General features: G+C 64.0%; 39 protein-coding genes, 2 pseudogenes and 1 riboswitch (1 of these 42 running past the window's edge). Of the genes and pseudogenes, 19 read left to right on the forward strand and 22 right to left on the reverse strand.

All coding sequences use genetic code 11. The features are described 5' to 3' along the window. Positions 1 to 146: 146 nt before the first annotated feature. From XcyCFBP4188_RS10650 to XcyCFBP4188_RS10665, 4 genes are all read right to left on the reverse strand, one after another. Positions 147 to 1,031 carry a bestrophin family protein gene (locus XcyCFBP4188_RS10650; protein ID WP_043909392.1) on the reverse strand — a complete coding sequence of 295 codons (885 nt, stop codon included), beginning with the start codon at positions 1,029 to 1,031 and terminating at the stop codon, positions 147 to 149. Positions 1,032 to 1,177: 146 nt separating this feature from the next. After that, positions 1,178 to 1,774 carry an LON peptidase substrate-binding domain-containing protein gene (locus tag XcyCFBP4188_RS10655; RefSeq protein ID WP_006451257.1) on the reverse strand — a complete coding sequence of 199 codons (597 nt, stop codon included), beginning with the start codon at positions 1,772 to 1,774 and terminating at the stop codon, positions 1,178 to 1,180. Beyond that, the gene (gene mpl / locus XcyCFBP4188_RS10660) at positions 1,774 to 3,141 is read right to left on the reverse strand and encodes a UDP-N-acetylmuramate:L-alanyl-gamma-D-glutamyl-meso-diaminopimelate ligase (protein ID WP_172839278.1); all 1,368 of its coding nucleotides are present in this window, start codon (positions 3,139 to 3,141) and stop codon (positions 1,774 to 1,776) included. The genes XcyCFBP4188_RS10655 and mpl overlap by 1 nt, the downstream gene beginning before the upstream one ends. Positions 3,142 to 3,502: 361 nt before the next feature. Further along, complete coding sequence (locus tag XcyCFBP4188_RS10665) at positions 3,503 to 4,066, reverse strand: adenylate kinase (RefSeq protein ID WP_006451255.1); 564 nt, start codon at positions 4,064 to 4,066, stop codon at positions 3,503 to 3,505. Positions 4,067 to 4,223: 157 nt separating this feature from the next. Here XcyCFBP4188_RS10665 and XcyCFBP4188_RS10670 point away from each other — a divergent pair, with 157 nt between their 5' ends. Further along, positions 4,224 to 5,480 carry a 6-phosphofructokinase gene (locus tag XcyCFBP4188_RS10670; protein ID WP_104592081.1) on the forward strand — a complete coding sequence of 419 codons (1,257 nt, stop codon included), beginning with the start codon at positions 4,224 to 4,226 and terminating at the stop codon, positions 5,478 to 5,480. A gap of 296 nt (positions 5,481 to 5,776) precedes the next feature. Further along, positions 5,777 to 6,574: an OB-fold protein gene (locus tag XcyCFBP4188_RS10675; RefSeq protein WP_074058207.1), complete on the forward strand. Its 798-nt coding sequence runs from the start codon at positions 5,777 to 5,779 to the stop codon at positions 6,572 to 6,574. Between the two features lie 134 nt (positions 6,575 to 6,708). On the opposite strand, the gene XcyCFBP4188_RS10680 is transcribed toward XcyCFBP4188_RS10675, so the two are convergent. Beyond that, positions 6,709 to 7,233 carry a hypothetical protein gene (locus XcyCFBP4188_RS10680; protein ID WP_104592082.1) on the reverse strand — a complete coding sequence of 175 codons (525 nt, stop codon included), beginning with the start codon at positions 7,231 to 7,233 and terminating at the stop codon, positions 6,709 to 6,711. Positions 7,234 to 7,484: 251 nt separating this feature from the next. On the opposite strand from XcyCFBP4188_RS10680, the gene XcyCFBP4188_RS10685 reads away from it, so the two are divergent. Beyond that, a complete protein-coding gene (locus XcyCFBP4188_RS10685; RefSeq protein WP_104592083.1) occupies positions 7,485 to 9,512 on the forward strand; it encodes a sodium-translocating pyrophosphatase in 2,028 nt (675 codons plus the stop codon). A gap of 195 nt (positions 9,513 to 9,707) precedes the next feature. On the opposite strand, the gene XcyCFBP4188_RS10690 is transcribed toward XcyCFBP4188_RS10685, so the two are convergent. Next, on the reverse strand, positions 9,708 to 10,190 hold the full coding sequence (locus XcyCFBP4188_RS10690; RefSeq protein ID WP_006449844.1) for a hypothetical protein: 483 nt from the start codon (positions 10,188 to 10,190) through the stop codon (positions 9,708 to 9,710). 196 nt (positions 10,191 to 10,386) lie between these two features. On the opposite strand from XcyCFBP4188_RS10690, the gene ppa reads away from it, so the two are divergent. Further along, positions 10,387 to 10,923: an inorganic diphosphatase gene (gene ppa, locus XcyCFBP4188_RS10695; RefSeq protein WP_006449843.1), complete on the forward strand. Its 537-nt coding sequence runs from the start codon at positions 10,387 to 10,389 to the stop codon at positions 10,921 to 10,923. Positions 10,924 to 11,036: 113 nt separating this feature from the next. Next, positions 11,037 to 12,185, forward strand: coding sequence for an HDOD domain-containing protein (locus XcyCFBP4188_RS10700; protein ID WP_074058211.1), 1,149 nt, complete (start codon positions 11,037 to 11,039; stop codon positions 12,183 to 12,185). Between the two features lie 324 nt (positions 12,186 to 12,509). Here XcyCFBP4188_RS10700 and XcyCFBP4188_RS10705 read toward each other — a convergent pair whose 3' ends face one another. From XcyCFBP4188_RS10705 to thiC, 4 genes are all read right to left on the reverse strand, one after another. Beyond that, positions 12,510 to 15,398, reverse strand: coding sequence for a TonB-dependent receptor plug domain-containing protein (locus tag XcyCFBP4188_RS10705; RefSeq protein WP_006449841.1), 2,889 nt, complete (start codon positions 15,396 to 15,398; stop codon positions 12,510 to 12,512). Between the two features lie 48 nt (positions 15,399 to 15,446). After that, positions 15,447 to 16,340 carry an AraC family transcriptional regulator gene (locus XcyCFBP4188_RS10710; protein ID WP_006449840.1) on the reverse strand — a complete coding sequence of 298 codons (894 nt, stop codon included), beginning with the start codon at positions 16,338 to 16,340 and terminating at the stop codon, positions 15,447 to 15,449. A 110-nt stretch (positions 16,341 to 16,450) separates the two neighbouring features. After that, a complete protein-coding gene (locus XcyCFBP4188_RS10715; protein WP_095575183.1) occupies positions 16,451 to 18,787 on the reverse strand; it encodes a winged helix-turn-helix transcriptional regulator in 2,337 nt (778 codons plus the stop codon). Positions 18,788 to 19,211: 424 nt separating this feature from the next. Then, positions 19,212 to 21,089 (reverse strand): phosphomethylpyrimidine synthase ThiC, encoded by a 1,878-nt coding sequence (gene thiC / locus XcyCFBP4188_RS10720; RefSeq protein WP_006449838.1) that lies wholly within the window; start codon positions 21,087 to 21,089, stop codon positions 19,212 to 19,214. A 115-nt stretch (positions 21,090 to 21,204) separates the two neighbouring features. Further along, positions 21,205 to 21,302, reverse strand: a riboswitch (TPP riboswitch). 283 nt (positions 21,303 to 21,585) lie between these two features. Here thiC and XcyCFBP4188_RS10725 point away from each other — a divergent pair. Next, positions 21,586 to 23,249 (forward strand): annotated as a pseudogene (locus tag XcyCFBP4188_RS10725) (TonB-dependent receptor). A 302-nt stretch (positions 23,250 to 23,551) separates the two neighbouring features. Then, positions 23,552 to 25,516 (forward strand): annotated as a pseudogene (locus XcyCFBP4188_RS10730) (S9 family peptidase). 9 nt (positions 25,517 to 25,525) lie between these two features. Here the strand turns inward: XcyCFBP4188_RS10730 and XcyCFBP4188_RS10735 are convergent. Both XcyCFBP4188_RS10735 and ggt read right to left on the reverse strand, forming a co-directional pair. Then, positions 25,526 to 27,364 (reverse strand): methyl-accepting chemotaxis protein, encoded by a 1,839-nt coding sequence (locus XcyCFBP4188_RS10735; RefSeq protein ID WP_006449834.1) that lies wholly within the window; start codon positions 27,362 to 27,364, stop codon positions 25,526 to 25,528. A gap of 80 nt (positions 27,365 to 27,444) precedes the next feature. Further along, positions 27,445 to 29,154 (reverse strand): gamma-glutamyltransferase, encoded by a 1,710-nt coding sequence (ggt, locus tag XcyCFBP4188_RS10740; RefSeq protein WP_006449833.1) that lies wholly within the window; start codon positions 29,152 to 29,154, stop codon positions 27,445 to 27,447. 472 nt (positions 29,155 to 29,626) lie between these two features. On the opposite strand from ggt, the gene XcyCFBP4188_RS23570 reads away from it, so the two are divergent. The 6 genes from XcyCFBP4188_RS23570 (at position 29,627) to XcyCFBP4188_RS10765 (ending at position 35,574) form a co-directional block, all read left to right on the forward strand. After that, a complete protein-coding gene (locus XcyCFBP4188_RS23570; RefSeq protein WP_255085951.1) occupies positions 29,627 to 29,761 on the forward strand; it encodes a hypothetical protein in 135 nt (44 codons plus the stop codon). A 38-nt stretch (positions 29,762 to 29,799) separates the two neighbouring features. Beyond that, positions 29,800 to 30,801: a ketol-acid reductoisomerase gene (ilvC, locus tag XcyCFBP4188_RS10745; RefSeq protein ID WP_046932404.1), complete on the forward strand. Its 1,002-nt coding sequence runs from the start codon at positions 29,800 to 29,802 to the stop codon at positions 30,799 to 30,801. 42 nt (positions 30,802 to 30,843) lie between these two features. Continuing rightward, positions 30,844 to 32,565 (forward strand): acetolactate synthase 2 catalytic subunit, encoded by a 1,722-nt coding sequence (gene ilvG / locus XcyCFBP4188_RS10750; RefSeq protein ID WP_074058218.1) that lies wholly within the window; start codon positions 30,844 to 30,846, stop codon positions 32,563 to 32,565. Next, the gene (locus XcyCFBP4188_RS10755; protein WP_006451059.1) at positions 32,549 to 32,806 is read left to right on the forward strand and encodes an ACT domain-containing protein; all 258 of its coding nucleotides are present in this window, start codon (positions 32,549 to 32,551) and stop codon (positions 32,804 to 32,806) included. Before ilvG ends, XcyCFBP4188_RS10755 begins: the two co-directional genes overlap by 17 nt. 138 nt (positions 32,807 to 32,944) lie before the next feature. Continuing rightward, the gene (locus XcyCFBP4188_RS10760) at positions 32,945 to 34,015 is read left to right on the forward strand and encodes a threonine dehydratase (protein ID WP_228996136.1); all 1,071 of its coding nucleotides are present in this window, start codon (positions 32,945 to 32,947) and stop codon (positions 34,013 to 34,015) included. Then, entirely contained in the window at positions 34,012 to 35,574 is a 1,563-nt protein-coding gene (locus XcyCFBP4188_RS10765; RefSeq protein WP_023905033.1) for a 2-isopropylmalate synthase, read from the forward strand. The genes XcyCFBP4188_RS10760 and XcyCFBP4188_RS10765 overlap by 4 nt, the downstream gene beginning before the upstream one ends. A gap of 703 nt (positions 35,575 to 36,277) precedes the next feature. Here the strand turns inward: XcyCFBP4188_RS10765 and leuB are convergent. The 4 genes from leuB to leuC all read right to left on the reverse strand — a co-directional run bounded on the left by leuB (position 36,278) and on the right by leuC (position 40,333). Beyond that, positions 36,278 to 37,351, reverse strand: a complete 1,074-nt coding sequence (gene leuB, locus XcyCFBP4188_RS10775) for a 3-isopropylmalate dehydrogenase (RefSeq protein ID WP_074058219.1) — start codon at positions 37,349 to 37,351, stop codon at positions 36,278 to 36,280. A 37-nt stretch (positions 37,352 to 37,388) separates the two neighbouring features. Then, complete coding sequence (locus XcyCFBP4188_RS10780) at positions 37,389 to 38,174, reverse strand: class I SAM-dependent methyltransferase (protein WP_006451160.1); 786 nt, start codon at positions 38,172 to 38,174, stop codon at positions 37,389 to 37,391. Next, positions 38,171 to 38,818 (reverse strand): 3-isopropylmalate dehydratase small subunit, encoded by a 648-nt coding sequence (gene leuD, locus XcyCFBP4188_RS10785; RefSeq protein ID WP_104592085.1) that lies wholly within the window; start codon positions 38,816 to 38,818, stop codon positions 38,171 to 38,173. The genes XcyCFBP4188_RS10780 and leuD overlap by 4 nt, the downstream gene beginning before the upstream one ends. 66 nt (positions 38,819 to 38,884) lie before the next feature. Further along, entirely contained in the window at positions 38,885 to 40,333 is a 1,449-nt protein-coding gene (gene leuC / locus XcyCFBP4188_RS10790; RefSeq protein ID WP_074058221.1) for a 3-isopropylmalate dehydratase large subunit, read from the reverse strand. Between the two features lie 119 nt (positions 40,334 to 40,452). Between leuC and XcyCFBP4188_RS10795 the strand changes: the two genes are divergently transcribed. Further along, entirely contained in the window at positions 40,453 to 41,337 is an 885-nt protein-coding gene (locus XcyCFBP4188_RS10795) for a LysR family transcriptional regulator (RefSeq protein ID WP_006451157.1), read from the forward strand. A gap of 3 nt (positions 41,338 to 41,340) precedes the next feature. Here the strand turns inward: XcyCFBP4188_RS10795 and XcyCFBP4188_RS10800 are convergent, their stop codons facing one another. Further along, a complete protein-coding gene (locus tag XcyCFBP4188_RS10800; protein ID WP_104592086.1) occupies positions 41,341 to 44,355 on the reverse strand; it encodes a two-component regulator propeller domain-containing protein in 3,015 nt (1,004 codons plus the stop codon). 286 nt (positions 44,356 to 44,641) lie between these two features. Between XcyCFBP4188_RS10800 and XcyCFBP4188_RS10805 the strand changes: the two genes are divergently transcribed. The 3 genes from XcyCFBP4188_RS10805 to XcyCFBP4188_RS10815 all read left to right on the forward strand — a co-directional run bounded on the left by XcyCFBP4188_RS10805 (position 44,642) and on the right by XcyCFBP4188_RS10815 (position 47,483). After that, on the forward strand, positions 44,642 to 45,295 hold the full coding sequence (locus tag XcyCFBP4188_RS10805) for a TetR/AcrR family transcriptional regulator (RefSeq protein ID WP_006451155.1): 654 nt from the start codon (positions 44,642 to 44,644) through the stop codon (positions 45,293 to 45,295). 128 nt (positions 45,296 to 45,423) lie between these two features. Next, entirely contained in the window at positions 45,424 to 46,080 is a 657-nt protein-coding gene (locus XcyCFBP4188_RS10810; protein WP_006451154.1) for a protein-L-isoaspartate O-methyltransferase family protein, read from the forward strand. Between the two features lie 20 nt (positions 46,081 to 46,100). Continuing rightward, the gene (locus tag XcyCFBP4188_RS10815) at positions 46,101 to 47,483 is read left to right on the forward strand and encodes a TolC family outer membrane protein (protein WP_006451153.1); all 1,383 of its coding nucleotides are present in this window, start codon (positions 46,101 to 46,103) and stop codon (positions 47,481 to 47,483) included. 569 nt (positions 47,484 to 48,052) lie between these two features. Here XcyCFBP4188_RS10815 and waaA read toward each other — a convergent pair. Next, positions 48,053 to 49,369 carry a lipid IV(A) 3-deoxy-D-manno-octulosonic acid transferase gene (waaA, locus tag XcyCFBP4188_RS10825; RefSeq protein WP_006451054.1) on the reverse strand — a complete coding sequence of 439 codons (1,317 nt, stop codon included), beginning with the start codon at positions 49,367 to 49,369 and terminating at the stop codon, positions 48,053 to 48,055. A 76-nt stretch (positions 49,370 to 49,445) separates the two neighbouring features. Between waaA and XcyCFBP4188_RS10830 the strand changes: the two genes are divergently transcribed. Further along, positions 49,446 to 50,366 (forward strand): LpxL/LpxP family Kdo(2)-lipid IV(A) lauroyl/palmitoleoyl acyltransferase, encoded by a 921-nt coding sequence (locus XcyCFBP4188_RS10830; protein WP_006451053.1) that lies wholly within the window; start codon positions 49,446 to 49,448, stop codon positions 50,364 to 50,366. A 191-nt stretch (positions 50,367 to 50,557) separates the two neighbouring features. Here XcyCFBP4188_RS10830 and XcyCFBP4188_RS10835 read toward each other — a convergent pair whose 3' ends face one another. Genes XcyCFBP4188_RS10835 through XcyCFBP4188_RS10845 form a run of 3 tightly spaced genes read right to left on the reverse strand, consistent with a single transcriptional unit; the run spans position 50,558 to position 53,193 of the window. Beyond that, positions 50,558 to 51,892 (reverse strand): O-antigen ligase family protein, encoded by a 1,335-nt coding sequence (locus XcyCFBP4188_RS10835; protein WP_006451052.1) that lies wholly within the window; start codon positions 51,890 to 51,892, stop codon positions 50,558 to 50,560. After that, a complete protein-coding gene (locus XcyCFBP4188_RS10840) occupies positions 51,873 to 52,985 on the reverse strand; it encodes a glycosyltransferase (protein WP_006451051.1) in 1,113 nt (370 codons plus the stop codon). The genes XcyCFBP4188_RS10835 and XcyCFBP4188_RS10840 overlap by 20 nt, the downstream gene beginning before the upstream one ends. A gap of 10 nt (positions 52,986 to 52,995) precedes the next feature. Beyond that, positions 52,996 to 53,193: a zinc-finger domain-containing protein gene (locus XcyCFBP4188_RS10845; protein ID WP_006451050.1), complete on the reverse strand. Its 198-nt coding sequence runs from the start codon at positions 53,191 to 53,193 to the stop codon at positions 52,996 to 52,998. Between the two features lie 321 nt (positions 53,194 to 53,514). Here XcyCFBP4188_RS10845 and XcyCFBP4188_RS10850 point away from each other — a divergent pair, with 321 nt between their 5' ends. After that, a complete protein-coding gene (locus XcyCFBP4188_RS10850) occupies positions 53,515 to 56,883 on the forward strand; it encodes a GH92 family glycosyl hydrolase (RefSeq protein WP_104592087.1) in 3,369 nt (1,122 codons plus the stop codon). A 482-nt stretch (positions 56,884 to 57,365) separates the two neighbouring features. Here XcyCFBP4188_RS10850 and XcyCFBP4188_RS10855 read toward each other — a convergent pair whose 3' ends face one another. Continuing rightward, positions 57,366 to 57,671 carry the 3' portion of an NADP-dependent malic enzyme gene (locus XcyCFBP4188_RS10855; protein WP_006449791.1) on the reverse strand. It continues 2,004 nt past the right edge of the window, so 306 of the gene's 2,310 nt are visible here — the last part of the coding sequence; its start codon lies beyond the right edge, outside the window — the gene reads right to left on this strand; it ends in the stop codon at positions 57,366 to 57,368.

Raw genomic sequence — 57,671 nt, forward strand, 5'->3', positions numbered from 1 at the left:
AACTGCTCACGGCTGATGTCACTGGGATAGCGTGCTCTCATCTCCATATGATCGGATATTTCGGGCAGACTTTGAACAGGTTCTGAGAGCTTGTGCTTCAGCGCCATGGATGTGCACAAGCCGCATTGGTCAAAGGCGCGATGCACTCACCACAACACACCATCCACCGGCTGCATCGGCTCCGGCGCCTGCTCGCCAATCGCCTGCAATGCATCGATTTCGACCGTGCGGCACATGCTGTCCAGCGGCAGATCGTGGATGGTGTTGGCGAACGGATCGACCAACTCGTCGCCGATCTTGAGCACTGCCAAAAACATCAAGCCCGCAACGGTCGAACCCACCGGTGTGGCGTATTGCAGTGTCTCCACCAGGCCGATCGGCAGCAACACGCAGAACAGCCGCGTAAACAGGTTCGGATAGAAGCGATATTGATACGGCAGCGGCGTATTTTTCAGCCGCTCCATACCGCCTTGTGCGTTGGCGATATCCACCAGAATGCGCTCGACACTGGCCTGCTGGATGCTGTCGATCCAGCCATCGCGACGCGCCTGCTCCACGCTGCGCCCGGTGTTATCGAGCAGGCCATTGGCGACGTTGGTGCGCTTGATCACCGAAGCCACCTCATCGGCATCCAGCCGTGATTCCAGCACCGCATCCACTGGCAGCCGGCGCAACTGGCAGCGCAGCACATGCACGTACGCGACCTGGCGCAACGCGATCGTGCGCCCCAGCGTTGCGGCTTCCGGCGCAGACAACACGCTGATGCTCAGACGTACCAGATTGCGCGATGCATTGATCATCTGGCCCCACAGCACGCGGCCCTCCCACCAGCGTTGATAGGTGGAATTGGCGCGAAACCCCAGGAACAACGCCAATGCCGAACCGAAGATGGTCAACGGCAACGCAGGCGCGCGGAACGGCAGCACGTAGTAGATGATCGTGATCAACACGTCCCAGACGAACAGCACCGCCAGGGTCCGCCAGACCTGGTCGAACACATCGGATACACGCGGTTTGACATCGATGATCAAGGCACACTCCATGGATCGATAACGAGTGACGCCGTTGCGCGCATCCGGGGCATGGATGCCATCGTCAGCGCACTCAAGCGTGGCGAGTGTGCCGCTGCAGCGGTGCAAGCGCGGTGATGGGTCACCCACGCCACAGCATCACCGCGTTACGGCATCAACGCCAGCAACTGATCCAGGCGCCGATGCGGGTCGTCCTGCTGCAACAACGACAGGCGTTGTTGTTCGGTCAGCGGCAGCAGCTCGGCCAACCGCCAACCCACCCAGGCCGCTTGATCCAGCAGGCCAGGTCCGGCCGATGCGAATTCGCCACCCACCTGTTCGAGCATGCGCTCGAGCACGGTGGCCAGCAGGCTGTGCTCGGGGCGCAACTCGTCATCGCTGTCGGGCTCGCACCAACTTACCTCGCCCACGACAAGCCCGTTGTCGCGGATGCGCGAACGCTGCACATGGAAGCGCCGCGTCCCGCGCAAACGCAGTACCAGCACACCGTCGGCACCAACGTCGAAATCCTCGATACGCACTTCGGTGCCGAACGCCGCCGGTGTCGCCGGTACGCCGACTTCTGCGCCATCCAGAATCAGACACACCCCGAAACTGGTGCCGGTGCGGCCGCACTCGCGCACCAGATCCAGATAGCGGCGCTCGAACACGCGCAAACCCATCGCAGCGCCCGGCAACAGCACGTTGTGCAGCGGAAACAGCGGCAATGCGCTGCTGTCGGCGGTGGCAGTCATCTCGTTCATCAGGACAGCTGCGCCAGAAAGCGACGCGGCGCGCCGTCGAAGCCGCCGTTGGACATAAACACCACATGGTCGCCCGGCTGCGCAATCTCGCCCAGCGTGTGCAGCAATGCATCCACGTCGTGCGCCACATGTGCATCACCGCGCACCTGTGCAACGATCGGCGCCGCATCCCAGGCCAATTCGGGCCGATGCAGGAACACCACCGCATCGGCATCTTGTAACGACGGCGCCAACGCCTGCGCATGCGCGCCCAGCCGCATCGAATTGCTGCGCGGCTCCATCGCCACCAGCACACGTGCCGCCCCGACCTTCGCACGCAAGCCCTGCAGCGTGGTCGCAATCGCGGTGGGGTGATGCGCAAAATCGTCGTACACGGTGATGTCGCGCGCCTGCCCCAGCACTTCCAGTCGCCGTTTGACGCTTTGGAAGCGCGCCAGCGCCGGCATCACACTCGCCGGATCCACGCCCACTGCATGCACGGCGGCCAGCGCCGCCAACCCGTTGAGCACGTTATGCCGCCCGACCAGCGGCCAGTGCACCTGGCCGATCTCCACACCGCGATGCAGCACTGCAAACACGCTGCCATCGGCAGCGATCAAGCGTGCGCTCCACTCCAACGCCGCATCGAAACCGAAGCGCTCCACCGGCGTCCAGCAGCCCATCGCCAGCACCTCGGCCAGGCGCGCATCTTCGCCGTTGACGATCAGCCGCCCGCGCGCCGGTACCGTGCGTACCAGATGATGAAACTGGCGCTGGATCGCCGCCACGTCGGGAAAGATGTCCGCATGGTCGTATTCCAGGTTGTTGAGGATCGCCACCAGCGGCCGGTAGTGCACGAACTTGCTGCGCTTGTCGAAGAACGCAGTGTCGTACTCGTCGGCTTCCACCACGAATTCGCGCCCCTGCCCCAACCGCGCCGACACGCCGAAGTCTTCGGCCACCCCGCCGATCAAAAAGCCCGGCGCACGCCCGGCCGCCTCAAGCAGGCAGCTCAAAATGGTGGTGGTCGTGGTCTTGCCATGGGTACCGGCGACCGCCAGCGTGTCGCGACCCGGCAGCACCTGCTCGGCCAGCCACTGCGCACCGGAGGTGTAGCGACGCCCCGCGTCCAGCACCGCTTCCACGGCCGGGTTGCCGCGCGACAAGGCATTGCCAATGACCACATCGGTGGTATCGGCCGAAATATTGGACGGCGCGTAGCCCTGCGCCAGCGCGATGCCGAGCGTTTCCAGCTGCGTGGACATCGGCGGATAGATGGCCTGATCGCTGCCCTCTACCTGCCAGCCCAGCTCGCGCGCAAGGGCGGCGACACCGCCCATGAAGGTCCCGGCGATGCCGAGGATGTGGAGTTTGGTCATGCCGCACATTGTCGCCGATCGCCGGAGTTGCGGGACATTCCGATCCATCGCCAACGGCGCTGTCAGGAAACTCCTACCGTACTGTCGGGAATTTCCCGATATGCGAACTTCGTCACATATCTCACTATGCTGAACGCCAGTCGCAGCACCCTTTTGGTCCTACTCCCCAAGTGGCCAAAATCCCCAGGGGGCTCATGCTGTCGGGGCTCTGAGCAAGCCCTTTACTGGCGTTATTCCGCCCCGGCCGTCTTGTACGACCGGGGTTTTTCTTTTTGCGGTATCGCACATGCGAAAAAGCCGCGCAGCCTGATGGCGCGCGGCCTTGTGAACCAGGTGCGTGGGCCAGGCGTCGCGCCCGGCCCCAGCCGACTCAGCGGCCCAGCGCCTTGCTGATGCGCTCGAGCACTTCGTCCAGCGAACCCACGCCATCGACGCGCGCCAGCTTGCCGCGCTGCTCGTAGAAGCCGATCACCGGTGCGGTGGAATCGGTATAGACCTGCAGGCGCTTGCGTACCGACTCGGGATTGTCGTCTTCGCGGCCCTCGGCCTTGGCACGACCGGCGATGCGCTCGACCAGCAACTCGCTGGCGACATCCAACTGCACCACTGCATCCAACGGCTGACCGATCTTGCCGAGCAATTCGTCCAGCGCATTGGCCTGCGCCACATTGCGCGGATAGCCGTCGAGGATGAACCCCTTGGCGACATCGGCCTGGCCGAGCCGCGCCTCCAGCATGCCGAGCAGAATTTCGTCGGACACCAGATCGCCGCGTGCCATCACTTCCTTGGCCTTCAGGCCCAGCGGTGAACCAGCGGCCACTTCGGCGCGCAGCAGATCGCCGGTGGAAATATGCGGGATCTCAAAGGTGTCTTTGAGCCGTGTCGCCTGGGTGCCCTTGCCCGAACCGGGCGGTCCCAACAGAACCAATCGCATCAGTGGACTCCACTTTCGAATAAAAACGCGTTGCGGTTGGCGGCGTTAGACTCAGGTCTTCGCCAGCGCTGACCGTATGGTCGTGCAGCTTACCGCATCCGGGGAATGTCCCGGCACTGTCCCCTGCGCCATGCCCCCATTGAGGAGCCCGTCCCCTATGACCACTGGCAACTTGTTGTATGCCCAATCCGGCGGCGTTACCGCCGTCATCAACGCCACCGCCGCCGGTGTGATCACCGAGGCGCGCGCGCGCAAGATTAAGGTGCTGGCCGCACGCAACGGCATCCTGGGCGCATTGCGCGAGGAGCTGATCGACACCTCGAAAGAATCCGCCGCCGCGATCGCCGCACTGGCGCAGACCCCCGGCGGCGCATTCGGCTCGTGCCGCTACAAGCTCAAGTCGCTGGAAGAAGACAGCGCCAAGTACGAGCGCCTGCTCGACGTGCTGCGTGCGCACGACGTGCGCTGGTTCCTCTACAACGGCGGCAACGACTCGGCCGATACCGCGTGGAAGGTCTCGCAGCTGGCCAAGGCCTACGGCTACCCGCTGCACTGCATCGGCGTGCCCAAGACCATCGACAACGACCTCGCAGTAACCGACACCTGCCCCGGCTTCGGCTCGGCGGCCAAATACACCGCGGTCTCGGTGCGCGAGGCCGCCCTGGATGTCGCCGCGATGGCCGACACCTCGACCAAGGTCTTCATCTACGAAGCGATGGGCCGCCACGCCGGTTGGCTCGCCGCCGCGGCAGGTCTGGCCGGTCAAGGTCCGGACGATGCACCGCAGATCATCCTGCTGCCCGAACGCGCCTATGACCAGGCGGTGTTCCTGGCCAAGGTCAAGCAAGTGGTAAAGAAGGTTGGCTGGTGCGTGGTGGTCGCCAGCGAAGGAATCCAGGACGCACATGGCAAATTCGTCGCCGATGCCGGCGGGGCCACCGACTCGTTCGGCCACGCGCAACTCGGCGGCGTGGCCTCGTATCTCGCAGGGCAAGTCAAACAGGAGCTCGGCTACAAGGTGCACTGGACCCTGCCCGATTACCTGCAACGCTCCGCACGTCACTTGGCCTCCAAAACCGACTGGGAGCAGGCTCAGGCCGTCGGCAAGGCCGCGGTGCAATACGCGCTCAAGGGCATGAACGCGGTGATCCCGGTGATCGAACGCGTCAGCGACGCACCGTACCGCTGGAAGATCGTGCCCGCCCCGCTGCACAAGGTGGCCAACCACGAAAAGAAGATGCCACCCAGCTTCCTGCGCAAGGACGGCTTCGGCATCACCGACCGCGCCCGCCGCTATTTCTCCCCGCTGATCAAGGGCGAAGCGCCATTGGCTTACGGCAGCGATGGCCTGCCGAAGTATGTGACGTTGAAGAATGTGGCGGTGGCGAAGAAATTGCCGGTGTGGGAGCGGTGAGCTACCCAGTCTGGGCGCCTCGGTAGCGCATCTGTGCCAGGACGCCCATGCAAGCTGGTGCCTGCTGTCCGCAAAAATCTCTGAACCACGGTGCTGTATAAAGCAAGCAACCGCCGCCAGGAGGGGGTTGTCGGCCGAGCCAGTCGATATAGGAAGCCTCCCGATTGCCGAGCAGGGGGGCCGCTGACATAATCCGCCGCGCAATGATGCTGGGGAACGGCATCTGCGCCTCTAACGTCCGCCTCCAGCGGACGACAGCCTTTGCAGCTGCCCATCTCCGATCAAGGATGTTACCCATGAAATCTCGTTATATCTGCGCCGCCCTGCTGCTCGCAGCCTCGGCCCCCGTCTTTGCTGCAACCTGCGAAGAGAGCTTCCAAAAGAAGGGCAACCCCTTCGTTGGCACCCAGTTTTCTGTCTCGGTTAGCCAGCCCGGCCTGACCGTGCGCAGCGCCATCGGCCAAATGCGTGTGATCGCCAAGCAGGCAAAGATGGATGTGCTAAGCGAGGATGCAGACGCCGGCTCGATGTTGATTGAACAGCCGCAGACCTTTGGGACCAGGCCACTCCCGATGATCGTCTCGGCAAGCGCAGTCGATGGCGTCGGCACGGTCAATCTGCTCCTCAAGGTCAGCAAGGGGGCTATCGCATATAATGACAACGCCCGTACCGAGATGTGCAAACTGCTAAACCAGGTCAAGCCCGGTGCAGCAGGCGAACAGTTTGCAAAGAAGACACTCGACACCGCGCCGGTGGAGATCACTGCCTACAAGTTTGGTTTCCAGCTGCGTAGTCAGCACAAGGAGAACCCGGCCGCCATCGAGCCGCGCTACGCGGACAAGGTCTACCGTATCACCGGTAAAATCGCCAAGAGCGGCGTTTTGAAGAGCGGCGGCACCTACAACATCACCTTCGATGTGCTGGAAGGCGACGATAGGTTTGAGACGGTCGGCATCACTTGTGCATTCGCCGCCAACCAGTCCGCTTACGCGCTGGCCTTGCGCCCCTCGGAAAAGGTGACGCTCACTGGTGTCGTGGACCACTATGATCAGATTCTGCAAGTGCTCTGGCTGCGCGATTGCCGCGGCAACTGATCCAGAACACATCGCGGTCATCCCAAGACACCCCGGCTAGCCGGGGTGTTTTTTCTGGGGCAGATGCTGGTAGATATTGGTTTACATCACGTACTAGGATCAAACAGCAACGCGCCCTCGTCACGCCGAACCTGTCACTGGCACGCCTTGCCTTCCACCGTCATCTGCGCGGCAAACATCGGCACCTGCGCAATCTTTCCTGCAGCGGCCTGCTGCTTGGCGTCTTCCAGATAGATGCGCGACTGGCCCTGTCCATCGAGCTGCGGTTTGGCCTCCACAGGCTTACGCCAGATGCGCACCACGGCCTGCTGCGCCGGGCAGGCGGCACTTGGGACGCGGATCACATCGTTATAGATCCAACCCGATGCGACGCTGGGCGTGGCCTTGGCGAAATCCACGAAGCGTGCGCGTGGCTGGCAAGTCGGGCTGCTACGCACGACCGAGAAGGTGTATGGCTGCGCGGCGTTGCCGGTGAACACGCCTTCTAGGCGAGCGCAGGCTTCGGGGATCTGGCGCAAGGTGTGCACGGCACCGACCGCTTGTGCGGTTCCCACTGCACGCTGTTTCAACTCCGGCGTTGGCTCAGCAGCAAGCGCGTAGCTGGTGAACAACAAGGCTGCAATCGTCACGGCAGACTTCGACGCGGCATAGTTCGACATACGCACTCCTGGATCGGGTCGATCACGTTGGGCCGCAGGCTGTCACGCCGCGACTGAACAACGTGCCAAAGCCGTGGTGGTGGCAGCCTCACAGGGTGCGGCGCATACTCGGCCGCGATCCGGCCACATGAACATCGCGACGCGCGTTACGGTCATTGTGGCCGTCGAGTCCGTATTCGCCAGTCCACTCGCTGCGTGCATCGCCCTTGGTTCGTCCCGACCGGACGACATCCATTCTCTTGGGAGGGGTCATGCTGGAACATTACGGATTACTGCTTGCACTGGGTTGTGCTGTCCTGGCAATCGTCTATGGCATTGTGTCGGCACGCTGGGTGATCGCGCAGCCGAGTGGTAACGCACGCATGCGGGAGATCGCTGCCGCGATCCAGGAAGGGGCGCGCGCTTACCTCAATCGACAGTACCTCACCATCTCGATCGCTGGCGGCGTGCTGTTCGTGTTGGTCGGGCTGTTTCTGAGCTGGTACACCGCGGTGGGTTTTGCGATCGGCGCGGTGCTGTCGGGGCTGGCGGGCTATATCGGCATGAGCGTGTCGGTGCGCGCCAATGTGCGCACCGCCGAGGCCGCGCGGCATGGCATCGGCAAGGCGATGGATGTGGCCTTCCGCGGCGGCGCCATCACCGGCATGCTGGTGGTGGGTTTGGGATTGCTCGGCGTGGCCGGTTATTACGCGGTGCTGCAGGCGATGGGCCTGCCGTTGGAGCAAAACCTCCACGCACTGGTGGGGCTGGCATTCGGGTCTTCGCTGATCTCGATCTTCGCGCGCCTGGGTGGCGGCATCTTCACCAAAGGTGCGGACGTGGGCGCAGATCTGGTCGGCAAGGTCGAAGCCGGCATTCCCGAGGACGACCCGCGCAATCCGGCGGTCATCGCAGACAACGTTGGCGACAACGTCGGCGACTGCGCCGGCATGGCAGCGGATCTGTTCGAAACCTATGCCGTCACCGTGATCGCCACGATGTTGCTGGGCAGTCTGACGCTCGCCGAAACCGGGCCGCATGCGGTGCTGTATCCGCTGGTACTCGGTGGCGTGTCGATCACCGCCTCGATCGTGGGTGCGGGCTTCGTCAAGGTCAAAGCCGGCGGCTCGATTATGGGCGCGCTCTATAAAGGCGTGATCGTCTCAGGCGTGCTGGCCGCACTCGCCTACTGGCCAATCACCCAGACGCTGATGCGCGAGAACATCCATGGCGCGACGTCGTTGTATGTGTGCGCATTGATCGGCCTGGTGCTCACCGGCCTGATCGTCTGGATCACCGAGTACTACACCGGCACCCAATACAAGCCTGTGCAGCACGTGGCGGCGGCGAGCACCACCGGCCATGGCACCAACATCATCGCCGGGCTTGGCATCTCGATGAAATCCACTGCGCTGCCGGTGATTGCGGTGTGTGCGGCGATCTGGGGTGCGTTTTATTTCGGCGGGCTGTACGGCATTGCGACCGCAGCGACGGCGATGTTGTCGATGGCCGGCATGATCGTAGCGCTGGATGCGTATGGGCCGATCACCGACAACGCTGGCGGCATCGCCGAAATGGCCGAGCTGCCACCGGAAGTGCGCCACATCACCGACCCGCTGGATGCGGTGGGCAACACCACCAAAGCGGTGACCAAAGGCTATGCGATCGGCTCGGCAGCGCTGGCTGCCTTGGTGCTGTTTGCCGACTACACCCACAACCTGCAGGCGGCCAATCCCGGCGAAGTCTTCGCCTTCGATCTATCCGACCACACGGTGATCATCGGCTTGTTGATCGGCGGGTTGATCCCTTACCTGTTCGCGGCGATGGCGATGGAAGCGGTGGGACGCGCGGCAGGCGCAGTTGTCGAGGAAGTCCGCCGCCAGTTCCGCGAGATCCCGGGAATCATGGCCGGCACTGCCAAACCCCAATACGACCGCGCAGTCGACATGCTGACCCGCTCGGCGATCCGCGAAATGATCGTGCCTTCGCTGTTGCCGGTCGTGGTGCCGATCGTGATCGGCCTGCTGCTCGGGCCACGTGCGCTGGGCGGGCTGTTGATCGGCACGATCGTCACTGGCCTGTTCCTGGCAATCTCGATGACCACCGGCGGCGGTGCCTGGGACAACGCCAAGAAGTACATCGAAGACGGCCACTTTGGCGGCAAGGGCAGCGAAGCCCACAAGGCCGCGATCACCGGCGACACAGTGGGAGACCCCTACAAGGACACCGCAGGGCCGGCGATCAATCCGTTGATCAAGATCATCAACATCGTGGCCTTGCTGCTGGTGCCCCTACTTTGATGCGTTCCATGCCTTCTGAACGTGTGCAACCCGGCGTCAAGCACGCAGGCCGACGGCGTCTTGGCCGGTGACGACGGATGACGGAGTAGAGCGAGGCTGAAGCGGTCATCGCAGCACGCTCCGCTGCCATTGGCATGTGGCCGGGCCGGCGGCAGATGGAGCTGCGCGAGATGCGCAGCTCCATCTATCTCATGCTCAGAGGCAGCCGATCAGGCCGTCATAGATCGGCGGCGCGCCGTTCGGCAGCGGCTCGAACAGCGGGTTGGTCACCGCCAAGGTGCGATACATCTCGTCCAGACCGGTCCCGGCCTTCAACGGCGCCGTGCAACGCCAGACCCTGCTATCGGAGCGCAGGTACCCGCTGCGGGGATCGACGCTGATCTCGCTGGCGCCGAAGGTCCAGATGCAGCTGCGCACCACGCCGGTTACCCGATGCACCGAGCAGCGGAAGCGTAGCGGCTGGTAGTCGCTGAATTCGCCACCGCAAAAGGTGTCGCCGCAAATATTGTCGAAATCGCGTTCCAGCCGCTGCTCCAGATCGACGAACGCCTCCCAGCCTTCGCCATTGGCGGGCCAGTCCACCGCGTCGACGAAGGTCGGCGGCGGTGTTGCCGCGGCGGCAACCTGGGCGAACACAGACAGCAGCAGGACAACGAGCACACGTGCGAGCTTGGACATGGCAATTCCCTTGCAGTGGATGAGCCTGCAGCGTGCGCCGCGCCTTTGGCCGCAACGATCGGGGAGCTGCTCATGATGAATGCGGACTATGCCGCGTGCCGGGGTCGGCGAATTGCCCATTCAGTGTCGCTGCACCGCAACAGCCGAACGCGTAGAATCGCGCTCCACACACTGCTGAAGCCTCGGAGCTACGCGCATGGGACTGGAACTGGTCACTGCCGGCAAAAATCTGCCGGACGAAATCAACGTCGTCATCGAGATCCCCAAGGATTCCGAGCCGGTCAAGTACGAAGTGGACAAGGCCAGCGGCGCGATCTTCGTCGACCGCATCCTGTCGACCCCGATGCGTTATCCCTGCAACTACGGCTACGTGCCCAACACCTTGTGTGGCGATGGCGACCCGGCCGATGTGCTGGTGGTGCTGCCGCTGCCGCTGGTGCCTGGCTCGGTGGTGCGTTGCCGTCCGGTGGGCGTGCTGCGCATGAGCGACGAAGCCGGTAGCGACGAAAAAATCCTGGCCGTGCCGATCGAGAAGATCTTCTCCGGCTATGCGCACATCGAGGACATCAATCAGGTGTCCAGCCACTGGATGGAGCGCATTGGCCACTTCTTCGAGCATTACAAGGACTTGGAGAAGGGCAAGTGGGTCAAGCTGGATGGCTGGGGCGGCGCGGCCGAGGCCAAGCGCATCCTGGTGGAGTCGGTGGAACGCTATAATTCCGACGCAGCCTGATCGATCCAGCGCGATGCAGTCCTGCAGATGCAGGGCGATCGGGATCACGCTTTTCGCGTGATCCCGGTGACCGCAGTCGGCAGATTGGGTACATTGCCGACAGCGTATGACCGGTGTCTGTCGCCGGTGACTCTTGGGGAAGTGTCTTGCGTATTCTGTTTGTTGGGGACGAAGCCAGTCTTCCGTCCGACCTGAGCGACTATGTCTCTGATCTGGGCGATCAGTGGCAGGCGCAGCAAGTGGCCGACGGAAATTCGGCGATCGAAGCTGCCGCGTTATCGCCGTTCGATGCCGTCATCGTTGCACCGATGCTGCCCGATCTCACTGCCGCCACGTTGTTGGGGCAAATCCGTACGTTGCGCCCGGACACCATTCGTATCGCGTTGATCGATGCGCAGGATGGTCAGCGCACCCCGCCGGCCCGCATCATCGGGGTGGCACATCGCTTCCTGCCGATGCCGCTGGCGCCGGAAGTCCTGCTTGAGGCGGTCACCAGCCTGGAAGAGCTGCGCGATCTGCTCACCAATCCGCGCTTGCGCGCCGCGATCGGGCGGATCGAGAAGCTGCCGTCGCCGCCGCATCTGTATTTGAGCCTGATGCACGCGCTGGAAGAAGACGAAGGCGCCGACGCGGCCGACATCGCCAAGCTGATCGCCGGCGACCCGGCGATTGCGGCAAAAGTGCTGCAATTGTGCAATTCGGCATTTTTCTCCGGTGGCCGCAGCATCACCGATCTGCGCACGGCGGTGACCCGTCTGGGCGTGGCGACGCTGCGCGATCTGGTGCTGGCCAGCGAAGTATTTTCGGTGCAGACCCTGACCCCGGCCGAGCGCAATGCGATGCAACGCCGCGCCCTGCTCTCTTCGCGTCTGGCTGCAAAAGTGTTGCCACCGACCAGTGCAGAACTCGGCTCCACCGCCGCACTGCTGGCCGATATCGGCCTGTTGCTGCCCGGCGTGCGCGACGAGCGCGAACCGCCGGCCGAAGGCGGCGACGAGCGCCTGGGCCACACAGAAGCGGGCGCGTACCTGCTCGGTCTGTGGGGCCTACCGATGCCGATCATCGAAGCGGTGGCCTTCCATCGCCACCCGCAGCGCTCCAGTCTGCGCAGCTTCTGGGTGACCGGCGCGGTGCATGTCGCCACGGCACTGGCCAGCGGCGAGGCCGTGGACGAAGAGTATCTGTCCAAGGTGGGCGTGATCACGCGCCTGCCGAAGTGGCGCGAGCAGGCCGAGACGTTGTTGGGGCTCGCCGAGGCTTAAAACCAAGGCGCTACTGCTGATGTAGCAAGCCGATATAACAAGAAGGGCGCGACACGGTCGTGCCCTTTTTCTTTGGCTGTTTCCAGCTGTTTTTCCAGGCCATTTTCTTGAATAACTGGCTACAAAGCACAGCGAATATAACTGTCGCTCGCCGCGCATTACTCGCGCATCGAAGCACATCCATACGCACTCCGTGACTCACGTAGTTGCCTGCATCGCAGGCTTCACGCTACCTGCAGTCAAGACAACGCAATCGACAAACGATAGACAAAAAAAAACGGGCCTTTCGGCCCGTCTTTTTTTCACCTTACGACGCTTCGATGATCAGAAGCGCTGGTTGTACTGCACGAACAGGAAGCGGTCGTAATCCAGCATCGGATCGATGGCCGCAGTGCTGCTGTTGGTGATCGAGTAGGTCACCGGCGGCTGCTTGTTCCAGATGTTGCGGGCACCGACGGTCACGCTGCCATCCCACGGAGCCTGCCAGGTGACCGAGACGTCCTGGTAGGAGATCGAGCCCTTCTTGTTGGAACCGGTGCCACCGCCCCAGCCCGGATTCGGGGTCTGGTAGTTCGGGTTGTTGCACTCGATGCCGGCCTGCGCGTCCCAGCAGTAGTCGCGGAACCCACCGTAGTAACGCAGGTCCCAGCTGGCCGACAGCGAATCACGCGACCAATCCACACCCAGCGTTGCACGCACGCGCGGGAAGTTCCAGTAACCGGCGCTGTTTTCCCACTCCGCACCGGCTTCTGCCTGCGACTTGTAGGTCGCCAGGTAGTTGGTGTCGAGGTTGACGGCGAACTTGCCGATACCCATTTCCGGCAGGCGATAACGCACGCCGAAGTTATAGCCTTCGGTTTCCAGGCGGCCCAGGTTGACGTTGCCACGGCTCAGCGTGGTGACCTGACCGGTGACCGCGTCGCGACCGTAGTCGGCGCAGTAGCTGGCCAGGCTGTTGAGGTAGCAGTTGTTCAACACATCATTGGCCGTCAGCGACGTGATGATGTTGGAGATCGAAATGCGGTACCAATCCAGCGAGAAGTCCAGGCCCTGCACCCAATGCGGGCTGTACACCATGCCCACGGTCCGGGTGATGCTGTATTCCGGCTCAAGCTCGGCATTACCAACACCCGCATTGAACGGTGCGTTGCCCTGAACGTCACGCTGGGTCACCGGGTTGTTAGCAGTGTCAGTCTGACGGAAGTTGCTTGCCAGACCTTCACTTGCGCAGCGCGCGGCCACGCCGGCATTACCCAGCGAACCGAAGGTTGCATCGCAGGGATCAGTGAAGTCATCAAAGCTCTGCGAACCGCCACCGAAAGTGTCGTCCAAGGTGGGAGCACGGAAACCGGTGCCGTAGGTACCGCGCACCATCAGGTCGTCGATCGGCTTCCAGGTGAAGCTGAACTTGCTGTTGGTGGTATCGCCGAAGCGGCTGTAATTGCTGTAACGCGCCGCCACGTCGAACGACAGTTCCTTGGCGCCCGGAAGATCCTTCAGCACCGGGATCAACAGCTCCAGATAGGCTTCATTGGTCTGATAGCGACCTTCAGTTGCCTGTGCGGCCAGATCGGTGGTGTAACCGGCGCTGGACAGCTGATCCGGATAGTCGTAACCGCTGATTTCGCGGTGTTCGACGCCTGCAGCGAAGCCCAGCTCACCGGCCGGCAGATCGAACAGGCCACCGGTGACGTTGGCGGTCCACTGCTTGCTCAGGCTCTGCTGCGTGGACTGGCCCAGTGCATTTATGTACTGCAGCACATCCGCTGTGGAAGCCGACGGACCGCCCAGGATGTTGAACGGGGTGCACTGGCCCAGCGCATTGCTGGTACCTAGCGGCAGCGGGCTAGCCGCGGTACCGCACTGCACCTGGCCCTGTGCATTGAGGAATGACGGACCGACCGCCTTCTGCAACGCCAACAGATTGATGTTGCCGCGCGAGACCTGGGTCACGTCGTACTTGTTGTAGTTGAAGCCCACGTCCCAGTTCCAGCCATGGCTGCCGACGTCGAATACGCCTTCCAGCGCGGCATCGAAGTGGGTGGACTTGACGTTGCTTTCCGTGGTGCGCGGCAACTCGACGGTGCGGCGGAACCAGCTGGTGATGTCCTGGCCGACCGGGTTGTAGTAGCTGCCACCGCTGATCGCCACCGGGAACTGCGGCTGCGAACGAGCGTTTAGCGGGTAACCGGCGATCTGACGGTTCGAGTCGCGCTCGGAATACATCGCCGTCGACTTGAAGGTAATGCTGTCGGTGATGTTGTAGCTGCCGGTCGTGAAGATCGACTTGTTCTTGCTGGATTGCTGCAACATCATCTGGTCGACGGAATTGTAGTAATCGTCGGTGGTGATGTCGTTGTGGTAGTTGGCAAGGTTGCGCGAATCTGCACCCACGCCCTGTCCGTCGAACGAGCCGGTGTGGTTGAGAATGTAGCTCTCTCCGCCGGAGGTGAAACGACCCCATGGGCCGGTCGCGCTCAGGCTGTCTTCGATGTGGTTCGGGCCGGCCGAGTAACGGGTCAGCGCGCGATCCTTGGCCCACACCGGATCTTCGCTGGTGTAGTTGACACCGAACACCAGCGAGGAGCGATCGGTGGTGGTGCCGGCGGTGAAGGAGTACTGCTCCTTGGAACCGTCGCCACGACCGTTCTGACCGAAGTACGCCGACGCTTCAGCGCCATCGTAGTTCTGGCGCAGGATGATGTTGACCACACCGGCCACCGCATCGGAACCATAAATCGCCGAGGCGCCGTCCTTGAGGACTTCGATGCGCTCGATCAGCGAACTGGGAATGGTCGACATGTCGCTCAAACCAGCCAGGCTGCTGGCCCAACGCTTGCCGTTCACCAACACCAGGGTACGGTTCTCACCCAGGTTATAGAGGTTGACGTACTGGCCGCCCTGTTCCGGATCGGAGGTCAGCACGGCAGCCTTGCTATAGGTCTGCGTACCGGCAATCGACAGGTTCTGGAGGATGTCACCAACGCTGACCAGACCCGACTTCTGAATGTCCTGCTGGGTGACGGTGAACACCGGCTGTGCGGTTTCAACGTCGACCGAGCGGATGCGCGAGCCGGTGATTTCAATGCGGTCCAGTGTCGTGGTCGACGGGGCGGACTGCTCTTGTGCATTGGCGGCAAAAGCCGGCGTCAACGCGATCGCAATACCGGCGGGCAACAGGCCCAGCCGCACTGCGGAGGTGCGAAGGTTCATCAATCTCTCCAGGGTTCGTTAGTGGCGCGTTAAGCGCCCCCGTGCAAATTACGATTGCGTGAACATCGTCGCTTTGCGCGTCACGTTCCGTGGCTTTGCCGAATCTGGCGGATTTGTCGTTTGGTCGCGATAACGCGATGCGGAGACACCGAAGCGCGCACGAAAGGCACGCGCAAAGCTGCAGCAATTGTCAAAGCCGCTTGCCGCCGCAACCTCGCCGATCATCATCGAGGTATCGCGCAACAAATCGGATGCACGCTCCAGGCGCAGACGTGCCGACAAGGCCTGCGGACTCTCTTCGTACAGGCTCTGAAACGTCTTGGAGACATACCAGCTGGAGAAGTTGGTCAGCTGCGCCAGCTCGGCAATGCGCACCACGCGGTCGCTGTTGCCTTCCAGATACATGCGTGCGCGCTGCATGCGGCCAAACACCTGACGGCGACGGCTACGCGAGCGACCCGGGCAGCGCTGCTCCTGTTCGATGAAATCGCGCTGCATCGCCGCCAAGTGCAGCAGCAACGGACGCGCCGGTGCACTGCCGTTTTGTGCAGCCGCATTGCGCCATAGACGCAATGCAATGCGCAGATCGCTACGCGAGAGCTGGCTGCGACCTGGATACAAGGTCGCATCGGTCAACTCGGACAACGATTGCAGGCTTTCACTATCCAGGCTGACACCGACACAGAGTGCGTTGCGGTCCGCTTGTACCGTGTGATGGGAGTCCTTGTCGAAGGCGATCCAGTCGCCGGCACGCAGACGGAAGCGCCCTTCCTTGGATTCCACCCATGCGCGGCCACGCAACTGCACCCACAACGTAAAGGTGGTGGCCATGGTGCGGATGCTGCCCAGACGCGAGACCGCCAGACAGGTCGTGGATGTCGACTCGCTCGCACCATCCAGTGAAAGTGCGAGCCCGCGATCTGCGGTGATGACCTGTTGCATGGTGGCAGCCCCCTGTACGAAAGAAGGCGTAGTGTTTTGCCGAATCTGGCGCGAGTCAGGAAGTTATGACGAAGGTGTGCCGAAATTGACACGAAGCCTTTCCGAAAAACTTACGAAGCCAATTTCCTGAGTAATAACAACATGTTGGAGATGAAACCGGTGGTCACTGCCGTACGTTGCGGCAATGGCATGAAGGCAATCGCGCTGCCGTCTTCTTCTGCCAACGTCACGTACATCGCGCCACTGCGCTGGTCCACGCTGAAGCCGTTGATGGTGGTGAACTTGTTCACATCCAGACACTGCCCGTGCCCGCTGCGCAAGTCGCTGTCATGCGTGGCACAGCTGTCGTTGGACGACAGGTAATGCAGTTGGCCGTGCGCTCCCGGTGCCCAACTGCGGTAACGCCAGCGCGATGGCTGTCGGGGATCGATCGACTGCAAGGTCTGGGCTGCCAAGGTGGGCGCGATCTGCCATAAGCCGCCACCGGTCAGGCGCGTCAGCAGCACCTGCCCGGTGATACGGTCCAGGCGCAGCTGCGAGACATCCTGCAGCGATGCGATCGCACGCCACGGACTGCTGCGTCTGTCGTACAGGGTGGCGAAGGTGTGCCCGTCTTCTGCCGCAGCGAGCACCAGCAATTGATTGGGATCGGGAAGGTGAATCGCCTGCAACGGCCGCGGTTGCGGCACCGGCAGACGCACCACCTTGCCGCTGCTCGGGGTGACCTCGAACAGGGCTGCATGCCCATCCGCATCGCTACCGCTGACCAGCACGTGCTGCGAATCGGCCGACCAATCGGCGGCCTGACGCGAATCCGGCCGCAGCCCTTCGATCAAACGTACCGAACCGGGCTTGCCGACATCGCCCCACCACAGCCCATACGCCCCGGAACGATTGGAGGCGAAGATCAGCTGGCGCCCGTCCGGCGCGATCATCGGCTGATCGTCGCGACCGCTGGAGGGGAACAGGCGGCGTCGGATGTAACCGCCATTCATTGGATCGCGAATGACCTGGTAGACGCCAAACTGCGGTTTGCGTTGCACGAACACCAGATGGTTATGTGCCACGTCCGGCGCCTGGGCATCGTCCACGCCCAGGTCGTGCAGGCTGCGGTCGCGCAGGTCGAGTCGATACAAGCGCGCCTCGCTGTCCACACGGCGCCCGAAAATCACTCCGCTGCCATCCGGCAACCAGCTCCAGCCGCGGATATCGGCGTTGTCGTGAGTGAGGCGCTCGGCGGTGCCGCCGGTTGCAGGGATGCGCCATAGATCGCCCAGTTGTGGATTACGCAGGAACACGATCCAGTGCCCGTCCGGCGAATAACGCGGTGCGTAATCGAAATCCTGCGGCTGCGCGCTGTAGACCAGTGGCTGCCACTGCCCGGTTTCCAGATCCAGGCGGCGAATGCGCGGTGCGCCGTGCGCGCCGGTCATGCTGCCGAACAACAAGCCGCGGCCATCTGGTGACCAGCTGAAACTCAGCATGTCCGCACCATCGCAACGCACCACTTCACGTGCGGCAGCCGGGCCGTTTGCGGCGGCGATCATGATGCGACAGCTGCCATCCGGCGCCTGCCGCGAGAAGGCGATTTCGCGACCATCCGGCGACCAGGCCGGCAGTCGATCGGAGATGCCCGCCGCCGGCGTGTCCAGCACCCGCGGATAGGCGTTATTGGTGGTCTTGACCAGGATCGAGGTGCCGGCGCGGTCGCTGGTCAGCGAGGCGTAGGCCACCATCGCCCCATCCGGCGACAAGCTTGGTGTGAGATCGAAACCGCCACCTGCTGTGATGATCTGGTACGGGCGCTTTGGGCTGCCCAGCACGGCAGACGCCGCCGTGGCGCCCTCCACTGGCGCTCGCAGCCACAGCGTGTGCGCAACCAGTCCAAGCAGCACCAACACGGCCACCGCGGCGATCACCAACGCTATCCGGCGGCGTTTGCGCGATGCATCTGGCGTTATGGCCGACGGTGCTGCGTAGCGCTCGCTGATAGCCTCAGGTTGCTGCGACGAGGCCATTTCATTGACCGCAGGGGACGCATCGACATCGGTCTGTAGACCACTCGACGGCACTGCAGCAAGCGCGCTTGCAACCGCATGCCTTGAAACATCGGCCGGCGCTTCCCACACCACCGGCGCCATCAGGCGATAGCCGGTCTTGGCGATGGTCTCGATATGCTCGGAGCGCTGCCCCCCGTGACTGGCGAGTGCCTTGCGCAATTGGGTGACTGCCTGGGTCACCACATCGTTGCTCGGCAAGGTGTTGGGCCAGACCTCGGCGAGCAACTGCTCGCGCGTCACCACCTGCCCTGGCTGCCGGGCCAGGGTCAGCAACACCGCCAAGGATTTCGGCGCCAGCCGTGGCGGCCTTTTCGCACCAGGAGCGTGCACTTCGCGCGAGGCGATATCGACCACGCACTGACCGACACGCAGCCGGCCCGATGGCATTGCATTAGCGGGAGAAATACTCATCGACAACAGAACGCATCGGCATGCAAGGACGACAAAGAACGCATCACGCACATTGCGCGAAACGCCAAATTCAGCAAAGGACCACGACCAACTGTGTCATGCATCCAATTGGTGCAAATTTTACGCTATGCCTCGTTGCTTCCTACGACAGGTGGCGACGTCAGGCTCTCTCTCTCTCGCCGACGAATTCAAATAATTACGACGTTCCCCTTCGCGCCTCTGGCGCGATTTTTTTATCTGCGATTCAGGTAAATGCCCTGAAATGTTGATGCCCTGTAACCGCTTGCAGCCAGCCCGCGCCACGGCACTTGCGCACCGCGACGCGTTCTGTTTGATGCGAAGCTGAATTTTTCTTAAGCAGCCTTCAGATTACGCCGCCGAAACTCACTGCACACAGGTGTCACAAAGCGCGATACACCTGCGCGCCCTGCGCGAGAAACTGCACCGACTTCTCTTCCATGCCAGCAGACAAGGCATGCGCTTCGCCCATGCCATGCTCGGCCGCGTAATCGCGCACGTCCTGGGTGATCTTCATCGAACAGAAGTGCGGGCCGCACATCGAACAGAAGTGCGCCAGCTTGTGCGCATCCTTGGGCAGGGTTTCGTCATGGAACTCCTTGGCCTTTTCGGGATCCAGGCCAAGATGGAACTGGTCGTCCCAACGGAATTCGAACCGCGCCTTGCTCAAGGCGTTGTCGCGCACCTGCGCGCCGGGATGGCCCTTGGCCAGGTCGGCCGCATGCGCGGCGATCTTGTACGCCATGATGCCGTCGCGCACGTCCTGGCGGTTGGGCAGGCCCAGATGCTCCTTGGGCGTGACATAGCAGAGCATCGCGGTGCCGAACCAGCCGATCATCGCCGCGCCGATCGCACTGGTGATGTGGTCGTAGCCGGGCGCGATGTCGGTGGTCAGCGGCCCCAGGGTGTAGAACGGCGCTTCGCCGCATTCGCGCAGCTGCTTGTCCATGTTCTCCTTGATCAGCTGCATCGGCACATGCCCAGGCCCTTCGATCATGGTCTGCACGTCGTGCTTCCACGCCAGTTTGGTCAGCTCGCCCAGCGTTTCCAGCTCGCCGAACTGCGCTGCATCGTTGGCATCGGCAATGCAGCCCGGGCGTAAGCCATCGCCCAGCGAAAACGCCACGTCATAGGCCTTCATGATCTGGCAGATGTCTTCGAAGTGGGTGTAAAGAAAGTTTTCCTTGTGATGGGCCAGGCACCACTTGGCCAGGATCGACCCGCCGCGCGAGACGATACCGGTGACACGCTTGGCCGTCAGCGGCACGTAGCGCAACAGCACACCGGCGTGGATGGTGAAGTAATCCACGCCTTGTTCGGCCTGCTCGATCAAGGTGTCGCGAAAGATCTCCCAGGTGAGTTCTTCGGCGCGCCCGTCGACTTTTTCCAGCGCCTGATAGATCGGCACCGTGCCGATCGGCACCGGCGAGTTGCGGATGATCCACTCGCGCGTTTCATGGATGTGCTTGCCGGTGGACAGGTCCATCACCGTGTCGCCGCCCCAGCGGATCGACCACACCAGTTTCTCCACTTCTTCGGCAATGCCTGAAGACACCGCGCTGTTGCCGATGTTGGCGTTGATCTTGGTCAGGAAATTGCGACCGATGATCATCGGCTCGCTTTCCGGGTGATTGATGTTGTTGGGCAGGATCGCGCGACCACGTGCGATTTCGTCGCGCACGAATTCCGGTGTGATGCGTTGCTGGATCGCCGCACCGAAGGATTCGCCCGGATGCTGCTTGCGCAGCATCGCGTCGGTCACCGCTTCCAGACGCTGGTTTTCGCGAATCGCCACGAACTCCATCTCCGGGGTGATGATGCCGCGCCGCGCGTAATGCATCTGGGTGACGTTGGCGCCTTCGCGCGCCACCCGCGGCAAGTGCCGCGCAGGAAAGCGCACTGCATCCAGGCGCGCATCGTGCTCACGGCCGCGCCCGAAGCTGGAACTCAGGTCATCCAGCGCCACGGTATCGCCGCGCTCGGCGATCCAGCGCGCGCGTAGCGGCGCCAGGCCGGCGGCAAGATTGATCGCGGCGTGGGGATCGGTGTACGGGCCGGAAGTGTCGTAGACGCTGAGCGGCGCGTTGTCTTCGCCACCGAACAGCGTCGGTGTGCGGGTCAATGCGATCTCGCGCATCGGTACCTGCAGGTCGGCGCGCGAGCCCTGCACGAAGATCTTGCGGGACCCGGGAATCGGCTGGGTCACAGCCTCGGACAGCGATTGGGCTTGTTGCTGCAAAACGGTGGGCGCGGCATTCATGGCGTTCGTCCTGTGTGCTGGAAAACCAGCACCAACGGCGCTGGCTCTGCGAAGGATTCGCAGTGCGGACGAAGCGGCGGCGCTCAACACAAGGTGCCCGTGCAGCGCACGGACCATCGCATCTAACGAAGCTTCCCTACGCCGGTATCAACCGGATCAGGTTCGAAGGGACTATCTCAACCGCAGCGCGCTGCGGTACCCCCACTTCGGCGGCGATTAAACCACATCGCACCCGCTCGCGGCATGTGTCCGCGCACGTCATCGCAGGTCAACGCGGCACACGTGCATCGATGCACCGGCATTGCATGACGCGCCCATGCATTGCGCGCGTTGCGCCGCAACAAGGCGCCGATTCGCGAAAAACGGGCGCGACACCCGCTCGTTAAATTCCCGCTAAGCCTTCGTGTCATGCAGATGAAATCGCATGCCACGGCGGTGTCATTCAACGGGAATCGCCTCGTCTCCTCCTCTACCGGGAACCGCCGTACACATGAATATGCCCATGCTCCACCCGACCCTGTGTCGGGGTTCGCTCGCGATCGCCATTGGCCTGTGCGTCACCAATAGTGCTATTGCCCAGGAAGAGACCGATAAGAATCCGACCAACCTGGACAAGATCGAAGTCACCGGCTCGCGCATCCGCTCGGTCGATGTGGAAAATTCGCAACCGGTGCTGGTGCTCACGCGACAGGACATCGAAAAACAGGGCCTGACCTCGGTGGCCGATGTGCTCAAGCGCATTCCCTCCAACGGCGCGACCATGAACTCCACCGTCAACAACGGTGGCAATGGCTCGGCCACGGTGAGCCTGCGCAACCTGGGTGCATCGCGCACCTTGGTGCTGGTCAACGGACGGCGCTGGGTGTCGGGCCTGTCCGGTTCGGTGGATCTGAACACCATTCCCTCGGCGATCGTCGAACGCGCGAAGAGAGCGGCTTCTCCTCGCCCGATGCGTTGATCTCAGCCGGCTATACCTCGGGCAATGCGTTCACCCCGACTTCCGGCGCGTACACGCTCAACGACTACTGCACCGAAGTGGCGATTCCGCTATTGAAAGATATGGCCGGTGCGCAATCGCTGGAGTTGAGCGCAGCGGTGCGTTACTCCGACTACAACACCTTCGGCAGCACCACCAACAGCAAGTTCGGTTTCAAGTGGAAACCTGTCGCCGACCTGTTGATTCGCGGCAACTACGCCACCGGTTTCCGCGCGCCATCGATCGAAAATCTGTACCTGGGCGCGTCGGACAGCTTCGATACGTATTCGGATCCCTGCTCGACCAACAGCACGTCCTATACCAGCGCGATTGCCGCGGCATGTGCAAGCGGTGGCGTGCCGGCGAACTACGTCGCCGAATACAACAGCGCCAACGGCAACTCCGGCCAGACCATCTATCCGTTCACCTACACCAGCAACGCCAACCTGCAGCCGGAAAAATCCAAGAACACCACGCTCGGTTTCGTCTACAGCCCCGCCGCGGTGCAAGGCCTGGATCTGTCGCTGGACTGGTGGAAGATCAAGATCACCGATGCCATCACCGAATTCGGCGCCAACCAGATCCTGTCGCAATGCTACGAGTTCAACGTCTCGGCCTTCTGCGATCTGGTCACACGCGATGCCACCGGCGCCATCACCGGCCTGGTGATCCAGCCGGTGAACGTTGGCGGGCAGCGCATGCAAGGCTACGACTTCACCGCGCGCTACAAGTTGCCGGAAACGGCGATCGGCCAGTTCATGCTCACGCTGGATTCGACCTACGTGGCCGTCAACGAGCAGAAGCAGGACGACACCTCGGCGTGGGAAAGCTACAACGGCATCTACCACACCGACAACCCGAACTGGCGCACGCGCGGCACGCTCACCCTGGACTGGAGCTACGGCAATCTGGCTGCCAACTGGGCGGTGCGTTACTACTCGGGCATGAGGGACGACGACTCGGAGCTGGATGACAACGGCAACTATCGCCACGTCGCGGCGACTGCCTTCAACGACATGCAGGTGTCTTATCAATTGCCGTGGAATGCCACCGTGCGTGTGGGCCTGAACAACGTCTTCGACCGCGACCCGCCGGTGGCGCTCAGCGCCTCTGCCAACTCGTTCGATTCGGCCTATGCCATTCCGGGGCGCTACAGCTACCTGCAATACACCCAGCGCTTCTGATCCGCCGCCGTTGACGCGCTGATCCACTGTCTGGACATGTGTGTCGTCACAACAGCCGCCTTCCGGCGTCGTTGTGGCTATGCCAGCGCTGACACGTAGCGGGTCGCTTGGCACGCAGCACGGCGATGGCGGCATGCGAGGACATTTCCACGGCACATCGCACCGCTAGCCTGCAGTCACTAAAACAAGAAACCTGCTCTCTCTCCCCTGCCGCCGATCTTCGGCGGCTTTTTTTTCGTTGCCCACTTGTCACCGCCAGTGCCGTTTCGTTATCGTTCAGTGAAATAAAACGGACGACGCAAATGCAAGGGATGCAATGGTGTGCCTGGGCAGCGGCAATGCTGCTGGGAGTGCTGAGCGGTGGCGCACTGGCTGCGTCCCCGCCGCCAGTGGAAGCTTTCGTCGAGTCGGGCCCGATCTCCTCGCCCTCCATGTCGCCCGATGGCAAGCATCTGGCGGTCAGTGCGGATCTAGGGGACGGCAATTACGCGTTGGTGGTTTACCGCATCGCCGACATGCAATCCACCACGATGCTGCGCCTGCCGCGCTACGAACTGCCGGTGCGCATCGCCTAGGTCAGTGAGCGTCGCCTGGCGATCGGCAAGGGGCGCAAGCTCGGCTCGCTGGAAGAGCCCATGCCGATGGGCGAGATCATCGCCACCGACCTGGACGGCAGCAATCAGCGCTACGTATACGGCTATCTGCAGAGCACCCGCAACGCAGGGCTGGAGCGCGGGTTCGGCTACATCGAGGGCCTGCCCAGTCGTCGCAACGGCCATTTCTACATGCGGCGTCTGTCGCTGGATTCGCGCCACTCGATGCTCTACGACGTCGACGCGACCACGACCACGCATCGCTTGATGGCCGACATCGACGTGCCCGATTTGAGGTTCGTCCTCGACCACGATGGCGTGCCGCAGTACGCATATGGCACCGACGACAACGACAACTCGCTGTTGTTCCGGCGTGCGGGCAACGGCTGGTCGCCGATGCCCCAGGTGCAGGCGAGCTGGCGCCCGATCGCCTTTGCGCGACAGCCGGGGCGCGTCTATGGTTGGTACAACGAGGCTGGTGGCCCTACGGCTCTGGTCGCCAGCGACCCCGATGGACAGCAACGCAGCGTGCTCGCCTCGGACCCGTTCTATGACGTGGACGACCTGCAATGGGGCTCGGCGCCGCAAACGCCGTTTGCCGCACGGCTGGGACCGGGGCGTCCAACGCTGCGGTATGTCGAGCAGGACGCTGCCAAAGCGCAACTGCACCGTAGCCTGAGCCAGACCTTGTCCGGTCAATACGTGGATTTCATCAACTTCACCGAGGACGGCAATGGCCTGTTGCTCAAGGCCTACAGCGATCGCGATGCAGGAGCCTGGTACGTGTTCGACCGGCCGAGCAACACGCTCAAACTCGTCGTCAGGGCACGTAACGCATTGCAGCCGGCGCAGATGAGCGAGCGCCGCATGGTGACGTTTCAGGCCAGCGACGGCCTGACCCTGGACGGCGTACTCACCGTGCCCAGCGCTGCCGCCAAGGGTGTGCCATTGCCGATGATCCTGCTGCCGCACGGCGGCCCGCATGCCGAGGGAGATGGCTGGGCCTTCGATACCGACGCCCAGTTCCTGGCCAGCCGCGGATATCTGGTGCTGCAGGTCAATTACCGCGGCGGCCTTGGCCGCGGCAATCGGTTCGAGCGTGCTGGTTATCGCCAGTGGGGCGAACGTATCCAGGACGACCTGATCGACGGCGTGCGCTGGGCGGTTGCCCAGGGGCTCGCCGATCAGTCGCGCATCTGCAGCTATGGCGCCAGCTTCGGTGCGTATGCGGCAATGATGGTGCAGGTCAAGGCACCGGCGTTGTTCCGCTGCGCTGTCGGTGTTGCCGGCATCTACGATCTGCAGATGATGTACAGCAAGGGCGACATCAATCGCAGCGACTACGGCATGCATTATCTGGAACGCGCCATCGGCCGCGACGTTGCCGAGCTGGCCGCGCACTCGCCGGTGATGCTGGCCGATCGCATCAAGGTGCCGGTGCTGCTGGTGCACGGCGAAGAAGACGAGCGCGCACCATTCGCCCAGGCCAAGAGCTTGCGCGCGGCGCTGACCCGCAGCGGCAACGCGCCACAATGGATGGCTGTTCCCAAGGAAGGACACGGTTTCTACAAGGACGCCAACCAGGTGACGTTCTATCGCACTCTCGAACGCTTTCTCGGCGAGCAATTGGGTGGCGCGGCAGCGGCTTCCGCTGTTTCAGCCGCGCCCCAGTAGCGAGGCGAGCTATTCCAGCGTGTAGCCCACCCGCAGACCGCCCCAGTGCTTGCGGCCGACGAAGATCGGCGCCGACAGGTCGAACATGATCTGGCCGGTGTCGCGGCGGTAGACCTGCAGGCGATACGGGTCGGTGTGCGCGCCGACGCTGCGGCCGACGCGGTCGGTGAATTTGCGCTTGGTACGGTTACCGACCAGATCGCGCTTGGGATCGCCGGTCAGCGGCTGGGTGAAGCGCAGATTGTGCGTGGGCACGTAACCGTCGGGATTGGCGCAGATGGCGAACACGATCCACGGATGCGCATCCAGCAGCGGCTCCTGCAAGGCCGGCAATACCTCGTCGCACAGGGCGTCGAAATCGGTACTGAACTTGGGCGGCTCCACGCCGGCAATCGGCGTGTAGGTGCGTGCGAACAGCGACGCTTCATCGATCTGGCCGCGTGCGATGGCCTGCGCCAATGCGGTGCCGATGCGGCCAGCCGTTGCCACGGCGAGTTCCTTGACGCGGGCGTGCCTGGGCACCTTCAGCGGGTCGGCCGGCAAGCGGAACAGGCCCACGCAATCGCGCAGCGTTTCGGTACCGCGCTCCAGCGCTTCGCTGCGTTCGGCCACATGCGCGGCGTGCTGCAAGTTGCTGCGCCCCAGGGCCACCACGCCATCCACGGCGCTTTCGATGCCGCGAATCTCGCTGTCCTGCGCCTGGATACGCCCGGCCACCGTGGTCATCGCGCTGCTGGCCTGGCCGAGCACGCGGGTGATGCCATCGAGCACCGCTTCGGTGCCGCGCGCGGAGGCCGCACCCTCGCCCACTGCGGCGCTGGTTTCGGCCAGGATCTCGCGCACATCGCGCGCTGCAGCAGCGGCGCGTTCGGCCAGGCGGCGGATCTCGGTGGCGACCACCGCAAACCCGCGCCCGGCATCGCCGGCATGCGCGGCTTCGATGCTGGCGTTGATCGACAGGATATTGGTCTGGAACGCCACCGAGTCGATGACTTCGATGACCTCGCCGGCACGCGCGGCGCGGCGTTCCACTTCGTGCATGGCCTGGCCCAGCGCATGTGCGGCGGCCACGCCCTGACGTGCGCTTTCATCGGCGCTGGCGGCCAACGCGATGACCTGTGCCAGATCGGCGTTGACGTCCTGCAGGCTAGCCGACAGCCGTTCCACGGCGGTGCGGGCGCCGTCCAATGCTTCGGTCTGTGCCTGCGACTGGCGCACCATCTCGTCGTTCTCGGCCACCAGCGGCGGCACTTCGGCAGCGATCTGCACCGACAACGCCACTGCCTGGCGGATCGCTTCGGCCAGATTGCCGAAGCCGGCCTGCAGCCGGCGTCCCATGTCGGTCTCCGCCAGACCGGGCGGCAGCAGCAGTTCCAGCTCGCAACCGGCCAACGCCTGTGCGGTGCGCTCCAGCACGGTGCGGTCTTCGTGTTCGGCCTGCAGGCGTGCCACCAACGGCTGCAGCAGTGGCGAGATCGGTACCGGCCGGCTGTCTTCGGCAAGGCGGGTGGCTTCGCGCAGCAAAATGGCTGTTTCCACATGCGGCAGCGACAGCATCCAGCCGCCGTGCTCGCGGTCGCGCACATAGCGCACGCGCCGGGCCGGATCGTCGCCCGGGGCGGCCCACACGCCCTCTTCGCCGACCAGATCGGCTGCACTCAAGCCCCACAACACCGACGCCGGCACGCCTTGCAGCTCACTGGCGGTCTTGCCCAGGACGTCCAGGCCGGCGCGGTTGCAGGCCACCACGCACGCCTCGGCCGATAGCCGCAGCAAGGCGACCGGCGCATCGGGGAGCAGCGCCGCGCGGGTTTGCGACGGCAGGTCAGGCGGTTGCATCGAGCTCATGGGAATTCCTAATCCATCACGATCATTAGCGGCCCGCTGGGGCTGGAGTTGAGCGGCCCGACGCACCCGCAAGCGCTTGCTCAGTAACCGGCAGCCTGCCCGTCCTTGCGGCTTTCCGAGGCGCCGTAATACACCCCGTTGGCCGGGTCGCGCGCAATCGCCTGATAGCCGCCATACGGGCCGTCGGCAAAGATCACCCGGTGGCCTTTGCGCATCAACCCGCGAATGGTGTCGTAGGAGAAACCGGTTTCCAGATTGACCTCGCCGCCGTCGCTCATCGCGGTGGCCTGGCCGGTCGGCTCGGTGGAACCTTCATGCTGGATGCGCGGCGCATCGCCGGCTTCCTGCAGATTCATATGGAAGTCCACCAGGTTCATCACGATCTGCACGTGCCCCTGCGGCTGCATCGCCCCGCCCATCACGCCGAAGCTCAGCCATGGCTTGCCGTCCTTGGTGACGAAGGCGGGGATGATGGTCTGGAACGGCCGCTTGCCCGGCGCGTAGCCGTTCGGGTGGTCCTTCTTCAGCACGAACATCTCGCCGCGGTCCTGCAGGATGAAGCCCAGCCCCGGCGGTGCCATGCCGCTGCCCATGCCGCGGTAGTTGGACTGGATCAGCGACACCATCATGCCGTCGGCATCGGCCACGGTCATGTAGATGGTGTCGCCCTCTTCCAGTTTTTTAGGCGTGCCCGGCTGCACTTCCTTAAGCGCCTTGTCCATGGAAATCAATGCGCGACGCTGGGCGGCGTAGTCCTTGGAGACCAGCCTGGCCAGCGGTGCCGGCTGGAACGCCGGGTCGGCATAGAAACGCGCGCGATCAGCGAACGCCAGCTTCTTGGCCTCGGTGAACAGGTGCACATGCTCGGCCGAACCGAACGGAATCTTGGAAAAATCGTAGCCTTCCAGGATGTTGAGCATCTGCAACGCGGCGATGCCCTGGCTGTTGGGCGGCAATTCCCACACATCAACGCCGCGGTAGTTGGTGGACACCGGCTCCACCCACTCGCCCTGATGACTGGCCAGGTCTTCATAGCTCAGATAGCCACCATTGGCCTTGAAATAGGCGCCGATGGTGCGCGCGATGTCGCCCTTGTAGAACGCATCGCGGCCGCCGTCGGCGATCTGCTGCAGCGTGTTCGCGAGGTTCGGGTTCTTCCACAGCTCGCCCTTGCGCGGGGCGTGGCCGTCGATGGTGAACTGCTCCTTGAAGCCGGGGTATTGCGACAGCCGCGGCACCGAGCGGTCCCAGTAATAGGCGATGGTCTCGGCCACCGGATGGCCCTCGCGGGCATAGCGGATCGCCGGGGCCAGGTTCTGCGCCATCGGCTTGCGCCCAAAGCGCTCGTGCAGCGCGAACCAGCCATCCACCGCGCCCGGCACCGAGACCGGCAACGGGCCGGTCGGCGGTATGTCCTTCAGCCCACGTCGCTGCAACTCGGCCAGGGTCAGCGACCTGGGCGAGCGGCCCGAGCCGTTGTAGCCATAGAGCTTGCTGGTCTTGGGGTCCCAGACGATGGCGAACAGATCCCCGCCGACGCCGTTGCCGGTGGGCTCCATCAGGCCCAGTGCGGCATTGGCGGCAATCGCCGCATCCACCGCCGAGCCGCCGTCCTTCATCACATCCAGCGCGATCTGGGTGGCCAACGGCTGCGAGGTGGCCGCCATCGCATGCGGGGCGATGACTTCCGAACGGGTCGCAAACGGCTGCCCGGTGATGCGGTCCGCGGCGATGAGAGGCGGCGCGAGCAGCACCAGAGCAGACACCAACAGGACAGGTACGCGACGCATGACAGGCGGCCTCCATGACACAGCAGAATGAGTCGCCAACCATACCAGCGGCGCATGCCGCCTCGTTCGATCACCATCGCGCGGCAGCGCGAATGCCGCGCATTTAGTGACCCGCATCGATCCTCACTGCCCTGCATCGATCCGGTTTCAGCGGTAACCATGCTGCTGCGATGGGGTTTCCCACGGCAAGTTGCACATGGACGCGGCCGTTTCACGCGCAAGGGTTGACACCCTACCGGTGGCGATGGTTATCTCAGTCCATGCCGCACCGCCACACCACCTCGAACGCACCATTGTCCGCGCCCTCCGGCGCGTTGGCAGCGTCGCTTCTCGTGCTCGTACTTATTACCTCGCCAAACGCTGCGGGACGAGACTTCGTGTAGGCAACAGACACACAAGGCTTCGATCAGACCCCGCACCGGCAACGGCGCGGGGTTTCGCGTTTCAGGGACCACCAAAAGTTTCGAATGACATGAACGACATCACCGACATCGCCGCCATCTGCACCACCCGCGCCGGCAACTGCGCCGGTGCACGTGCCTGCATGGCCAGTGCCATCGTCCATCCCCGCTTTGTTCGGCCGGCCAGTGTCTCCACTGCCGGCTGATTCTTTTTTCACTGCCAACCCCGCAAGGACTTAACTCCATGAGCAACGACATCCAACCGAAAATCGCGATCATCGGCTACGGCAGCCAGGGCCGCGCGCATGCGCTGAACCTGCGCGATTCCGGCTTCGACGTCACTGTCGGCCTGCGTGCCGGTGGCCCGACCGAATCCAAGGCCCAGGCCGACGGCTTCACCGTCGTGGCGCCGGCCGAGGCGGTGAAGACCGCCGATCTGGTCGCGATCCTGACCCCGGACATGGTGCAGAAGAAGCTCTACGAAGAGGTCATCGCACCGAACATGAAGCAAGGCGCCTGCCTGCTGTTCGCGCATGGCCTGAACGTGCATTTCGACATGATCAAGCCGCGTGCCGATCTGGACGTGGTGCTGGTCGCACCCAAGGGCCCGGGCGCGCTGGTGCGTCGCGAATATGAAATCGGCCGCGGCGTGCCGTGCATCTATGCGGTGTATCAGGACACCAGCGGCAAGGCCGAGCAGTTCGCACTGACCTATGCCGGCGGCCTGGGCGGCGCGCGCGCCAACATCATCAAGACCACCTTCAAGGAAGAGACCGAGACCGATCTGTTCGGCGAGCAGGCCGTGCTGTGCGGCGGCGCCTCGTCGCTGGTGCAGGCCGGTTTCGAAGTATTGGTGGAAGCCGGCTATCAGCCGGAAATCGCGTATTACGAAGTGCTGCACGAACTGAAGTTGATCGTGGACCTGTTTTACGAAGGCGGCATCACCCGCATGCTGGAATTCGTGTCCGAAACCGCGCAATACGGCGACTATGTCAGCGGCCCGCGCGTGATCGACGCCAGCACCAAGGCGCGCATGAAGGACGTGCTGACCGATATCCAGAACGGCACTTTCACCAAGAACTGGGTGGCCGAATACGAAGCCGGCCTGCCGAACTACACCAAGTTCAAGCAGGCCGATCTGGAGCACCCGATCGAGGAAGTGGGCAAGAAGCTGCGCGCCAAGATGGTCTGGCTCAACGGCGAACAGCAAGCCGCTGCCGCACCTGCGAATCAACAAGCGGCGTAATGCCGCCGCACCCCCACCGCTAATACCGAAGGTCCGCAACGCATGAACACCTCCGCACACAGCACGCCCCGCAATGGCGCGCGCTGGCTGACGCAGGCCCTGGAAGCCGAGGGCGTGGAAACGCTGTTCGGTTATCCGGGCGGCACCATCATGCCGTTCTACGACGCCCTGGTGGATTCCAGGCTCAAGCACATCCTGGTCCGTCACGAACAGGGCGCCGCCCTGGCCGCCAACGGCTACGCCCGTGCCAGCGGCCGGGTCGGCGTGTGCGTGGCCACCTCCGGCCCGGGCGCCTCCAATCTGGTCACCGGCATCGCCGATGCGATGCTCGATTCGGTGCCGATGGTGTGCCTGACCGGCCAGGTCGCCACGCCCTTGCTGGGCACCGACGCGTTCCAGGAACTGGACGTGTTCGGCATGACCATGCCGATCGTCAAGCACAGCTTTCTGGTGCGGCGGGTGGAGGAACTTCCGCAGATCGTGCGCGAAGCGTTTCGCATCGCGCGCGAGGGACGCCCCGGGCCGGTCTTGATCGACCTGCCCAAGGACGTACAGATCGCCGATGCGGCGCATCTGCCCGATCACGTACCGGCAGCGGTGTTGCCGCCTCCGGCACCGGCGGATGCGAAATTGGCCGAAGCGCTGGCCGCCATCGCCAGCGCCGAACGCCCAGTGGTGTACGGCGGTGGCGGGATTGCATTGGCAGGCGCGGTGGACGCGTTCCGGCGGTTTGTCGAAGCCACCGGCATCCCGACGGCACTGACCTTGCGCGGTCTGGGCGCGTTGCCGCATGCGCATCCGGATTATCTGGGCATGCTGGGCATGCACGGCACCCGCGCGGCCAATATGGCGATCCAGGAATGCGATCTGCTGGTCGTGGTGGGCGCGCGTTTCGACGACCGTGCCACCGGCAAGCTGAGCGAGTTCGCTCCGTTTGCGCGCGTCATCCACCTGGATGCCGACGCCTATGAAATTTCCAAGCTGCGCACGGCCGACATCGCAGTGCCCGGCGATGTGGCACTGAGTCTGAAAGCCTTGAGCGCGGCACGCGGCAACTGCCAGGCCTGGCGTACGCGTTGCTTTGCCAACCGCGAAAAATTCGGTGCGCGTTACGACGCGCCCGGCACCGACATCTACGCACCGGCGTTGCTGAAGCGCCTGAGCGAAGTGGCCCCGGCCGACACCATCATCGCCTGCGATGTGGGCCAGCATCAGATGTGGGTCGCGCAGCATTGCCGCTTCAACGACCCGCGCAATCACCTCACCAGCGGCGCGCTCGGCACGATGGGCTTCGGCCTGCCGGCGGCGATGGGCGCGCAGTTCGCCTGCCCCGACCGCACTGTGGTGCTGGTCTCCGGCGACGGCAGTTTCATGATGAACGTGCAGGAGCTGGTGACGATCGCGCGCTGCAAGCTGCCGGTGAAGATCGTGCTGCTGGACAACAGCTCGCTGGGCATGGTGCGGCAGTGGCAGGAACTGTTCTTTGCCGAGCGTTACAGCGAAATCGATCTGTCCGACAACCCGGATTTTGCGGCGTTGGCGCAGGTGTTCGGCATCCCGGCCAAGCGCATCATCGCGCGCGGCGATGTGGATGGCGCACTGGCCGAGCTGCTGGCACAGCCCGGCCCCGGCCTGTTGCATGTGAGCATCGACGCGCGTGCCAATGTGTGGCCGCTGGTGCCGCCCAACAATGCCAACAGCACCATGCTGGACAGCAATCCCGCACATGCGGTCAAGGAGACGCCACATGCGTTACCGGCTTGATCTGGTGCTGAAGCCGGCCGAAGGCGCGCTGGTGCGGGTGCTCGGCATGACCGAGCGGCGCGGCTTCCGCCCGTGCGCCATCCAGGGCGCCGCCGCGCCCGACGATGCCGGGCGCTGGCATCTGCAACTGGACGTGGACAGCACACGCCCACCGGAAACGCTGCGCCTGCAGTTGGAAAAGGTGTACGACTGCGAGTCGGTGGTGATCACCGCGCTGGAATCGGTCGAGGCTGCGGCATGACCATGCAGACCTCGAGCACGCAGACCTCGCGTGACCATCAGATCGCTGTCCGGAGGTGTCTTCTTCCGGATTGGCCGCGCGCGTGCCGCAATGCCTGATTCCGGCCGCCCCTCTTCGCGGGAGCCAGACGTAAGCGACGTGGCCATCAGCGTGGCCGACGTGCTGGCCGCGCAGGCGCGTCTGCGCAAATACCTGTCGCCTACGCCGCTGCATTACGCCGAGCGTTTCGGTGTGTGGCTGAAGCTGGAAAACCTGCAGCGCACCGGCTCCTACAAGGTGCGCGGCGCACTGAATGCGCTGCTGGCCGGGCTGGAACGCGGCGACGAGCGCCCGGTGATCTGCGCCTCGGCCGGTAACCATGCGCAAGGGGTGGCGTGGTCGGCGTATCGGCTGGGCGTGCAGGCCATCACGGTGATGCCGTACGGCGCGCCGCAGACCAAGATTGCCGGTGTCGCGCACTGGGGCGCCACTGTGCGGCAACACGGCAACAGCTATGACGAGGCGTTTGCGTTTGCGCGCGAGCTGGCCGATCAGAATGGCTACCGCTTTCTCTCGGCCTTCGACGACCCGGATGTGATCGCCGGGCAAGGCACGGTCGGCATCGAACTGGCCGCGCATGCGCCGGATGTGGTGATCGTGCCGATCGGCGGCGGTGGGCTGGCCTCCGGGGTGGCGCTGGCGCTGAAATCGCAAGGCGTGCGCATCGTCGGTGCGCAGGTGGAAGGCGTGGATTCGATGGCCCGCGCGGTGCGCGGCGACTTCCGCGAAATCACCCCGGTGCCCACGCTGGCCGACGGTGTGAAGGTCAAGATTCCCGGCTTCCTGACCCGCCGTTTATGCGCGAGTCTGCTCGACGATGTGGTGATCGTGCGCGAAGCCGAATTACGCGAAACCCTGGTACGTCTGGCGCTGGAAGAACACGTCATCGCCGAGGGCGCCGGGGCACTCGCCTTGGCCGCCGGTCGCCGCGTTTCAGGCAAACGCAAATGTGCAGTGGTCTCTGGCGGTAATATCGACGCAACTGTGCTGGCCACCCTCTTGTCCGAGGTGCGGCCGCGTCCGCCACGCAAGCCGCGTCGTCGCAATACCGAGCGACTGCGCAACGAACGCAGCGCCAAGTCACTTCCCGAAACACCCGTTCTTTCCCGCCCATCCGCAGTCGCTCCAACGCCTGTCACCGCCATCGCCGTAGAGGAGTCTTCCTGGTGAACACGACCGTATCCAACCAGACCCCGCGTATCCGAATTTTCGACACCACCCTGCGCGACGGCGAGCAATCCCCCGGCTGCAGCATGACGCCCCAGCAAAAGCTGGTGATGGCGCGCGCGCTGGACGAGCTCGGCGTGGACATCATCGAAACCGGTTTCCCGGCCAGCTCGCATTCCGACCGCGAAGCCGTCGCGATGATCGGCCGCGAGTTGCGTCGCCCCACGCTGGCGGTGCTGTCGCGCTGCCTGCAGGCCGATATCGAAACCTCCGCACGCGCACTGGAAGCAGCCGCCAATCCGCGCCTGCATGTGTTCCTGTCCACCAGCCCATTGCACCGCGAGCACAAGCTGCGCATGAGCCGCGAGCAGGTGCTGGAGTCGGTGCACAGGCATGTGACGCTGGCGCGTGGCTACATCGACGATGTCGAGTTTTCCGCCGAAGATGCCACCCGTACCGAAGAGGATTTCCTGGCCGAGGTCACCCGCGTGGCGATCGCCGCCGGTGCCACCACGATCAATCTGCCGGACACGGTGGGCTTCACCACGCCGGAAGAAATCCGCGGCATGTTCTCGCGCCTGATCGCCAGCGTGGAAGGGGCCGACACCGTCATCTTCAGCGCGCACTGCCATAACGATCTGGGTCTGGCAGTGGCAAATTCGCTGGCGGCGATCGAAGGCGGCGCGCGCCAGGTCGAATGCACCATCAACGGCATCGGTGAGCGTGCGGGCAACTGCGCACTGGAAGAAATCACCATGGCACTCAAGGTGCGCGGTGCGTTCTACAACATCGATACCGAGATCAACACGCCGCGCATCGTGTCCACTTCGCAATTGCTGCAGCGCCTGGTCGGCATGCCGGTGCAGCGCAACAAGGCGGTGGTCGGCGGCAATGCGTTCGCGCACGAGTCGGGCATCCATCAGCACGGCATGCTGCGCCATCGCGGCACTTACGAAATCATGCGTCCGGAAGACGTGGGCTGGGAGTCCTCGCAGATGGTGCTGGGCCGTCACAGTGGCCGTGCGGCAGTGGAGCAGCGTCTGCGCGCATTGGGTTATTTGCTGGAAGAAGACGAGGTCAAGCTGGTCTTCGAGCAGTTCAAGGCATTGTGCGAGAAGCAGCGCGTGGTCACCGACGCCGATCTGCAAACGTTGATGCAGGATGCCACCGTGCAGGAAGGCTACCGCCTGGCCTCGATGACCATCAGCGATGTCGGCAGCCGCGCGAATGCGCTGGTGGAGTTGTCCGATCCGGAAGGCAATCGTGTTGCCGAAACCGCACAAGGCAATGGTCCGGTGGATGCGCTATTCGGTGCGCTGGCCTCGGCCACCGGTGTGAAGCTGGAGCTGGACAGCTATCAGGTCCACAGCGTGGGCATCGGTGCGGACGCACGTGGCGAAGCCAGCCTGAGCGTGCGCCACGACGGCGTGGAATACGAAGGCACCGGCACCAGCAAGGACATCATCGAAGCCAGCGCGCTGGCGTGGTTGGATGTGGCCAATCGCCTGTTGCGTCAGCGCCAGCGTGGCGTGGTTGCCGGTAAGACGGCTGCGGTGGCGTAGCGCTGCAATCAACTCGACGATGTAAACCTGACGGCTAGCGGAGTGATCTGCTGGCCGTCTTGCTTTTCGGTGGTTGGTGATTTGAACGTTTTCTAAGAATGCATTGCGTGCCGATCAGCAGCCGCGAAGAGTGGGAGCGCGGCGCCGCATCGACCAATCCCACGCACGACGTCTGCCGGTTTCGTGCAAATGCCTCGATCACTGAGGGCGCTTGCGCGCGTACCGGCGTGGGACACGCCGCAAGTACGTCCGTGTAGGCTCTTACGCGGCATCCATGCCGCGTAAGGTCCCACGCCGGTACGCGCGCAAGCACCTCCGAATATTGTTGGTGGCTGAAGGAGAAGCGTTACTTGGTTGATTGATCATGCTTTGGAACGCGCCCTTCGCTGGCGGAATCATGGCAAAGCAATAGACGAAAAACTGCATCGACTACCGACTACCGAATCTGCAAGCATTACGCCTACCAAAAAGCATTGCTTGCCGATCAGCAGCCGCGAAGAGTGGGAGCGCGGTGTCGCGTCCAGGGGCGGGACCGTGTGGCGGCATGGATGCCGCCACCGAGCCTACATGGACGTACTTGCGGCGTGTCCCGACACTGGATGCGGCACCGCGCTATCGATGACCCTCAAAAACGAAAGCGGCCATCGCCCAATAAAGCGATGACCGCTGCTAGCTCAACGAAAGACAAGCTGTACGATCACGCTTACAGCGCAGCAACCACCGCATCACCCATTGCGACCGTGCCGACCTTGGTCGTGCCTTCCGACCAGATGTCGGCGGTGCGCAGGCCCTGGTCGAGCACCTTGCCGACAGCGCGCTCGATCGCATCGGCAGCGGCGGCCTGCGCGAAGGTGTAACGCAACATCATCGCCACCGACAGGATGGTCGCCAACGGATTGGCAATGCCCTGCCCTGCGATATCCGGTGCCGAACCATGGCACGGCTCGTACATGCCCTTGCTGTTGGCATCCAGCGAGGCCGAGGGCAGCATGCCGATCGAGCCGGTGAGCATCGATGCTTGATCGGACAGGATGTCGCCGAACATGTTGTCGGTCACGATCACGTCGAACTGCTTGGGTGCACGCACCAACTGCATGGCCGCGTTGTCCACGTACATGTGCGACAGCGCGATGTCCGGATAATCCTTCGCGACTTCCTCCACCACCGCGCGCCAGAGCTGGCTCGATGCCAGCACATTGGCCTTGTCGACCGAGCAGAGTTTCTTGCCGCGCAAGCGCGCCATCTCGAAGCCGGCCTTGGCGATGCGGCGAATCTCGCTTTCGCTGTACGGCAAGGTGTCGTACGCCTGACGCTCACCATTTTCCAGCGTGCGCGTACCACGCGGTTGGCCGAAGTAAATGCCGCCGGTGAGTTCACGCAAGATCAGCAGATCCAGCCCCGCAACGACCTCCGGCTTGAGCGTGGAGGCATCGGCCAGCTGCGGATACAACAGCGCCGGACGCAAATTGGCGAACAAACCCAGCTGCGAGCGGATCTTGAGCAACCCACGTTCCGGACGCAGCGATGGATCGATGGTGTCCCATTGCGGCCCGCCGACCGCGCCTAACAGCACCGCATCGGCAGCGCGCGCGCGCTCCAGCGTTTCGTCGGCCAGCGGACTGCCGTACTTGTCGTAGGCCGCGCCACCCAGTTCGTCGTACACCAGGGTAAAGCCCAGGCCATGTTGCGCATCGATCCGCGTCAGCACCTTGACCGCTTCGGCCATGATCTCCGGGCCGATGCCGTCGCCGGGAAGAATCAAAATCTGCTTGCTCATGCAATCCTCGTGAGTTGGCGCCGTAGCGCCCTGAAAATCAACGTGTGGCCCATACAACCAGCACATCGGTGCTGAAGGAACCATCGGCGGCAATCTGAAAGTAGTCGCGGACCTCGTCCACCGCCGCGTCCTGCAATGCGCGAATGGCCGCGCGCAACACCTCCGGCGTGCGCATGCGGTCTACCCAGCTCTGATAGTCCAGCTGCAGCCGTTGGCACTGATGACGCTGCACCTGCAAGCCGGCATCGCCCAGCATCTGCAACCACTGCGCCACGCCGTAGTCGCGCACATGGCTGGTATCGCGCAGCAGCTCGATCGCCTGCAGGTGCGTGTCCAGCAATGGCAGCCCAGGCGCCACCACATCGATAAAGGCAGCGATCCCGCCTGGCCGCAGCACGCGCCGCACTTCGCGCAGTGCCTGTCCCAGGTCGCTCCAATGGTGCGCCGAGTAGCGGCTGACCACGGCATCCAGGCTGCCGCTTTCGAACGGCAAGCGCTCGGCGACGCCTTGCGCAGTACGTACCTGTGCCAGCCCACGCTCGGCGGCGGTGGCCGCCACCACATTGAGCATGTCGGCAGACAGATCATAGGCCACCACCTCGGCCATCAACGGCGCCAGCTGGAAACTCACATGCCCGGCACCGCAGCCCAGGTCGAGCAATCGGCCGTTGCGATGACCGGCCAGACCAGCGCGGAGTTCGGCGAATTCGGCGCCTTGCGCATGCACGTCGCTATGCAGATAGGCCTGCGCCTGCGGCCCGAACTGCGCAGCGACATGCGCGCGCTGCGCTCCCGCATCGGTGGCGTTGGCAACCGAGTTCATTGCAGTGCGCCGAACAACCACGGTTGACGCGCGCGATGGCCTTGTTCGAAGCGACCGATCGCATCGGCGTCCTGCAAGGTCAGGCCGATGTCGTCCAGCCCGTTGAGCAGGCAGTGCTTGCGGAACGCATCGATCTCGAAGCTATATTCCACACCATCGGAGCGGCGCACGCGTTGTGCGGCCAGATCCACGGTGAGTTGATAGCCCTCGGTGGCCAGGCACTGCGCGAACAAGGCGTCCACTTCCGCTTCGGCCAGCACGATCGGCAGCAGGCCGTTCTTGAAACTGTTGTTAAAGAAGATGTCGGCAAAGCTCGGTGCAATCACTGCGCGAAAGCCGTACTCGTCCAGCGCCCACGGCGCGTGCTCGCGCGAGGAACCGCAGCCGAAGTTTTCGCGTGCCAGCAACACACTGGCGCCTTGATAGCGCGGGAAATTGAGGACGAACTCCGGGTTGATCGGGCGCTGGCTGTTGTAGCGACCAGGCTCGCCGATATCCAGATACCGCCACTCGTCGAACAGGTTCGGACCGAAACCGGTGCGCTTGATCGACTTGAGAAATTGCTTGGGAATGATCTGGTCGGTATCGACGTTGGCGCGATCCAGCGGCGCGACCAGTCCGGTGTGTTGGATGAAAGGGGTCATTAGGAGTGCCGGGATTAGGGATTGGTAATTGGGGATTCGAAAAAGCTGGAATACGCAGACCGGTCTTTACGAATCCCGAATCCCCACTCCCAAATCCCCAAGCTCACGCACATCAACGAAGTGACCACTGATCGCAGCAGCCGCTGCCATCGCCGGGCTGACCAGATGGGTGCGGCCGCCGGCGCCCTGGCGGCCTTCGAAATTGCGGTTGGAGGTGGAGGCGCAATGCTCGCCGCTGCCCAGCTTGTCCGGGTTCATCGCCAGACACATCGAACAACCCGGCTCGCGCCATTCGAAGCCGGCGTCCAGAAACACCTTGTCCAGGCCTTCGGCTTCGGCCTGCGCCTTGACCAGGCCCGAGCCCGGCACCACCAATGCTTGCTTGATGGTGGAAGCGACCTTGCGGCCCTTGGCAACTGCAGCGGCCGCACGCAGATCTTCGATGCGCGAGTTGGTGCATGAGCCGATGAACACGCGATCCAGATGGATGTCGGTGATCGGCTGATTTGCCCGCAAACCCATGTATTTCAGCGCGCGCTCGATCGAGTCGCGCCTGGTCGGATCCTGTTCGGCGGCCGGATCCGGCACGTGCTGGTCCACCGCCAGCACCATCTCCGGCGAGGTACCCCAGCTGACCTGCGGCTTGATGTCTTCCGCGCGCAGTTCCACCACTGTGTCGAAGTGCGCATCGGCATCGGACACCAGCGTGCTCCACAACGCGACCGCCGCGTCCCAGTCGGCGCCCTTGGGCGCGAACGGGCGACCTTTGACGTAGGCAATCGTCTTGTCGTCCACCGCCACCATGCCGACGCGCGCGCCGGCTTCGATCGACATGTTGCAGATGGTCATGCGGCCTTCGATCGACAACTCGCGGATCGCGCTGCCGGCAAATTCCAGCGCATGGCCGTTGCCGCCAGCGGTGCCGATCTTGCCGATCACCGCCAGCACGATGTCCTTGGCGGTCACGCCGAACGGCAGCGTGCCTTCCACGCGTACCTGCATGTTCTTCATCTTCTTGGCGATCAGGCATTGCGTGGCGAGCACATGCTCGACCTCCGAGGTGCCGATGCCATGCGCCAGCGCGCCGAACGCGCCGTGCGTGGAGGTATGCGAATCGCCGCAGACCACGGTCATGCCCGGCAAGGTGGCGCCCTGCTCCGGGCCGACCACATGCACGATGCCCTGGCGCGCGTCGTTCATCTTGAACTCGAGGATGCCGAAGTCGTCGCAGTTCTCGTCCAGGGTCTGCACCTGCAGGCGCGAGACTGCGTCGGTGATCGACTCCAGCCCGCCCTGACGCTCGGCACGCGTGGTCGGCACGTTGTGGTCGGGCGTTGCGATATTGGCGTCGATGCGCCAAGGCTTGCGCCCGGCCAGGCGCAGGCCTTCGAAAGCTTGCGGCGAGGTCACTTCGTGCAGGATGTGGCGGTCGATATAGATCAGCGACGAACCATCGTCACGGCGCGTGACCTCGTGCAGTTCCCACAACTTGTCGTACAGCGTCTTGGCAGTCATCGCAGCAACCCGATTGGCGGATGGTGGGTGGCCCACCTGGCTGAGTTCGATGCTAGGAGCTTGCCTTGGATAACGCAAATTCATATTGTTTATTCAACAAATGAATTTCAGGAATAGCAATGGACCTGGGCAGCCTCAGCGCGTTCGTGGCAATTGCCGAGAGCGGTAGCTTCTCTGCCGCCGGCGAGGCGCTGCACCTCACCCAACCGGCGGTGAGCAAGCGCATCGCCTTGCTGGAAGGGCAATTGTCTGCACGCCTGTTCGATCGCCTCGGCCGCCAGGTGGTGCTGACCGAAGCAGGCCAGGCCTTGCTGCCACGCGCGCAACGCATCCTGGCCGAGCTGCAGGACACCCGCCGCGTGCTGGAACACCTTGGTGCGGCGGTCGGCGGGCGCCTGAGCCTGGCCACCAGCCATCATGTGGGCCTGCACCGTTTGCCCGCCCTGCTGCGCCGCTTTGCTGCAGAACATCCGCAGGCGGCGCTGGACATCCAGTTCCTGGATTCGGAACTGGCCTATGCAGCCGTGCTGCGCGGAGAAGTGGAACTGGCGGTGACCACGCTGGCACCGGACACGCGCGCGCCGCTGCGCGCGCAGCCGATCTGGCATGACCGCCTGCAGTTCGTGGTGGCGCCGGATCATCCGTTGGCGTCACTGCGCGCAGTGACGCTGGAGGATGTGGTGGCGCACCCGGCGGTGCTGCCGGACCCGGGCACCTTCACCCATCGCATCGTCGCCGGCCTGTTCGCCGAGCGCGGGCTGGTGCCGAGCCTGCGCATGACCACCAATTATCTGGAGACGATCAAGATGCTGGTGTCGGTGGGCCTGGCCTGGAGCGTGTTGCCGGAGCGCATGATCGATCATCAGATCGTGGCGCTGCCGCTGGCCGATGTCGCGCTGTCGCGCGAGCTCGGCTGCGTGACGCATGGTGGGCGCACCTTGTCGCGGGCCGCGCAGGCATTTGTTGCGCTGTTGCATGTGCAGGCGGATCAGGGGCAGCTGTAAACATCACCGCCCCACCAAGCGATCCCGCCCCTGCCGCTTGGCCTGATACAGACGGCGATCGGCCAAGGCCAGCAATTCGCGCCGGCTTGGTGCTTCATCGCTCATCGCCATGCCCATGCTGGCGGTGCAGCGCACGGTGGTGCCCTGCGCGTCGACATCGATCGTTGCAAGCCGTTGGCGCATGCGCTCGAACAGCGTGCGCGCCTGCGCTGCGTCCAGGCCGATGGCCGCCAGCAAGAACTCTTCGCCACCATGCCGGGCGGCAAAGCACTGCGCCTGATCGTGTTCGCTCAATGCCTCGCCAATCGCAGACAACACCGCATCGCCAACCTCATGGCCGTAGGCATCGTTGATGCGTTTGAAGTGATCGATATCCATCAGCGCCAACGCCAATGCCGCACCACCGGCGCGCGCTTCGTCGAACCATTGCTGCAGCACGCGCTCGGCCTCGCGCCGGTTGGGCAGCGCGGTGAGCACGTCGTGGCTGGCGCGATACTCCAGCTGGCGCATCAACGCTTCGCGCTCCTGGCTGGCCTGCTGCAGCGCGAGGTTCTTGTCGCTCAACTCGCGTGTGCGCCGGTCGATCACCGTGTTGAGCTGACGCTGGCGTCGGCGGTAACTGGCCGTGCGCCATAAGTAAAACATGTAGATCACACTGCCCAGGCCAAGGATGCCCAGCGCAATCACTTCGCCACGCCGCCACCACGGCGGCGCCAGTTCGATGACCAGGCTGGATTCGCCCAGCAAGTCGGTCTGCCGCCAGTCCACCGGCAGCGACATCGCCTGCACACGGAAACGAAAACGGCCCGGCGGCAGATTGGTGTAGATCGCCTCGATGGCGCTGTCGGCATCCACCCACTCCGGATCGAAGCCTTCCAGCCGGTAGCGATAACGCACCTTGTCCGGCCCACGGAAATTCAGTCCGGCATAGCCAATGGCGATGCGCCGGGTGTCTGCGCCGAATCGATGCGGGCCGTTCAACGGCTGCACCATGCCATCGACCAGCAAACGCTCGAACACGATCGGCACGCGATGGCCTTGCAAGGTGCCTACACGCGCCGGATCGATCACCCCCAGACCGGCTGCGGTCGGAAACAACAGCTGCCCGGACTGCGTCATCCAGCCGGCCGGCGCGCTGCTGCCGTTGCCCTGATTGCCAGGCATGCCGTCGCTGCGATCCACCACTTCCACACTCAATTGGTCGCGCGTGCCCGCATCGAGCTGGTCGAAATCGCTGCGCGCGATGCGGAACACGCCATGGTTGCTCGACAACCAGAAATAGCCGCGGCCGTCGTCGATCACCCGAAACACCTTGTCGCGCGGCAGCCCGACCCGGTGGTCGTAGACGCGGAATGTCTCTCCGCGCAAGCGCAACAGGCCGCGATCGCTGGCGATCCACAGATCGCCATTGGCATCGCGCAGGAAATCGAACGCGTTCTGCCCGGGGAAATCCTGCTCGCCCAGCCATGCGCGTGTGCTGCCGTCAGGCGACAGCGCGGTCATGCCGCGATCGGTGCCGCTCCACACAATCCCCTGCGCATCGCGATACAGCACCTGCACCGAACCGTCCGGCACGCCGTCGGCGGCGGTGTAGTGACGCGCCTTGCCGTTGCGCCAACGCACCAGCCCGGCGGTGGTGCCGATCCACAGATCCTCGCCGTCGGGCAGCACCGCGCGCACCGACATCGACGGCAAGCCCTCGGCTGCACCGATGCGCACCAGCACGCGGCCTTGCGCATCCAGACGCACCACGCCCTGGCTATAGGTGCCGGCCCACACGCCGCCGTCACCGGCGTCGGCCAGCGCCAGCACCGACTGTTCCAGCACGCGCCCGCCCTCGCTGGGCGACAACGACACCCGGCTGATCTGCTCGCCGCGCCAGCGGTCCAGGCCCACCGCGCTGCCCACCCACACCGTGCCATTGGGCGTCTGCAGCACGCTGCGCACGTAATCGGAGGTGAGGCCGTCCTCGTGGGTGACGCCATGCGCGGCGCCTTCGGCAACCCGGAACAAGCCGTGTGTGCTGCCGACCCAGATCAGGCCTTCGGCATCTTCCAGCAAGGCCGGGCTGGCCACACCGGAAATGGCGATCTGCTCGTCCGGATCGTCCGCGCCGCTGTGCACCACCAGTAGCCCGGTCGACAGACTCATCCATAGATGCCCGCGTCGATCCAGCAACAACGAATCCACGCGTTGGCCCTGACGGAAGCGTTGCAGGCCGCCGCCGCGGCTCCACCACCACACCCCGTCGTCGCCAGCCACCAGCAAACCGCCTTCGCGGTCGCTGGCCAGCCGTCGCACCGGCGCATCGCGCATGCCATGCGCCTTGCCCCAGGCGGTTGCCGGGCTGCCATCCTGCGGCAGGCGATACAGCCCGACCTCGGTGCCCACCCACAGATCGCCGTCGTCGTCGGCCGAGAGCGCGGTGACGCGTGCACGCGGCAGCCCGGCCTGGCGGCCCACATCGACCACCCGCCCATCGGCCTCGATCCGGTACAGCGTCTGCGGGGTGCCCACCCACAACGCGCCATCGGCACGCCGCAGCAATGCACTCACCGCCAGATGCCGCGCGGAGGCATCGCCCAGCTGCTGCCAGTGGCCGTCCTGATAGTGGTAGACCCCATCGAATGCGGTGCCGAACAACATGCCGCCGGTGCTGTCGCGCACCACCACGAACACACCGCCCAGCTCGACGCCCGGGGTGTTCTGACGATCGTAGACCGTGAAATCGCGGCCGTTGAAGCGCGCCACGCCTTCCCAGGTGCCGAGCCAGATCAGGCCATCTTCGCCCTGCGCCACCGCATGCACCAGGTTGTGCGGCAGGCCGTCGTCCATGCTCCAGCGGGTGACGGTGTGATAGGCGGTGTGTTTGAACGGCTGGGCGAAGGCGGGCCAGGCGCCGAGCAGCACGCAGCACAGCAACGCACATCGCCACAGCGATGGCCACAACGGCCCGATCCGCAGCACGTACCTGCTGCGGACGCAGCCTGTATGCGTTTGCGCCCCGACCCTGTCCACGCTTTCGTCCCTCGTCCGTCCCGTCTGAAGGTCGCCGACATACGCCGACGTACCGTCAGTCAATCTATCACCGGGGTTTTTTCAGCGCCCTAGGGGGATCCCCTACAGCGGCCAGGCGGGCGATGACACCGGGAGGCATTCAGATGAAACAATTAACGGCGATAAGCAAGCTGGTGCGCGACGCTCAGCATCGGCGGCGGAGCAGACGCCACAGTTTATGAGCGCTTCAATGCATTCCATAGGCGCCGAGTATAAATATAGAACCCGATGGTCTAGTATTGGCGGTATGTCCAGTTCGCCCCCCCTCAAGTCCAAAACCAAGAGCAACGGTCCTGGGCGTCCCAAGGATCTTGGGAAACGCGCCGCCATCCTGGGCGCCGCCCGTACCATGTTCATGGAGCAGGGCTTTGCAGGGGTCAGCATGGACGGCATCGCCGCAGCCGCCGGCGTCTCCAAACTGACCGTTTACAGTCACTTTGGCGACAAAGAAAGCCTGTTTTCCGAAGCGATCCGCGCACAATGCCAACACATGATGCCGGACGATCTGTTCGACCACGCCCCCAAAGGCAACTTGCGCGACCAGCTGATCGAAATCGCCAACGCCTTCTTTACGATGGTCAGCGCCGACTCTGCAATCGCCACCCATCGCATGATGATGGCGCCCGGCACCGGCGACGTGCATGTCCGCGAAATGTTCTGGGATGCCGGTCCCAAGCGCACCCAACAGGCGCTGGCGGATTTCCTGTCGGCGCGGGTCGCCGATGGCCAATTGGAAATCCCCGAGCTGGAGCGCGCTGCTTCACAGTTTTTCTGCCTGCTCAAAGGCGAGCTGTATGCGCTGATGATGTGCGGCCTGCATGGTCAACCCACCCGCGCACAGGTGGATGAGCACATTCAGGCCAGTGTGGATTTCTTTTTGAGGGCGTATGCGCCGCGCTGATTGCACCGAGACGTTGGTGGCGATGACTTCCGGCACTGCGTGCTTTGGCCGCGCGCGGCGATGCTAGATGCGCCAGTTGCCTCGCGCACCGGTAAAATGCCTGCCCCACTGCGTTGGATAGCCGCACCATGACGATCGATTTCTCCCAAGCCCGCGAAAAAATGGTCGAACAGCAGATCCGGCCGTGGGACGTGCTGGATCTGCGCGTGCTCGACGTGCTGGCGCGCCTGCCGCGCGAGGCCTTCGTGCCGGAGGCTTACAAGACCCTGGCCTACGTCGATGTGGAAATTCCGCTGTCGGCCGGCCACAAGATGATGAAGCCGGTGGTCGAAGGCCGCATGCTGCAGGCGCTGGATCTGCAGCCGGGCGAAGACGTGCTGGAAATCGGCACCGGCAGTGGATTTTCCACCGCCTGCCTGGCCGCACTGGCCCGCGAAGTGGTGAGCCTGGAGATCGATCCGGCACTGGCCACCGCCGCACGCGCCAATCTGGACAGCACCGGCCTGGGCAGCAACGTCCGCATTGAAACCGCCGACGCATTCGGCTGGCAGAGCGAGCGTCGTTTCGATGCCATCTGCATCACCGGCGCAGTCGACACGCTACCGACCCAGTGGCTGCAGTGGTTGCGCCCGAATGGCCGGCTGTTTGTCGTACGCGGTCACGAACCGGTGATGGAAGCAGTCCTGGTGCGTGGCGACGTCAACGCCCCGCGCATCGAATCGTTATTCGAAACCGACCTCGCCTATCTTCAGGGCGCCGCACCGACGCCCCGATTCCAATTCTGATTCCCAAGGAAGCTTCCCCGATGATCCGCCGATCCCTCGTTCTGGCCCTGGCCGCCGCCCTGTCTCCGATGGCAGCACATGCCACCGATCTGCTGCAGGTCTACGAAATGGCCCGCAACGGCGATCCGCAGCTGGCAGTGGCCGAGTCCACTCGCCTGGTCAATCGGGAGGGACAGGTACAGGCGCGTGCGGCGTTGCTGCCGCAGTTGGACGGCACCGCTGGTTTTACCCAGTCGCACCGCGAGCTGGAAGGCGAGGACGTCCGCTCCACCACCAAACAGCGCCAGTATGCGATCCAGGGTAGCCAGACAATCCTCAACTGGGCGCAGTTTTCCAATCTGCGCGCACAGCGCGAAGTCGCCAAAGCGGCCGACTTCACGCTGGAATCGGCCAACAACGATCTGATCACCCGTAGCTCGGCGGCGTATTTCCAGGTACTGGTGGGGATCGAATCGCTGGCCGCAGCCGAGACCAACGAAGCCGCCGCCAAGAAGCAGTTCGACTACGCCGACAAGCGCCTGGAAGTGGGCCTGGCGCCGATCACCGACGTGCACGAAGCCCGCGCCCAGTACGACCAGGCGCGCGCGGACACCATCAATGCGCGCAACACGCTGAAGGATTACTACCAGGCGCTGACCGAACTCACCGGCCAGCCGGTAGTCGGCCTGCGTGCGCTGCCGGAAGAGTTCCGTCCGGAAGTGCCGGCTGCCTACGCCAACGTCGATCAGCTGGTCTCCACCGCCATCGCCGACAACCCGGCGCTGAAGGCGCAACAGCTGCAGGTCAGTGCGGCCGAAGCGCAGGTCAACGCCGCACGCGCAGGCCATTACCCGACACTTAATCTCGGCGCAAGCATAGGCCGAACCAATAGTTGGGGCGGTGGCGGCACAGTTGACCAGATTGGAGGTAATTTCACGACAAATAATCTCAATATCGATACCGATTCGATCGGCATCACCTTGTCGATTCCGATCTTCGCCGGCGGTGCAACGCAGTCGGCCGTGCGTCAGGCGCTGTCGCGTCGCGATATCCAGCAGGACACCTACGAGCAGCAGAAGCGCGCGCTGGATCGCAACACGCGCAATGCCTATCAGACCGTGGTCGCCGGCATCAGCGAAGTGGAAGCTCGCCGTCTGGCCGTAGTGTCTGCGCAGGCCGCATACGATGCCTCGCAGGTGGGTCTGGAAGTCGGCACGCGCACGGTGCTGGACGTGGTGCAGAACCAGCGCACCCTGTTCCAGGCGCAGCTGAACTATGCGCAGTCTCGCTACAACTTCCTGCAGAACCGTTTGCTGCTGGGTCAGGCGATCGGCAAGCTCGACATCACTGATCTGCAGGACGTCAATCGCCTGCTGTCGCAGGACGCCGAGTCCAAGCTGCAAGGCAGTGGCTCGCTGCAGTGATGCGAGCGGATAGGTGACTAAAAAGGCGGGCGAAGGCCCGCCTTTTTTATGTCCGATGCAAGCGCATACCTGGCTGCGTGCGATACCTGCGATGACTGCCGCATCAGCGGGTGATCTGCGGCTTGGCTGGAGGGCCCTTGCCCGGCCACCATCGCGGGACACGCCGCAAGTACGTCCATGTAGGCTCTTACGCGGCATCCATGCCGCGTAAGGTCCCGCAACGGTGGGCGGGCAAGGACCAGTCGAGATGGTCGGTGTGCTTAGCTCTTCTCAAAGCGAACAGCAAACTGTCTGGTGCGGTGTCCTCGCCGATTGCGGGACCGTGTGGCGGCATGGATGCCGCCACCGAGCCTCCATGGACGGATTCACGGCGTGTCCCGCGAGCGGTGAGGGCACCGCGCCCTCGACCAATGCGGCTTGAGACTCTCCAGATAATGCCCAAAGCGGCTAGCAAAAACGACTGCACAACCGCCACGTTCTGTTAGCCGCTCCAAGACCGCTTGATGACGTGACTTGGCATCGTTGCAACAGGTTCGCTGCAACGATGCAGCACGCAGGCAGTTACATCTTCAGGACACCACACCATCGCCAACCACCGTCGGCAGGTCCGGCGCGATCTGCACCAGCGTACGTGCCACTGCGCCCTTGCCGTTGGCGACCAGCGCCAGGCCAGCGGCAGCCATCGCCTCGCGCTGGGCCGGGTCGCCGAGCAGACGCGCGAGATCGTGATACACGCTGTCGGCATCGTCGCAGATGGTCACCGCATCGGCCTCGCGCATGCGCCGCGAGATCTCCGAGAAATTATGCAGATGCGGGCCGGTGACTGCCGGCGTGCCGACCGCTGCCGGTTCGAGCAGGTTGTGCCCGCCGATCGGCTGCAGACTGCCGCCGACGAAGGCGACCTGCGCGCAGGCGTAGAAACTCATCAGCTCGCCCAAGGTATCGATGACGAATACCTTGTCGCGCGCCTGCGGCCACTGCTGGGTCTTGCGTGTGGACACGGACCAACCACGTTCGCGCGCCAGCGCCTCGACCTTGGGAAAGCGCTCGGGATGCCGCGGCGCCCACAACATCAATAGATCAGGAAATTGCAGCAGCAGGCGCGCATGGATGTCGGCCACGGCCGCCTCCTCGCCTTCGTGTGTGCTGGCGGCAATCCACACCGGTCGCGTTGCCGGCACGTGCGTATGAAACTGCGCGACCAGGGCCTGCAAGTGTGCGGGCGCGGCGATATCGAATTTGAGATTGCCCAGCGCGATCACCTGATCTGGGCGCGCACCCAGCGTGAGGAAACGCTCGGCATCGTCTTGCGATTGCGCTGCCACGCAAGTGACGGTGCGCAGTGCCCGGCTGATCAAGGGTGCCAGCACACGATAGCCGCGCAGCGAACGCGCCGACAACCGCGCGTTGAGGATGTACACCGGAATGTTGCGGTCGCGGCAACCGAACAACATGTTCGGCCACAGCTCGGTCTCCAGAATCAACGCCAGCCGCGGGCGGAAATGCTCCAGGAACCGGCCCACGCTGCCGGGCACGTCGTAGGGCAGATACACATGGTCCACCGCATCGCCCCACACCGCGCGCACGCGCTCGGAGCCGGTGGGGGTGATGGTGGTGATGACCCAACGGATATCCGGACGCTGCGCGCGCAAGGCGTTGACCAGCGGCGCGGCGGCATTGACCTCGCCCACCGACACCGCATGCACCCACACGCGCGGGCGACCGCAGGCATGCGTGTAGGACGCATAGCGCTCGTTCCAGCGATTGAAGTATTCGCGCACGCGAAACCCGCGCCACACCAGGTGGTACACCGTCACCGGCAGCAACAGGTACAACAGCGCCGAGTACAGCCCGCGCAACAGCCATTCGATCGGGTCTTTCCGCATGCGTGCAGGATACGGGAGCGCCCACACGTGCGCATGTGCACGCTGCCCGGTGCGCGCGATCCCTTAGAATTGGCGCATGTCCGAGTCCGCCAACGTCGCCGTCCGCCCTTCCCTGCGCACCCCCAAGCACTGGCCGATGTATCTGGGCCTTGCCGTGATGGTGCTGGCCGGGCGCCTGCCCTGGATGCTGCAACGCGCGTTGGGCCGCGGGGTCGGCTGGCTCACGCTGCGTCTGGCGGGCACACGCCGGCGCGCGGCCGAGGTCAATCTCAAACTGTGTTTTCCCGAGCAGGACGATGCCTGGCGAGCGCGGCTATTGCGCGATAGTTTCGATGCGCTGGGCGTGGGCCTGTTCGAATTCGCGCGCGCCTGGTGGGGCAGTATCGATGCCATTCGTCCGGGCGTGCAGGTCGAAGGGCTGGAACATCTGCAGCGTCTGCAGGAGCAGAAGCGCGGCGTGTTGCTGGTGTCCGGCCACTTCATGACGCTGGAAATGTGCGGGCGGCTGCTGTGCGATCACGTGCCGCTGGCCGGCATGTACCGCAAGCACCGCAACCCGGTGTTCGAATGGGCGGTCAAACGCGGGCGGCTGCGCTATGCCACGCACATGTTCGCCAACGAGGATCTGCGCGCCACCATCAAGCATCTCAAGCGCGGCGGCTTTCTGTGGTACGCGCCGGATCAGGACATGCGCGGCAAGGACACCGTGTTCGTGCCGTTCTTCGGGCATCCGGCCTCCACTATCACTGCCACTCATCAGCTGGCGCGGCTGACCGGTTGCGCGGTGGTGCCGTATTTCCATCGGCGCGAAGGCGGCCGCTACATCCTCAAGATCGCACCGCCGCTGGCAGGCATTCCCTCCGACGATGTGATCGCCGATACCACCCAGGTCAATGCAGCGATCGAGGACATGGTGCGCGAGGCGCCGGATCAGTACCTGTGGATCCATCGGCGCTTCAAACGCCAGCCGGGCGGGCGCAGCGATTTCTATCGGTGATGTAGATGCAGCGCAGCTGCGTCACGCATGCGTTCGCAGATGACTGCCTTGGGTTTACAGAAGCAGACAGGAGTGCGTCGCGAGTGGGCGTAGGGATGAATGCGCACGTCGCGCAAGCAACCGCAGTTGACGCGTGATTCCCGCCTGCCGTGCCGATCTGGCACTGGGCGCAATCGTCTTGAGCGCCACGCCTATCGCGACGGTGGCTGATCCGCATCGTCGTTGAGCAAGGCACCGGCATACAAGCCGGCCAGCATCAGGCTCAGGCCACCCCAGAAGCTGGAATAGAACGCCAGATGCGTGTTGAGCGGAAAGACCGTTGCCACCAACGCGATCATCGCCGGACGCGCCTGCTCACGCGCCGCAACGCTGGAATAGCGCCACGCGCGCCACGCCTGCGCTGCACCGGCCAGCCATAGCAGCAACCCGATGACGCCGGTTTCGGCAAGAATTTCCAGCACGATCTGGTGTGCATGGAAGGCCGGGCCACCGCCCCATGCCGGCGCTTGTTCGGGTGCCGGATTGCAGGCCGGATATGCCTGGCGGAACCCGCGCGCGCCCACACCGTTGAGCGGATGCGCGCGGATCATGCACAGCGCCGCGCCCCAGATCTGCGCACGCCCGGACAAGGCCTGGTCGACGCCCTGTTCGCCATTGCTGAAGGCCAACGCGGTGCGCTGGATGCGCTCGCGCGCTTGCGGTGCCATTGCCACCACGCCAACGGCCAACAGCGCGCCGACCACCGCGACCGCAAGCAGCCGACGACCGCCCAGCAACTGCCAGCCGGACAGCAGCACGATGACGCCGTAGGTGATCCACGAGGCGCGCGAACCGGCCAATACCAGCACTACGCCAACAGCTGCCGCAGCGCCCGCCCATGCCCACGCAGTGCGCCGCCCGAGCGCAAGCAGCAGGAACGGCGACAGACTGGCCAGGGTCTGCCCGAACTTGAGATTGCACGGGCCCAGCACGCCGCTGAGGCGGTCGACCAGTGCCAATTCTTCCGCCGTGCACAGGCCATGCCCGCTGATCAATTGCTTGATCTGATCCAGGCCGAAGAACAACGGGCTGCTGCCGAATGCGGCCTGCAGCAGTGCGTCCAGCGTCCACACCCCGCCGATCACCGCCAGGCCGATGAAGGTGCGCCGGCGGCGCTGCGCATTGGCCACCGCAATCGCACACAACCACATGAAAGGCAGATAGCGCAGATCGGTGGCCGATTTACGCAACGCGCGCCCTACGTCCACCGCATCGAATGCCGACAACATCTGCGGCAACCAGTACGCGAAGAACAACACACTGGTCAGCGCCCACGCCGCGCCGCTGAGCAACCGCGTACCACCGCGAAACCGCGCATGCAGCAACCGATAGGCGGCAAACACTGCGCCCAGCGACAACACCGTCTCGGCCAGCCCGGGCGTGGGCCACAGCGCCACGAACAGGATCACCCACAGCGGCGCCCAACGACCGGCGTCGGGCGTCAACGTGGGCGCGGGTGGGATGGCCTCAGCGGCGGAGTTCGTCATAGACCTTCAAGGTGGCCGATTGCATGGCCTGCAACGTATAGGGGAGCGCAGCTGGCGGTGTCGGCGCATGCTGCAGCATGCCGAGTGCCTGGGTGCTTAGCGCCTGGGCATCGAACGCCGGCACTGCGCCGGCCGGCTGCAGCTCGGCCAGCAACTCGCCGACACCACCGTGTGCCCAGCCCAACACCGGCCGGCCCACCGACAAGGCCTCCACCACGGTGCGGCCGAACGCTTCGGGCTTGCGCGAGAGCTGCAGCACCAGATCGCTGGCCGCATAGGCCTCGGCGATGCGTGCGGTGGGCTCGGTGAAGGCGACCGCCTCGGCCACCCCCAGTCTGGCAGCCTCGGCTTCCAGCTCGCGCACATAGGCTTCGCGGCCCGGCTCACGCGCGCCCGGCAGCCACAACCAGGCCGGCACGCCGGCAGCGCGCACGTCGGCCAGCAGTTGCAGGCCGTCGGCATGGCCTTTCAGGCGCGTGCCGCGGCCGGGCAGCAACAGCAATGGGGCGTCGGCCGGCCAACCGGGCAACAGGGTCTGCACCCATTTGCGTGCGCGGTGATCGGGCTGCGGGCGACGCGGGAACTGCGCAATATCGACACCGCGCGCAATGGTGCGCAAGCGGGTGGTGTCGGTCTGCGGATAGTGGGTGCAGACGTAGTCGCGCACCGTCTGCGAGACGCAGATCACCCGCTCGCCGTATGTCATCACCGCGCTATAGCGACTGGGCGAATTGAGCCCGTGCACGGTGGTGACAAAGCGCGGCCGCGTGGCCTGTGGCATGCCGCGCAGCGCGTACCAGCCCAGCCAGGCCGGCAGGCGCGAACGCGCGTGCACGATGTCGGCACCGAGTTCGGTAAATAGCCGGCGCAGGCCGACCACGTGGCGCAAGGTCAGCAGCGACTTGCGCCCGATCTCCAGGGTGAGATGTTCGCCGCCCGCCTCCAGCAACGGCTGGACCAGGCGACCGCCAGCCGAGACCACCACGGCGCGGTGGCCGGCGCGCACCAGCGCAGCGGCGATTTCCAGGGTGGAGCGCTCGACGCCGCCGGACTGTAGCGCCGGCAGCAGTTGCACCACGGTCAGGCGGTGCATCCGGCCAGGATCAGTCGGCGAGCACGAACAACGCGCCGCAATACGGGCACTTGGCTTCGCAGTTGGGCTCGTCTTCGATCGGCAGGTACACGCGCGGATGCGAGTTCCACAGCGCCATCTGCGGCGTCGGGCAGCTCAGCGGCAGATCGCCGCGGTGCACGGTGTAGCGCGATTCGGCATTGGCGGGCGCGGTGGCGGTCTGGCTCATGGCGGCACGATCGTAAAGGCAAGGCAGAGCGCGGATTCTAGCAGCCTGCGTGGTGATCGGCCCATTGACCGGGCGGCGTGGGTTGGGGTTGCGATGGTCTCGGCAGGAGGCCGGGCGGCGGATGTGGATGGCGAGGTGGCTGGTCCGGCAATGACCTGCCCCACCGCTGGCACGACAGCGCCACGCCACCACGCCGGAACATCGCGCTTATCATCGCTGGGCAATTGCGCATCGGGATCTGATTGGGTGATCTGCGAAGACCGCGTACATCCGTCAACCGTACATGCCCTGCTACGTCGCTAGCCAAGGAGACATCACCACGTGACCTCGCCTGTCGTTCTGCTGCGTCCGCGTGGCTCGTTGTTCTCGATTGCCGTTGTCCTGGCTTGCGTCGCGCCACTGCCGGTTGGTGCGGCGACCGGCTTTTCGAGTTCGTTCGAAGAGGGAGAGCCCTTGCCGGTCAGCGCTGCGGCAGGCGATGTGCAAATTGCGATCGGCACGGGTCCGGCTGCGCCGTATGCAGCCAGGCCGAACGCCGGTTACAGCGGTGCGCATGCGTTGCGGTATGACAGCCTTGGTGCGGCTGGACGACGCACCGTGTTTACCAGCGATGTTCTAATCGGTGCCGATACGACGCTGTCGTGGCTGGTGTTGCCGGAAAGTGTGGGCAGCGATCACGTGGCCTCGACCTATGTGTCGTTGGATCTGCTGCTGGACGACGGCATGCGCGTGTCTGCCAGCGCTGCGCGGGATCAACATGGCGTCGCACTTGGTGCGCATGCGCAAGGCGATTCGAAGACGCTGTATCCGCAGCAATGGGCGCGCAAGGCGGTACGGCTGGGGGACGTGGCCGCTTTACGTGGGCGCCGCGTGGTGGCGATCGAATTAGAGGTTGCGCCGCCTGCAGGTGCGACCGGCGCCGGTTGGATCGACGATATCGCCATTGCCGATGTGCCGCTCACTCCTGCAACGCGTCCTTCGGACTGGGTGCTGACCACGCGCGGCACACAGTCAAACGGCACGTTCTCGCGCGGCAATAATTTCCCTGCAACTGCAGTGCCGCATGGCTTCAACTTCTGGACGCCGGTGACAGATGCGGGAACGCTGACCTGGCTATATCGCTGGAACGAACACAACGCGGCGGACAACCGCCCGCGCTTGCAGGCGCTGTCGCTCAGCCATCAGCCGAGTCCGTGGATGGGCGACCGCCAGACCTTTCAGGTGATGCCGTCGCTGAGTAAGGGCACGCCGGAGGCCGATCGCAGCAAGCGCGCCCTGGCCTTCTCGCATGACACCGAAATCGCGCGACCGTATCGCTACGCAGTGCAGTTGGACAACGGGATCCAGGCCGAGATTGCACCGACCGATCATGCAGCGCTATTCCGCTTTCGCTTCCCGGCGCAGGGCGATGCCAATCTGCTGTTCGACAATGTGGACGCGCGCGGTGGATTGAGTCTGGATGCTGCAACACAGACGCTCTCCGGCTACACCGATGTGCGTAGCGGCCTGTCGACCGGTGCGACGCGAATGTATGTCTATGCCAGCTTCGATACGCCATGGAAAATCAGCGGCTTGAGCGACACCGGCCGGCCCACCGGCTGGATCAAGTTCGATGCGGGCAGCACGCGGCAGGTGCAGATGCGCATTGCCACCTCGCTGATCTCGCTCGATCAGGCCAGGCGCAACCTTGCGCTGGAAATCGCGCCGCAGGCAAGCTTCGAGCAGATCGCCGCGCGTGCGCAGGATGCATGGGATGGGCTGCTGGGACGCTTCGAGGTGCCCGACGCCACGACCGACCAGAAGACCACGCTATATTCCAATCTGTACCGGCTGCATCTGTATCCCAATTCCGGCCATGAAAACGTCGGCAGCGCGACGGCGCCGGACTGGCGTTACGCCAGCCAGAGCAGTTGGTCGGACACCAACATCGATGGCAGCGCGGTGCGCAGTTTCGCGCCAATCCGCGATGGCCGGGTCTACGTCAACAACGGCTTGTGGGACACCTTTCGCACCGCGTGGCCGGCGTATGCGTTGTTCGCATCCGACGATGCCGGTGCATTCGTGCAGGGCTTTCTGGAGCAATCGCGTGCAGGTGGCTGGGTGGCGCGCTGGTCCTCGCCCGGTTACGCCGATCTGATGGTGGGCACCAGTTCCGATGTGGCGTTTGCCGATGCGTGGCTCAAGGGCGTGCAGGGTTTCGACCCGGCCGAGGCGTACGCTGCCGCGCTCAAGAACGCGACCGTGGTGGCGCCGGATCGCCACGTTGGCCGCAAAGGCATGGCGCGTTCCACCTTTCGCGGTTACGCCGATACCGACACGCATGAAGGCATGTCGTGGTCGATGGAGGGCGCGCTCAACGATTTCGGTATCGCCAACATGGCCGATGCGTTGTCCAAGCAGGCGACGACGGCAACAGCGCGCGAGCGTTATGCCACCGAAGCGCTGTATTTTCGCCATCGTGCAGCCGGGTATTCGGCGTTGTTCGATCCGGCGGTTGGCTTTTTCCAGGGCCGCAAGCCGAATGGCGATTGGCGCGTGGATGCTGCGCACTACGACCCGCGCGTGTGGGGCAACGATTACACCGAATCCAGCGGCTGGACATTTGCATTCACCGCACCGCACGATGGCGAAGGCCTGGCCATGCTGTATGGCGGGCGCGCGGGACTGGCCGCGAAACTGGATACATTGTTTGCCACGCCCGAAAGCGCCGAAGCCAGGTTTGCCGGCTCGTATGGCGACACCATCCACGAGATGACCGAAGCGCGCGACGTACGCATGGGCATGTATGCGCATAGCAATCAGACTGCGCACCATCTTCCGTGGATGTATCTGTATGCCGGGCAGCCATGGAAGACGCAACGCATTACCCGCGAGATCCTCGCGCGCTTGTATCTGGGCAGCGAGATCGGCCAGGGGTATCCCGGCGATGAGGACAACGGCGAAATGTCGGCGTGGTATCTGTTCGCGGCGCTGGGGCTGTATCCGCTGCGCATGGGCGCGCCGGAGTATGTGATCAGCTCGCCGCTGTTCAAGCATGCCAGCGTGCGTCTACCCAATGGCGGCATGCTGGTGGTCAATGCGCCGCAGAATTCGGCGAAAAACGTGTATGTGCAATCGCTCAGGGTCAACGGCAAACCTTGGCGCAAGACCTGGTTGCCGCATGCGGACATTGCAAAGGGCGCGACGCTGGACTTCGTGATGGGACCGACGCCGTCGCGCTGGGGCACCGGTCCTGACGATATGCCGCCGTCATTGACTGCGCCTGGGGAGCACCCTGCCCTGCTGCAGGATCTGCTCGGAGACACTGCGCGCATTACGCTGGACGATGGTGGCGATGTCGCTGCGTTGCATGACGACAATGCGGGAACGGTCGCTGCAATTGCATCGACATCGACATCGACGCTGACACTCAGCGGCATTGCGCGCGGTACGCCGACGCTCTACACACTGACCAGCGGCAATGCAGCGATTTCTGCAGGTGGGTGGACGTTGGAAGCCCGTGCGCCTGGTGCTGCCTGGACGATGATTGATCAGCGTCGTGATGAAGCGTTCGATTGGCCGTTGCAGACGCGGCCGTTTCGGATTGCTCGGCCTGGAGCGTATGTGGAATATCGACTGCGCTTCAGCGCGCCTGGGAAAGTGCAGCTGGCGGAGCTTGAGTTGTTGGGTGTGGAGCCTGCGGTGCGTTGACGCTAGCGCTGTCCGCGATCCATCGTCGCGTTGTTATGCCATCACGATTTGCCGCACTCAGACAGGCGCAGGTTGCGCTCACGTAAATTGTGGAGCACAGGCTCTGCTGCTGTCATCGAGAATCGCGCAGGCCACGGAAACCACGCCGGAGAACTCGCTTGCCTTGACTGAGTCATGTCAACGACGCGCCAAGGCGGCAGCGTGGCCGGGGATTGGCGGAGAGCGGCACACGGATGTGCCGCGGCGGCGAGTCAGACAGGATGTCTGACCGAGCCGAAGAGCCGATCCCCGGGCGCGCTGGCGCCCCTCACCGAAGCCAGCGACTGACAGCTGCGTGCTTGGCACTAACCCGAGAAACCGTACCCTCACCCCAACCCCTCTCCCGGGGGGAGAGGGGCTTTCGAGCATTGCTTGCTCAGCCGTCGCTTTTCACGGCCTCAGCCGCTGCCTTTCCTATCGTTGCTTCATCAGCAACCGATCTTTCAACCATTCCCCTTATCGGCTACCGCTTTTTCCGCATCGCGCTGCTTGCGGATCTGCGCATCCACCGCCGCAATCGCCGTCATGTTCATCACCCGGCGCGAGGTGGCGCTGGTGGTGAGGATGTGCACCGGCTTGGAAATGCCCATCAGGATCGGCCCGATCGCCACGCCGTCGGTGAATACGCGCACCAGGTTGTAGGCGATGTTGGCCGCTTCCAGGTTTGGCAGCACGAACAGGTTGGCACGGCCCTTCAGCGTGCTGTTGGGCATGATCTGCTTGCGCAGCGCTTCGTCCCAGGCGGTGTC

The organism is Xanthomonas hortorum pv. cynarae, assembly GCF_002939985.1.
Lineage (GTDB): Bacteria > Pseudomonadota > Gammaproteobacteria > Xanthomonadales > Xanthomonadaceae > Xanthomonas > Xanthomonas hortorum_D.

What these genes read in the sequence shown, in the direction of transcription:
- XcyCFBP4188_RS10780 (WP_006451160.1), bottom strand. Translation starts at nt 38,174, where the DNA reads ATGAACTCGGTTGCCAACGCCACCGATGCGGGAGCGCAGCGCGCGCAT.
- ppa (WP_006449843.1), top strand. Translation starts at nt 10,387, where the DNA reads ATGGGACTGGAACTGGTCACTGCCGGCAAAAATCTGCCGGACGAAATC.
- XcyCFBP4188_RS10845 (WP_006451050.1), bottom strand. Translation starts at nt 53,193, where the DNA reads ATGAGCCAGACCGCCACCGCGCCCGCCAATGCCGAATCGCGCTACACC.
- mpl (WP_172839278.1), bottom strand. Translation starts at nt 3,141, where the DNA reads ATGTGCGGCATGACCAAACTCCACATCCTCGGCATCGCCGGGACCTTC.
- XcyCFBP4188_RS10795 (WP_006451157.1), top strand. Translation starts at nt 40,453, where the DNA reads ATGGACCTGGGCAGCCTCAGCGCGTTCGTGGCAATTGCCGAGAGCGGT.
- XcyCFBP4188_RS10815 (WP_006451153.1), top strand. Translation starts at nt 46,101, where the DNA reads ATGATCCGCCGATCCCTCGTTCTGGCCCTGGCCGCCGCCCTGTCTCCG.
- XcyCFBP4188_RS10840 (WP_006451051.1), bottom strand. Translation starts at nt 52,985, where the DNA reads ATGCACCGCCTGACCGTGGTGCAACTGCTGCCGGCGCTACAGTCCGGC.
- ilvC (WP_046932404.1), top strand. Translation starts at nt 29,800, where the DNA reads ATGAGCAACGACATCCAACCGAAAATCGCGATCATCGGCTACGGCAGC.
- leuC (WP_074058221.1), bottom strand. Translation starts at nt 40,333, where the DNA reads ATGACTGCCAAGACGCTGTACGACAAGTTGTGGGAACTGCACGAGGTC.
- XcyCFBP4188_RS10715 (WP_095575183.1), bottom strand. Translation starts at nt 18,787, where the DNA reads ATGCCATCGGGCCGGCTGCGTGTCGGTCAGTGCGTGGTCGATATCGCC.
- waaA (WP_006451054.1), bottom strand. Translation starts at nt 49,369, where the DNA reads ATGCGGAAAGACCCGATCGAATGGCTGTTGCGCGGGCTGTACTCGGCG.
- leuD (WP_104592085.1), bottom strand. Translation starts at nt 38,818, where the DNA reads ATGACCCCTTTCATCCAACACACCGGACTGGTCGCGCCGCTGGATCGC.
- ilvG (WP_074058218.1), top strand. Translation starts at nt 30,844, where the DNA reads ATGAACACCTCCGCACACAGCACGCCCCGCAATGGCGCGCGCTGGCTG.
- thiC (WP_006449838.1), bottom strand. Translation starts at nt 21,089, where the DNA reads ATGAATGCCGCGCCCACCGTTTTGCAGCAACAAGCCCAATCGCTGTCC.
- leuB (WP_074058219.1), bottom strand. Translation starts at nt 37,351, where the DNA reads ATGAGCAAGCAGATTTTGATTCTTCCCGGCGACGGCATCGGCCCGGAG.
- XcyCFBP4188_RS10835 (WP_006451052.1), bottom strand. Translation starts at nt 51,892, where the DNA reads ATGACGAACTCCGCCGCTGAGGCCATCCCACCCGCGCCCACGTTGACG.
- ggt (WP_006449833.1), bottom strand. Translation starts at nt 29,154, where the DNA reads ATGCGTCGCGTACCTGTCCTGTTGGTGTCTGCTCTGGTGCTGCTCGCG.
- XcyCFBP4188_RS10690 (WP_006449844.1), bottom strand. Translation starts at nt 10,190, where the DNA reads ATGTCCAAGCTCGCACGTGTGCTCGTTGTCCTGCTGCTGTCTGTGTTC.
- XcyCFBP4188_RS23570 (WP_255085951.1), top strand. Translation starts at nt 29,627, where the DNA reads ATGAACGACATCACCGACATCGCCGCCATCTGCACCACCCGCGCCGGC.
- XcyCFBP4188_RS10735 (WP_006449834.1), bottom strand. Translation starts at nt 27,364, where the DNA reads ATGAGCTCGATGCAACCGCCTGACCTGCCGTCGCAAACCCGCGCGGCG.
- XcyCFBP4188_RS10810 (WP_006451154.1), top strand. Translation starts at nt 45,424, where the DNA reads ATGACGATCGATTTCTCCCAAGCCCGCGAAAAAATGGTCGAACAGCAG.
- XcyCFBP4188_RS10755 (WP_006451059.1), top strand. Translation starts at nt 32,549, where the DNA reads ATGCGTTACCGGCTTGATCTGGTGCTGAAGCCGGCCGAAGGCGCGCTG.
- XcyCFBP4188_RS10665 (WP_006451255.1), bottom strand. Translation starts at nt 4,066, where the DNA reads ATGCGATTGGTTCTGTTGGGACCGCCCGGTTCGGGCAAGGGCACCCAG.
- XcyCFBP4188_RS10670 (WP_104592081.1), top strand. Translation starts at nt 4,224, where the DNA reads ATGACCACTGGCAACTTGTTGTATGCCCAATCCGGCGGCGTTACCGCC.
- XcyCFBP4188_RS10685 (WP_104592083.1), top strand. Translation starts at nt 7,485, where the DNA reads ATGCTGGAACATTACGGATTACTGCTTGCACTGGGTTGTGCTGTCCTG.
- XcyCFBP4188_RS10705 (WP_006449841.1), bottom strand. Translation starts at nt 15,398, where the DNA reads ATGAACCTTCGCACCTCCGCAGTGCGGCTGGGCCTGTTGCCCGCCGGT.
- XcyCFBP4188_RS10710 (WP_006449840.1), bottom strand. Translation starts at nt 16,340, where the DNA reads ATGCAACAGGTCATCACCGCAGATCGCGGGCTCGCACTTTCACTGGAT.
- XcyCFBP4188_RS10675 (WP_074058207.1), top strand. Translation starts at nt 5,777, where the DNA reads ATGAAATCTCGTTATATCTGCGCCGCCCTGCTGCTCGCAGCCTCGGCC.
- XcyCFBP4188_RS10805 (WP_006451155.1), top strand. Translation starts at nt 44,642, where the DNA reads ATGTCCAGTTCGCCCCCCCTCAAGTCCAAAACCAAGAGCAACGGTCCT.
- XcyCFBP4188_RS10655 (WP_006451257.1), bottom strand. Translation starts at nt 1,774, where the DNA reads ATGAACGAGATGACTGCCACCGCCGACAGCAGCGCATTGCCGCTGTTT.
- XcyCFBP4188_RS10830 (WP_006451053.1), top strand. Translation starts at nt 49,446, where the DNA reads ATGTCCGAGTCCGCCAACGTCGCCGTCCGCCCTTCCCTGCGCACCCCC.
- XcyCFBP4188_RS10680 (WP_104592082.1), bottom strand. Translation starts at nt 7,233, where the DNA reads ATGTCGAACTATGCCGCGTCGAAGTCTGCCGTGACGATTGCAGCCTTG.